Origin of the sequence: Paenarthrobacter sp. NPDC056912 (assembly GCF_042786555.1) — a bacterium.
Lineage (GTDB): Bacteria > Actinomycetota > Actinomycetes > Actinomycetales > Micrococcaceae > Arthrobacter.
In genome coordinates, this window is record NZ_JBHUCD010000030.1 from 1 (window position 1) to 56,642 (window position 56,642).

Genomic DNA, 56,642 nt, shown 5'->3' on the forward strand with positions numbered 1-56,642 from the left:
TGGGGGTGTTGTACAAGGAGCAGGCCTCGATTTCGGGGGCTGAGGTGGGTTGTCAGGGTGAGGTGGGGTCGGCGTCGTCGATGGCTGCTGCGGGGCTGGCTGAGGTGATGGGTGGTACGCCGGGTCAGGTGGAGAACGCGGCGGAGATCGCGATGGAACATAATCTGGGGCTCACGTGTGATCCGATTGGTGGGTTGGTGCAGATTCCGTGTATTGAGCGGAACGCGATCGCGGCGGCGAAGGCGATCAATGCCGCGAAGATGGCGTTGTGGGGGGATGGGACGCACCGGGTCTCCCTGGATGAGGTGATCGTGACCATGCGTGAAACGGGCAAGGACATGTCCCATAAGTACAAGGAAACCGCCATGGGCGGCCTCGCCGTGAACGTCGTCGAATGCTGAAACCCACTCTTGCGGGGCCCGCTCTGCGCCCTATGACGCTCGCGAAGCGCGCAGAGCAGGCCCCGCAACCCACGAACTTACAGACCAAACAGAAAGAACCCCATGACTCTCGCACCTGAAGGCCGTAAGTTGCTGCGCGTTGAGGCGCGTAACGCGGCGGTCCCGGTTGAACGCAAGCCCGAGTGGATCAAGGCCAAGGTCCAGATGGGTCCGGAGTTTGTTCAGCTCAAGAACCTGGTGAAAAAGGAAGGCCTGCATACGGTCTGTGAGGAGGCCGGCTGCCCGAACATCTTCGAGTGCTGGGAAGACAAGGAAGCCACGTTCCTGATCGGCGGGTCCGAATGCACCCGGCGCTGTGACTTCTGCCAGATCGATACCGGCAAACCCTCCCCGGTGGACAGGTTCGAACCCACCAAGGTGGCCCGCTCCGTCCAGGCCATGCAGCTGCGCTACGCCACCGTGACCGGAGTGGCCCGCGATGACCTCGAAGACGAGGGCGTCTGGCTGTACGCCGAAACGGTCCGGAAGATCCACGAACTGAACCCCGGCACCGGGGTGGAGCTGCTGATCCCGGACTTCTCCGGCAAACCCGAGCACATCGCCGCGATCTGCGATTCCAAGCCCGAGGTCTTCGCGCACAACGTCGAGACCGTGCCCAGGATCTTCAAACGCATCCGCCCGGCGTTCCGGTACGAACGTTCCCTGGACGTCATCACCCAGGGCCGTGATCTGGGCATGGTCACCAAGTCCAACCTGATCCTGGGCATGGGCGAAACCCGCGAGGAAATCTCCGAAGCCCTCCGGGACCTGCACGCGGCCGGCTGTGACCTGATCACCATCACCCAGTACCTGCGCCCCTCCGAACGGCACCTGCCCGTGGACCGGTGGGTCAAGCCCCAGGAATTCGTGGACCACCAGCAAGAGGCCGAGGAAATCGGCTTCCTCGGGGTCATGTCCGGGCCGTTGGTGCGCTCCTCGTACCGGGCCGGCCGTCTCTGGGCCACCGCCATGCGCAAGAAAGGCTGGGAAATCCCCGCCGAACTGGCCCACATCGAGTCCTCCGGCACCACCCGCCAGGAAGCCTCCACCATCCTGGCCGCCCACGGCTAAGCCCTGCACACCGCACCACCATCACGCTGTACAGAATGACCGGATGCCGTCCGTAATGGCGGCAAAAACAGGAGAACGACGGCGGTCCGGTCGCCTTTCGCGTGCTGGTTCCGCCGCCCGGCCGGTCAGGGGCCTCCGGAACCGTTCGGCCGCGGCGGGGCCTCGGGCTCTACGGCCTCGGGAGCTTCGTCAGGGACTCCAACTGCCCGGTCGGGGATCCGTCCCGTGATGAACAGTGCCGCGATGGAGAGCAGCGCGGTCAGGGCGAGGGCAGTCCGGAGGGCGTCCAATCGTGAGGTGGCGTTGACTGCGATGATGGCCTCGGCTGTTCCTTGGTCCATCCCGGCTTCATCCAGCGCGCCCCGGAGCTGTGTGTCGGAAATGAAGGAGATCCCGCTGGCCAGCTGTACCTGGGCCTGCTCCCGCACCGAGTCCGGAACGGCGGGGTTGTCCTGGATGCCGGCAAGGAACGAAGTCCCCAATGTGGCGATCAGGGCCGAACCGATCAGTGCTGTCCCCAGCGAAGCCCCCAGGTTGGTGGCAGTGTTTTGCAGGCCGCCGACTTCGGCGCTTTGGGAATCGGGCACAGCGGAAACTGTGATGGCGCCCAGTTGCGAGGACAAAGCGCCCAGGCCGAAGCCCATCAAGAGCATGGGGACGGCGACGATGGCTGCGTTGGCGCCGGGGTCCATTCCTCCTACCAGGATGAGGATGCCGGCGATCATGAGCGCCAAACCCAGCCGGACCACCCGGCGGGGGTTGGCTCGTGGCCAGACCTTCGGGATTCCGGCGGCGGCCAGAATCAGCGCCACGGACAGCGGGAAGACCCTGATGCCCGTCTCCAGTGCGCTCAATTCCAGGACCACGGACAGGAAGAGCGGGATAGTGAAGAACACGCCGGCTTGGACCAGGAATTGGGCGAAGAAGACACTGAGTCCGCCGGCGAGGCGCCGGTTCTTGAACAGGGCAGGATCAGTCAACGGCTCGCCGCCCGTGGCGGCAAGTTGCGAGGTCCGGCGAAGGAAGGCGTAGAGGACAAGCATCCCCACCACCAACAGCCAGAAAACGGCGGAAAGATCCAGGAGCGTGGGGGCGCCGGCTTTGGGCTGCACCCAGCCCCACTCGCCCGAACGCAGAACACCGAACACAATCATGCCGAGCCCCACGATGGACAACGCGGAGCCCAGCAGGTCCAGCTGGGCCTTGGCCGGTGGAACGTCCTCAACCCTGCGCAGGACCAGCAGGATGGCAAGGACAATGACGATTTCGCCGATGAAGACATACCGCCACGACGCGAACGTGGTCACGGCACCGCCGATCAGCGGACCGGCGGCCACTGCCATCGCTCCAGCGGCAGCTACTAGACCGTAGGCACCGGCGCGGCGATCGGGCTCAAAGTTGGCAGCAACCAGGGAGACGATCGCGGGCATGATCAAGGCTGCGCCAATACCCTCCAGCAAAGACCAGCCGATGAGCAGGACCGCGAGGTTGGGGGCCAGGGCAGTGATGAGGGAACCGGCGGCATAGATGACGAGGCCCAGGCCGAAAGCACGACGGCGGCCCATGATGGTGCCGATCTTGCCGCCAGTGATCATCAGGGACGCCATGACCAGCGTGTACAGCGTGATGGCTGTTTGGATACCAGTAATGGTGGTTCCCAGGTCAGCGGCAACGGTGGCCATCGAAACGTTCATCACTGAGCTGTCGAGCGTCATCAGGAACTGGCCGGATGCCAGCACGGCCAAGACAAGGCCGGATCCTGTCCGTACCCCTGGCGGCGCCCCGGGACTCATGGTTCCGGTGTCGTGAGCGGGACATTCGTCGCTGCGCGCATGATCGTCATGGTCCGCGCACGGCGGCAGTCTGTCAAGCGTTTTCGCAAACGCATTTTTGGCTCAAGATCAGCACAATGTTCGCGCACGGACGCCAGGAATAACAAGGATTCCGGCCAGAGTTGGCGGCCAAGCCCAGCGGCCCCAGCGGGCAAAACTGAGTACTCGCCAAGTGCGGGCAACCCATGTCTCCAGAGCACTGCCGCCTAGGCCGAACAACCCCGGATCCCTCGCGCATGGGAGCGCGCGGAGCAAGTGGTGAAAGGAGACGGACTGAGTACTCGCCGTGGCCAATCGCGTACTTTCGCGTCCCCGGCCGGGAGGAAAAAAGGCGTACATCCGAGAGTAGCCACGGGACTCACACTGACTGAACTATTGGGGTCATCGCTTCATCCGCTGGTTGCAGCGGGATGCTTGGGGTTGCTGCGGCTCCCCGGTCAGTACACCAACCAAGGAGTCATACCATGCGAAAACTTTCCAAGAAGAGCCGGATCACAGCTGCTGTTGCAGGCGTGGCCTTGGTAGCCGTCGGCGGCGGGGCTGCCTACGCCTACTGGACAACTACGGGTTCGGGCAGCGGCTCTGCGGCCAACTCCACGGGCGGTGGAACCGTGACGCTCCACGCCACGTTCGCGGCCGGCCTCGCACCAGGAAACACCGTGGCCGTTGCTTACTCGGCAGACAACGCGAGCACCACGAGCACCGTGGTGGGCGCCCTCCACCCCACCGTCACCACCAGCGACGCAGGCTGCCTGCCGGCGTGGTTCGAGGTCACCGCCGTCACCAGCAATTCCCTGGTGGCCGCCAACACCACCGGAACCTCCGTGGGTAGCGGAACCCTGAAGTTCAATGACAACGCCACTGTCAACCAGAACGCGTGCAAGAGCGCCACCGTGACCGTCAGTCTCACCAGCGACTAATAAGGGTCCGCGAGCCGGGGACCGCCTCACAGGAGGACGGTCCCCGGTTGGTCCGTCCGGTCCGGTTCCCAACGCTTCAGTCCGAAAGGAGACTCCATGCCCCAGCACCCAGTGCCCTCGACAAGGCTTTTCCGTCGGCCTGGAGTCACTTTCCGTGCAGTTGTCCTGGGGGCTTTGATTGTCTTGGCTGTGGTGGCTTCCCTCGGGGCCAGCGGCGGGCAGGGGAACGGTCAAGGAACTGCGCAGGCCAAGGTTTCCGGCGGAATTTCCGTGAAGTTGTCACCCTCCAGCCGCAGCACGGACCAAGGCCAATCCGCAGCTTTTTCCTTGACGGCATCCTCCTTGGGAGGCTTCGCCGGACCGGTAACGTTCTCCATTTCGGGACTTCCCGCAGGAACCACCGCCGCGTGGTCGCCGTCGTCGGTTGTCCTGTCGTCCGGCAGTTCGGCCAAGGTGACGCTGACCATCTCGACGTCGCCCACCACCCCGGCGGGCAAGTCCGATTTCTCGGTGACGGGAAGCAGCGGGAGCGTCCAGTCCTCCGCGGAAAAGGGGCAGCTGCACGTCCAGGAGGTCAAGCGGTCCTTCGCCATTTCGGGATCGTTGACCGGCCCATTGTCGCCCGGGGTTTCCCAGCCGCTGGACCTCCAGATCTCCAACCCGGAGGGTAAGAGCCTCGCGGTGACGAATCTGTCGGTCTCGATCGCCCAAGTGGTTCGAACGGCTGCGGCCGTAGCGGCCGGGCTTCCCTGCAGCGGTGCCGACTACAGCATCTCGCAACACTCGGGAAACTACCCGATTACGGTCCCGCCAGGGGCCAGTTCGCTCTCCACCTTGGGCGTGCCCCAGACGGGCTGGCCCCGTGTCACCATGCTGGACACCCTGCAACTCCAGGACGGTTGCAAGGGCGCCACCATCGAACTCACGTTCTCCGGGACGGGGCAGGCGAACTGACATGAAGACCACAGCCCGGATACCGCGCAGCGGACGGCTGGCGCGAACGGCAGCCGCCACCGCAGCTTTGTGCATCCTGGGCGGTGCAGGGTCCGCCTACGCGTACTGGGCCAGCACGGGCATCGGCAGCGGAGCGGCGGCCAACGGCACCATGCAGACTGTCACCGTTGATGCGCTGATCGCAGGTGACACCCCGCAAAACAGCCTCATCCCCGGCGGAACGGCCGACGTCGTCCTCCGTGCCTCCAACCCCAACCCCTACGTTGTCACGGTCATCGGCGTGGCAGCCAACGGCGCCGTGACCGCTGATGCTGGCCACGCGGGCTGCACCACTACCGGCGTGACCTTCACGCCACTTCTCCCTCAGCCGGTGACCATCCAGCCGAACTCGTCCGTCCTCTTCACCTTTCCCGGCGCAGCGAGCATGAGCACGGCATCGCTGTCCGCCTGCCAGGGAGCCCAATTCCGCGTTCCGGTGACTCTGGAGGTGCGGAAATGAGCCGGCTGCGCCAGTCCACTGATTCGCCCCGGGTGACTATGGGCGCTTGGAACCGTTTGGTGGTGATTGTTGTGGGCATTCTCCTTGTTTCCTGGGGCGGACCGGCGGCCAGCGCTTTCTGGAGCACTGTCAGCAGCAACCTCGGTGGCGCCAAGGCGGACACCGTTAACCAAGGCGCCAAGCCGGTGGCCGCAGTTGGCCAGGCCGGCAGCGTGACGGTCACCTGGACTGCAAGCACGACGGCGGCAAGCAAGCCCGCGACCGGCTACACCATTGCTCGTTACGCTTCGGCCACCGGCGGGACAAAGGTCGCTGCGGCCGGCACCTGCGCCGGAACCATCGCCGCGCTGAGCTGCACGGACAGCGCCCCCACGGGTACCTGGTACTACACGATGACGCCGGCCATTTCCCTGTGGCAAGGTACTGAAAGCCTGCGAAGCACAGCCACCGTAGTGGACGCCACGGCCCCAGGAGCTCCCACTGTGAACGCACCCGCATCTGTCACGGTTTCAACGGCGGCCAATGTTCCCGTCACCGGAACCGCCGAAGCGAACTCGACCGTTGTCCTCACCGTGACGGACGCCGGAGCCGCACACACTGTCACCCAGACGCGTACCGCCAATGGCTCGGGAGCCTGGAGTACCTCGGGGTTGAACCTGAGCACCCTCAACGACGGGCCCATCACCTATTCGGCACGCGCCACGGATGCCGCGGGAAACACCGGCCTGCCAGGGACAGACACATCCAGCAAGGATGCCACTGCCCCCACGGTCGCCAACGTCCAGCTCAGTAACGCCGGCGGAAACCTTGGCCGGATTGAACGCGGGGACGTGGTGACGCTGACCTTCTCCGAAGCCCTGGACGCGAGCACCATCTGCAGCGCGTGGACGTCCGACACGGCCACGCAGACAATCAATGGCAACAACCAAGTGACTGTCACCGTGAACTCCTCTGACAGCCTGACCGTGGGTGTCACCTCCAGCGGTTGCTCCACCTTCAGGCTCGGCACGGTGTCCCTGGTGGGCAACTACGAAAACTCGGGTTCGTTGACGTTCAAGGGAACGGGCAGCAGTGCCTCGGTCCTGCAATGGAATCCCACGGCCAAGACGCTCACCATCACCTTGGGCACCATGTCCGGAACCCCGAACTCGTCAGCCCAGTCCCCGGCCGCCGCGAAGTTCGCACCGCAGTCCGGGTTGACTGACATCGCGGGCAACTCCCTTTCAACGGGGCAAGTCACCAGCCCCACCGCTTCGAGCTTCTGACAGTACGGGACCCAAGCAGTACGGGACCCAGGGAACAACGACGCCGGTTGGTCACCTTCAATGGTGGCCCACCGGCGTCGTTCGCTTTGTTAGGTCGTTCGCTTTGTTAAAAGGGGTCGCCAAATCCGTGATTGACATCACGGCATACATGGGCGACTCTTTAAGTGTTCCACAAAAAACAACTGAGTTCCAATATTAGCAACGAGGCAAAATCTGATGGCTGATCCCCGAACCCTCTCGACAGTGCAGCGCACCCTTGAGGTCTTGAAGTGTTTCTCGGCGGATCGGCCCGAGTGGGGTGTGACCGAACTTGCCGACAGGCTTGGCGTTCACAAGTCCCAGGTTCACCGGGCACTGGCAACCCTCAGCGCAGAAGGCTTCCTGGTTCCCAACCCCGTGAGCCGCAAGTACCGCCTTGGCCCGGCACTCGTTCGGCTCGGCATCATTGCCGGCGAGTCCGGCGGGGTGCCGCAATTGGTGCAACCCGTTCTGGAACGGCTCGCGATGGAGATGGGCGAAACCGTCGTCTTTAACCTCGCGGCGGATGCGGAGTACGTGATGCGTGCGGCCGCTGACGGGCCCGGCGCGATCCGCTTCGCCCTGACATTGAACCGCAGGTTCCCTTGGTACGGGGGCGCCTGCGGGCACGCTATCTTCGCGCATCGAAGCGAAAAAGAAATCACATCGCTTCTCAACGGCGGGTTCAACCAGTCAACGGAGAGTGGACCCCACACCCGCGAGGACATCCTGAGGCGGCATGCCGCTGTCCGGGAGCATGGCTTCGCGGTCTCCGTTGGCGAGTACGACGAGAAGGTCATGTCAGTGGCCGTCCCCGTACGGCTCGATTCCGACGTCATCGGATCCGTAGGCGTCGTCGGAGTCCCGGCGCTGTTGGCCGGCAGGGAAACCCAGTTGGCCACCGAGCTTATGGCCGCAACGAACATGCTGGCAGAACAGCTCTCCTCGGGAACTTCACTGCTTGCCACGTAAGCAGCACCAGTAACCGTTCCATCTGCGGCAGTTTGCGCAGCACGTCACCTCAAAGATGAGGCGACCGGCACCGTGATTTCGCGCGCCTTGGCGCACCCCTCCACCTTCCCATCGTAGAAATCAGCAGGAAATGTCACAGCCACTCAACGTCAAAGAAGACACCCAAGAACGGCATCCCCGGGCCTTCGAGCCCACAACCCTCGTAGTCACAGTCATCTTGAGCGTCCTGGGTGCGGTGATAGGTCTCCACCTCATCACCACCCTTGGAATCTCAGCGAACACCTCGGTCATCGGCGCCCTCATCGCGATGATTATTGGCCGCATTTCGTTCTTCGGCCTCAGCAAGATGCGCGACATCAACCGCCAGAACCTCGCGCAAAGCGCAATCTCGGGGGCGACCTTCGCCGCCGGCAACTCCCTGCTGACACCCATCGCAGTTCCCTTCGCTTTCGGGCGGGCCGACTTGGTGGGCCCCATGCTGATCGGCGCGTCCATGGGCCTGCTGATCGATGCCTGGATCCTGTACAGGAGTTTCGGCTCCAAGTTCCTGCCGGCTGACGCGGCCTGGCCTCCGGGTGTGGCTGCCGCCGAAACCATCATTGCGGGGGACAAGGGCGGGAAGCGGGCGCTGCTCCTGGCCGCCGGTGGAGTGGTGGGTATTGGTGCTTCATTCTTTGGCCTGCCCATGTCCGCAGCCGGCGTTGCCCTGATCGGCAACGTTTGGGCGCTGGGCATGTTTGGCATCGGCTTGCTGCTCAGCCAGTACGCTCCGGCCATACTGGGCTTCACGCTTTCGTCCATCTACGTTCCGCACGGAGTGATGATCGGCGCCGGTATCGTGGCCCTGATCCAGGCAGTCCGGATCCTGTTGGACAAGAAGTCCAAGAAGGACAGGGAGAAGGAGCGGCTCCACGCCGAGGCTCGCGCAGCGGCACCTGCCGACCCTTCGCTGGTGCCCACCGTTACGGCGTCACGCCTCCGCAGGACCTTCGCCTCGGGCTACGTGTTGTACGTCATTGGTGCGCTTGTCCTGGCAGTCCTCGGCGGACTGTGGACGGAAATGTCGTGGCCGGCAGTCATCGGATGGGTCCTCTTTGCCGCCGTTGCTGCGATCGTCCACGAGATTATTGTTGGCCTCGCCGCCATGCATGCGGGGTGGTTTCCAGCCTTCGCCGTGACGCTCATCTTCCTGATCGCAGGCCTCCTGATGAACATGCCGGCAGTGCCGCTGGCATTGCTGGTTGGCTACTGCGCAGCCACAGGCCCGGCCTTCGCGGACATGGGCTACGACCTGAAGGCAGGGTGGATCCTCCGCCGTGACCGCAGGCCCTACACGGTTTACGAAATCGAGGGTCGCCGCCAGCAACTCCTCTCCGCCATGATCGGCTTCACGGTTGCCATCGGCCTGGTGGCCTTGCTGTGGAACAGCTACTTCACCGCAGGAAACCTCCCACCGGCAGCGGTGGTGTACGCAGACACCATCAAGACCGGACTCGCCAACCCGGACGTCATCCGCAACCTCGTCATCTGGGCCATCCCGGGTGCCGTCATCCAGCTGCTGGGTGGCGCCAAGCGCCAGATGGGCGTGCTGCTGGCCACCGGTCTCCTGATCGGAACGCCCAACGCAGGCTGGTTGGTTCTCGCGGCCCTGGCCTTCCGTTTCCTGTGGACCAAGTACCGGCCCAACGACGGTGAATCCGAAGTCTCGCTCATCGGCGCGGGCCTCATCGCCGGAGATTCCATCTACTCCGTTGGCCGGATCTTCAAGGGCTAAGGCCCTCGCCCCGTTCCAACCCCGCACCAACTCTCAACATCACGACTCAAAGGAATGAACCATGGAAGTAATCAGCAGGATTGAAGCCCGCAGCGAGTACTTGTCTTTCGAAGCCTCGCTCGGGGCCCGGAAGCTGATCGAAGAAGTCATGCTTGTTCGCAAGGGCGAAAGCGTCGTCATCACAGCCGACACCTCATCGGATCAGCGGGTAGTAGAGCTGACCGCGGCTGCCGCCTATGCAGTGGGTGCCTATCCCACGATTGTGCGCTACGAAACCCGCACCATGTCGGCCTTGGAACCGTCACCGCCGGTCGCTGCCGCTGTGGCTGCGGCAGACGTGTGGATTGAATACCAGCTGGGCTACATCATGCATTCGGACGCCTTCCGAACGGCACTGGCCAACGGCGCCCGCTATATCAATCTCACTGGCATGGACGTCCAGATGCTGGTGGACACCGTGGCCCGCGTGGACTACCAGGGCGTCACGGAACTCGGTCACGTACTGGTGGGTCTCCTGGAGCAAGCGCAGGATATTCGCATCACGTCCGCCGGAGGGACCGACATCAGCGGACGGCGCGGGGACCGCCCCATCAACCTCCGCGGACTGCCGGCCACCCAGCCGGGCCAATCCGTCATGCTCTCGGGACAGATCTCCTTCAACCCTTTGGAAGACACCCAGAACGGCGTCATAGTTTTCGACGGCGGTGCGTGGCCGCCTAATGAAATCGGCATCCTCAGGTCTCCGGTCAGGTTCGAAATCAAGAACGGCGTGGTTGTGGACATCAGCGGCGACGGAGCGGATGCGAAAACATACGCCGACTGGATGGCATCGCTGAACGATCCCAACATGTACCGGGTGGCTCATTGGTCGCTCGGATTCAACCCAGGCGTCCGGAAAGTCACCGGACGCATCGTGGAGGACGAGCGTGTCTTCGGCTGCGTGGAGTTCGGCTTTGGCACCAAGGGGTCCTGGATCGGCGGAGAGCACTGGGTTGCGGCAGCGCACACGGACGCCAGCCTGATCGCACCGTCCATCTATGCCGACGGAGAGGCGATCGAGGAAAACGGCCGCTACGTGCACCCCAAGGTCGTGGAGATTTGCCGCCAGATGAACATCGAGGGGTACTGAGCGGGATGGCGGCTGTTTTGACTGGAACCAGCCGGGTGGAGCGAGATGGTTTGGTGTTCCTGGAGCATTCGTTCGCTCTTCCGTTGAAGCATGGGGACTCTTCCCCGGGGGTTCCCGGCCGGACCATTGAAGTGTTCGCGCGCGAAGTGGTGGAAGCGGCCGCTGAGCACGAAGACCGTCCGTATTTGTTGTGGTTGCAAGGCGGTCCGGGCAACGCGGCCGATCGTCCAGGTATTCCGGGCGGGTGGCTGAAGCGGGCGTTGGAAGAGTTCCGGGTGGTCTTGCTGGACCAGCGCGGAACGGGGCGTTCGTCGGCAATCACGCAACACACCCTTCCGCCTGGAAGCGTTGAAGAGCAGTCGGATTATTTGACGCTTTTCCGTGCCGATTCAATCGTCAGGGACGCGGAACTCATCAGGGGCCGGCTCACTGGCGGCAGGAAGTGGACCGTGTTGGGCCAGAGCTTTGGCGGGTTTTGCGCGCTGACGTATCTTTCGCTGGCGCCGGGCGGGCTCGAAGCGGTGATGATCACCGGCGGCATTCCGGATATCAACGCGGACATCCGGGATGTCTACCGGGCCAACTATGGCCGGACGGCCCTGAGGACCGAGGAGTTCTTCGCTACGTATCCTGCGGACCGTGAACGGGTCCTGGCCATCAGGAACCACCTGCTGGGCCACGATGAGTTCCTTCCCACCGGTGAGCAGCTGACACCGGAAAGGTTCTTGAGCCTGGGGATTCTGTTGGGCACCAAGGCCGGTTTTGACCAGTTGCACTACCTCCTCGAGGGCACCTTCACGCAGGAGGGGCAGCGGGGGCTGTCGGCTGCTTTCCTGGCCGACGCCGGTGCTGTCCTTTCGTTCGCGAAGAGGCCGCTGTATGCGGTTCTTCATGAAGCTATCTACGCGGACCAGGCCAGTACCGGATGGGCTGCGCAGGCGGTCAGGGAGGAGTTCCCTGACTTTGTTGATGCTGCGGTCAGCGCCGAGGGCCCGGCGCTCCTGACGGGAGAGATGATTTTCCCGTGGCAGTTCGAGCAGGATCCGGCGTTGCGGCCGTTGAAAGAGGTGGCCCATCACCTGGCGCAGCGCACGGACTGGCCCGGCTTGTACGACGCTGAGGTGTTGGCCGCCAACCTCGTTCCGACGGCGGCCGTCATGTACACCGAGGACATGTTCGTCCCGTACCAGGGATCGGTCCGAACGGCGGCCGGGATCGGCAATTTCTCAGCGATTTCCAACGATAAGTACCAGCACGACGGAATCCGCCAGGACGGCGCGGAACTGCTGGACCAACTTCTGAAGAAAGTAAGGAACTGACATGTCCTGGAGCCACGTCATTGCCGCATACGACGCCCTCGATACCCCGGAAGCCAGCGGCGCCGCCGTCGCAGCGCTGCTGGCCAAATACGGCACGGCGGATATCACCGTCACTCCGGTGACGGGGGACGACGGCGAAACGGACTTTATCAAGGTGCTGATCCCGGGCACGCACGGAAAGACCGTGGGAGGAACGGCCAGAACGTTGGGAATTGTCGGGCGCCTTGGCGGTTTAGGGGCACGCCCCGCCCAGACGGGGTTCGTCTCCGACGGCGATGGGGCCCTCGCTGCCGTGGCCGCGGCGGCCAAGCTGACAGACATGGCGAACCGCGGCGACAGACTGAGGGGCGACGTCCTCATCACTACTCAGATTGACCCGGATGCGCCCACCGCGCCGCACGAACCGGTTCCCTTCATGGGTTCCTCCGTAGCGATGTCCGTGGCAAACCACCACGAAGTCCTGCCGGAGATGGACGCCGTCCTCTCGGTGGACACCACCAAGGGCAACAGGATCTGCAACCACAACGGTTTCGCGATCACTCCGACCATCAAGGACGGCTGGATCCTGCGTGTGTCCGAGGACCTTCTGGACATCGTAGAAAGAACCAGCGGAATGCTCCCGGTGGTCATGCCCATCACCATGCAGGACATCACTCCCTACGGAAACGGCATCTACCACGTGAATTCGCTGGTTCAACCGGCAGTTGCCACCACCGTGCCCGTAGTAGGGGTAGCCATCACCACGGTCTCGGCCGTTGCGGGTTCGGCCACGGGGGCCACCAGCCTGCACAGTGTGGAGTCCACGGTGCGCTTCATCCTGGAGGCCGCCAAGGACTTCACTGCCGGGCGCATCGACTTCATGGACGCGGACGAGTACCAGCGGCTCGTAGGACTCTATGGATCCATGAGCGTCCTGGCGGAAGCAGTCCCGTCCGTCGCGTGATGATGGGCACTATCTGCACCCAATCCCCAAGCAGGCCAGCAGGCGGCGCGTAAACTTCGAAGCGGACGCCAGCGCCGCCGTCGTACGTTTTGATCCTGCGACGAAAGGCGAGCCGCTCCTTGAAGGCTGTAGCGGAAATGTTCTCGATGGGCCCTGGAAACAAGGACCACCATCCGGCTCTTCGCTGCGCTGTAGGGGTTTTCGTGCCGCTGATTACGCTGACGCTGATCGGTCGGCTGGACTTGGCCGTTTTTGCGTCGTTCGGTGCGTTCACCGGAATCTACGGCCGCAACGAACCGCACAGCGTCCGGTTCCGCAGCCAGCTGCGCGCCGGTGGTTTCATGCTGGTGGTTATCCTGCTCGCGACGCTGATGGCACGCGGAGCGCAAGCGTGGGGGATCGACGGGGCTGCGTATTCGTGGCTCCTGACCGCCGCAACTACCCTGGTTGCCGGCGGGTGTTCGGTGGTGGTCGCGGCGTGGCGGCTACGGCCCGGCGGATCCCTCTTCCACATTTTCGCGTTCGCAGCGATTGCTTCCATTGCTGCCCAGCCGCCGCTCTGGGAGGCGATGCTGGTGGCCGTCCTGACCACGGGATTCTGCCTGCTGATCGGCATGTCCGCCCGTGTGGTGAAGAGCCACAGGACGCCGTGGAAGCGGCCGCCTCGCATCCGGCACACGACGCTTGAACGCCGGGCGATCTGGCTGGAAGGCGGCGGCTACCTGGTGGCGGCGGGCCTCGCGGGAACCATCGCCACGTTGGTGGGGGAGAGGCTCGGGTTCGGACACACGTACTGGGCCATGGTGGCCGCCGTGGTTCCGCTGGTGGGCCATTCCACCCGCCACCGCGTCAGCCGCGGCATCCAGAGAATCGCGGGAACGGTGATCGGCCTGGTGCTTTTGGCCGGCATCCTGTGGCTCAACCCGGCGCCGTGGGCCATGGTCCTGGTGATCGCGGCCTGCCAGTTTGGCGCGGAAATGTTCATCGCCCGGCAGTACCTTGTGGCACAGGTTTTCGTGACCCCGTTGGCGTTGATTGCCACCTTGCTGGCCGCACCCGTGGATCCGGCCCTGCTGCTGCGCGACCGCATCGTCGAAACGGTGATCGGTGCCGCCGTCGGCGTTTCCGTGGTGGCAGCGCCGGCCGTTTGGCGTCGTCTCCGGCCCGGGCGCCCGGTCGCTTAAGCGAACAGCCAGGGTGAGCGCTGGCTGGACATAATTGATCAGTACACATATAACTAGATAGCCAAGCTACTAACTAGTAAAGATGTGGGAGAAGACGATGACAGTCGCGCTGCGTGATCCAAGCTCCACACCAGTGGCTGAATATGCCGTGCAAGACGCCCCCGAACAGGTGGTCCCCCTCGGCCCCATGCACTGTGGGTCGAGCATGGCCATCTCCGCAGGGCCTTCCCACGACGCCATGCAGTGGGTTTCGGTAGATCCAATCTGGCCGGAATGGGTCTGCGGTTGCGGCTTTCGCATGGACATTGACGCCATTGATCCAGTGAGCGGCGTGTGGATCGCGGCCCTCCGGCACCAGAGCCTGCAGCGCGAACTGGCCGTTGCCCGGAACACCCTTGAGCTGGCGCTTACCAAAGCAGTTGCCGCTGGAGCTGAACCGAGGGCGCTGGCCGAGGCGTCCGGAGTACCCGCCGTCGAGATCGAATCCCTGCTCCGCTGAGGCTTACTGACCTTGTGGCCGTCCGCGTTGATCGCGGGGCCGTGCACAACATACAGGTCCATAGCGGTATGGAACATTCGTGCCGAACTGGGACCGCGTTACGAAAGAGAGAAGAAAAATGGGAATCATTGGTTGGATCGTTTTGGGCTTGATTGCGGGAGCCATCGCAAAGGCCATCAAGCCCGGCAACCAGGGCGGCGGCTGGATCGCCACGCTGATCCTCGGAATCGTCGGCGCCATCCTGGGTGGATGGATCGGCAGCGCACTGTTCAACGTTGGCATCAACGAGTTCTGGTCGCTTTCCACCTGGCTGCTCGCCATCGGCGGTGCGCTGATCGTCCTGATCATCTGGGGACTGCTCACGCGCAAAAAGGCATAACTGTGTGAATGCCAAGAGGCCCTGACGCTATTGCGTCAGGGCCTCTTTTGCGTTTCTAACGCCCCAAGATCCTGGCCTTCTGGGCCTGGAACTCTTTGTCGCTGAGAATGCCGGCGCTCTTCAGCTCCCCAAGCTGCTTGAGTTGGGTGAGCATGTGATCGGTAGGATCGACGACGGCGGACGGCGCCGGGACTGGGGCAGGCGGGACCTGCTGCACCACTCCTTGGTTGCCTGCGGCCGCGGCCGCAGCGGCGTCCTCGGCAGCAAAGCGTTGCTGTTGCCTGCGTTGCGTGCGGCCAAGCACTGAACCCACGACGGCGGCACGGGCTGCGGTTCTGAACAAGCCCACGGTGGACTTCCCTTCGTTCGTTGTGCGTAGCGGGCTAGTCGGCTGAGTAGCCCAGCGCGAGGTCGATGAGGAGGCGGGCACCGAAGCCCGTGGCTCCCTTGCTTCGCCACGCATCATCTTTATCGGATTGCATGGTGCCCGCGATGTCGATGTGGGCCCACGGGGTATCGCCGACGAACTCGGCGAGGAACAGGGCGGCCGTGGTTGCGCCGGCATAGGGGCCGCCCAGGTTGGAGATGTCGGCGACGTCGGAGTCCAGTTGCGGACGGTAGGCCCGTTCCAAGGGGAGCTGCCATAACTGTTCGTCAGCACGCCCTCCCGACTCCAGCACCAGGTCCACCAGGCGTTGGTCGTTCCCGAACACGGGAGCAGTGAGCTGGCCCAGGGACACGAGCGCGTTCCCGGTAAGGGTGGCGATGTCCACAATTCCGTCCACTTGGTCCTCAATGGCCAGGGTGAGGGCATCACACATGACAAGCCGCCCCTCGGCGTCGGTGTTTTTCACCTCGATAGTGAGGCCGCTGCGGGTGGTGAGGACGTCCCCCAACTTGTACGCGGAGCCTGACGGCATGTTGTCCGTGCACATGAGGAAGCCACTGACAGCAGCCTTGCAGTCGAGGTCGCGGAGGGCGGTGAATACTGCCAGGACAGCCGCCGCTCCACCCATGTCCATTTTCATGAGCAGGTGCATGGGATCGCTGGGCTTGAGGCTGACGCCGCCGGAGTCGTACATGATGCCCTTGCCCACCATGCCCAGGTGACCTGTTGGCGTACCTTCGGGCGTGAAGGTGAGCTTGAGCATTCTTGGCTCCTGGGCGCTGCCGGCGTTCACTCCAAGGAGGCCGCCGCACCGGAGGTCGATGAGCTGCTGCTTGTCGAACTCCTCAACCCCAAACCCGAACTTTTCGCCGAGTTCCTTGGCCGCCGCCCCCAGTCCGGCCGCCGTCAGATGGCTCGGCGGCGCATTGCACAGATCCCGGGCAATGGTGGCGGCCCGGACCGTGACCCGGCCAATGGCCACGCCGCGGGCAGCGGCATCAGCGTCAATACCGGGAGCCACGAACTGCACCACGCTCAGCGGGGTCTCATTGGCTTTGCTCTTGAGTGAGCTGTAGTTGTACCGGGCCAGCAAGACCCCTTCCGCCAGCGCTTGCCCCAGGAGTTCGGCATCCACGCCCTCCACGCCGGAGAGTTCGAACCCGATGCGCGAGTGGCGCTGGGTGGCCCGGACCAACGCAGCTGCGGCTTTGCGCCAACCATGCACGTCCAAGGAACCCGGTTTGCCCCCGCCCACCGCAATTATGAGGGCTCGGGAGGCATTCGCGAGCTGCAACGTGGACCCGGGTTTTCCGTCAAAGCCGGCCCGTTCAAGTGTCTCCCGGGTCAGCCCGATGGACGCCGGAACCTCTCCTTCCGATGCGACCAGGACACCTACCGCGTCAAGGTCATCGAAACTCTCCACAAAGTGCAGCCCGGTTTCGGAGCTTCCGATCGACGGGACGGGCGTGAAACCTTCCGCGATCAGTTTGTATGGTTCGTGGTTCACCGTTTCGCCTGTTCTGTAGTGGTTCGGGCTGTTGCGCTGGTTCCATCTGACGTTGCCGTGGATGGCTCCGGGATGGCATCGGGATCGTCGGGCTCGAGTTGTTCGGGCAGGTCGCCCTTCATGCGACCGGGCATGCGACCTGCCGGCACGATCGCCAACAAAGCCAGTCCGGACAGCCCCAGAAGGGATATTTGCAGGGCACGGAGGCGTGCCTCGGAATTGACCTCAATCGCCGCAGCCAGTTCGGCCGGGCTTCCCACCCGATCACCCAACACTGCTTCAACTTGTGCGTTGGTCATGAAGTCGGCGTCGTTGATGTTCACCTTGGATATGAGCTCCGGGGAGACTTCAGGGTGCGCGGCAGCGCCGCTGGCGATCAGGGAAGACAGCATTCCGACGGCGAACGCGCTCGCCACCGCGATACCCACGCTGCCCGAAAGGTTGTGGACAAGGCCACGCCAAGCGCCGACGTCGCCGGCCAGTTCACGGGGAGCCGCACTGAGCAGGGTGTTGAACACCAAGGCAACGATTGAGCCTTGGCCGAGTCCCAGCAGTATGAGTCCCAGCACCACGAAGGCTTGTCCCCAGTCGTTCTGAATAGTGAAGGCGAGCAGGATCAGCGCGCCGGCCACCACCACGAAACCGCCTTGGGCGATGGTCCGTGGAGGGAACTTCTCGTAGAGGAACGCCACGAAAGTGCTCGCAAGGAAGATGGACAGCGTGTAAGGGATGATCGAGAACGACGTCTCGATGCTGGAGCGTCCTTGCACGATCTGCATGTACAGGGGGATCAGGAAGTTGGCGGCCGTTCCAACAAAAAGCATGGTGGCCATGCAGGCAGTAACAGCGAGTTCGGAGCTGGTAGCCAGAACTCTGAGGTCGAAGATGCGCGGGAGTTTGGCATCCTGGCGTTTCCGTACCCACATGAAGAAGATCTGCCCGGTGATGAGGCCCAGAATGATCAGCAGGGGCGCCGGTGACAGGCCCAGGATGTCGAACGGGGCCTGGGCGGTGGCGAACCAGGTGCCCCAGGAGGACAAGCCGCTGAAGCCGAAGCTCAGCAGGATGATGCCCACGGCGGCGATGATGGCGCCCGTCCAGTCGATCTTCAGTGCGGGCTGCGCCGGGACCTTCTTGAGCCTGAAACTCAGCAGCAAGTTGATGGCTCCGAGGACCACCATCAGGGCGAACGAGTAGCGCCAACCGATGGTGGTGGCGAACCAGCCTGCCACCAGCAGGGCCAGCACGCCGGCGGCCGGGATGGCTGCAGCCAGGAGCCCGATGGCCTTGGCCTGCTGCTGGTCCTTGTAGTTGGTGGCGATGAAGACCGTGAGGGCAGGTGCGATGAGGGCGATGACTGCGCCGGAGGAGGCCTGGGCGATGAACAGCATCGCGGGGCTCAGGCTCAGTGCCACGCCCGCCATGGCGGCGGCATGGATTGCGACGGCGATTTGGAACACCTTGCGCGTTCCGAACCGGGCACCGACCTTTGCGCCCAACAGGATGAATGCGGCCATCGAAAACGTGCCGGCGGTGATGGCCGTGCCCACGGAGGTTGCTGCGGTATCCAGATCGGTGGTGATGCCCTGCATGGAGACGGTCAGCGCGTTGACTGCGAAGGATGCCTGGATCTGGGTGAGGACCACCACGATCAATGGCAGCCATGAGGCCGCCTTGACGGGTGGTGGTGTCGCTTTGGTTGTGTGGTCACTGGCCATGTCTTGCTCCTGTGGTTGTGCTGGGCCTGCTCGTACGGAACGGGCGCTGGAATACCTCACTACGGGGTTGATGGAACGGTGTACGCGTACTTCTTGGTGCCGGGCTCCGATCTTGTGGTTGCTACGTCTGGAGAGGCCAGAAAACGGGGACCAGCAGGATCGCCACTGCTGCATAGAGGGCCATGATGACCAGGCCGAATTTCCAGTAGTCCCCAAAGCGGTAGCCGGCCGGCTCCATGATCATCATGTTGGCCGGAGTCGCCACGGGCGTCAGCAGGGCAGCCGATGATGCCACTGATACGCACATCAGGACCGCGTAGGGGTTGATGGACGACTCCTGGGCCACGGAGAGGGCAATCGGGATGATGATCAGTGCTGTGGCTGTGTTGCTGATCAGCTGCCCCAGGACGGCGGTGACAACGAAGATTCCGGCCAGCAAAGCCAAGGGGCCGGCGCCGCCCACCAGTGAGACCATGCCTTCAGCAAGGAGCTCCGCGGTGCCTGTTGACGTTATTGCGGTGGACAGTGGAATCATCCCGGCCACCAGGATGAGGGTGGTCCACGCCATGGAACGGTGCGCCTGCTGGACGGTGACTACCCTGAGCACCACCATGGCCAGCGCGGCCAACAGCGCGGCAACCGGGGCGGGGATGGCGTTGGTGGCCAACAGGATCACCATGGCGCCCATGACAATCAGGGCGGGTACGGCACCCGGGCCCAGCGGGACAGTCTGGCGGCGAATGGTGTCCGGCGAGTCCACCAGCAGGACGTTGTGATCAACGGTGTGCTGGTCCAGGGCTGACCAGGTTCCCTGGAGGAGCAGCCTGTCCCCGGCGGAGATGCGTGCCCGTCCGGCGGATTCGGGTTCGCCCGGATGCTGATGCGCCAGCACCACCAAGGTCCCGCTTTCGGTGACCATTCCGGGATAGGCCTCTGTGCCCACGAGGTTGGACCGGGGTGCGACCACCACCTCGGCCACGCCGTAGCTGCTGCTGATGAGTCCGCAGGTCGCGTCGTCGTCCTGTTTGAGGCCGTGCCGGGCCGCGAAGGCGTCGATGACGGTCTGCCCGCCGCGCACCACAACGTCGTCTCCGGCGGCCAGAACGGTGGCGGTGGACGGCTTCCCATCGGGCCGCTGCACGCTGATGAGGTGGAGATGGGCGCCGTCGTCTTCGTCCTGGAGGCAGGCGACCGGCTGGCCCACCAGGGCGGAACCGGCAGGAATGCTGAGCCGGCTCAGGCCGTCCTCTCCGAGGTAGTGGGTCATGAGGGTCTCGCCGTGGGCACCAAGGTCTTTCGGGAGGGCCTCCGGTGTCCGGGTGGGCAACAACGACGGCCCCAGCCACAACGTCAGCCCGATAGTGCCCAGAAGCAAGGGCAGGCCGACCAGCCCGAACTCGAAGAAGCCGATCCCTTTGCCGGTGGTGTCCAGCGCAGCATTAAGGATGAGGATGTTCACCGGTGAGCCCGTGAGGATCAGCAGGGAGCCTGCGTGGGCTGCGAACGCCATGGGCATGAGGAGCTCCGAAGGCCGGCGTCCCAGCCGGACGGCCAGCACCACCACCATGGGCAACAAAGCGGCAACGGCGCCGTTGACGCTGATTAGTGCTGTCAGCAATGCCGTCAGGACCATCATCAACACCATCAGGCGCGTGCGGCTCGTCCCCGAGAACCTGATGAGCAGGCTCCCCAGCCACGTAGTGACTCCCGCCGCATCAATGGCCTCGGCCACCACGAACAGTGCGGCGATCAACACCACGGTTCCGCTGCCGAAGCCGGCAAATGTCTCGTTCAGCCCCACGATGCCCGTACCGTACAGGGCCAAGGCGGCCCCGAAAGCCACCACCTCTACGGGCAAGCGGTTCCAAACGAACGCGGCGACCACCAGCACGAGGACCAGCAGGGTGATGGAGACATCTGTCATGGGGTGGCCGCTATCCGGACGGGGTGGCTGCCACCCTGGGAATGCATCGGAGGTCGGCGGGGTCGCCTGTGTAGATATCCGGGAAGGTGACGTCCGTGGACGCTCCGGGGGCCAGCGTGAACCTGTCCTCAGCGAACCCGACATGATCGCCGTTGGGGCCGCGGACTATGGAGAACCGGACCACGTAGTTATTGGTTGCGGTACCGGGATTGGTCAACCTGGCCTTGCCCCGCCACACGTTGTTCTCGTCCGCTGCGCACAGGAAGCCGCTCAGCACCTCCGGTACCGGACTAGGCGTTACGGTGACGGTCGCCGTCACCGTAACGGTGGGACCGGGGGCCGGACCGGCGCAACCAGTGAGGGCGGCCAGCACGACGGCGGCGGGAACAGTGACCAGGAATGCCTCGGTTCGCATGCTCTCAGACTAGATCCGGGTCAAGGCTGCAGGGTCACCCCATTCGGGTGAGTGATGGGCGTCTTCCGAGGTCACGGCTAGGGCAGGTGCCCGAACTTGTATGCAGCCGCCACCGCGTCATGCCGGGAGCCGGCTCCGAGCTTCGAATAGATGAGGCGGATGTGCGTCTTCACCGTATTTACGGACAAATGAAGTTCCGCGGCCATCTGTTCCTGGGAGAGGTGCGAGGGCAGCAGGGTGAGAACCTCACGCTCCCGGGGAGTCAACGACGGCGCTCCCCGGACGTCGTCGGGCGGCCGCAAGGCGAGCAGGCGCTGGGCCAGCGATTCCTCCTCCGGCCCGTGGGCGCCGGCACGTTCCACCAGGAGGTCGATGACTTCCTGGGGGGCGACTGCGAGCGGCCGGAGGACATCCAGTTCCTCGGCTTTATGTAGTGCTTCCTCCAGGAGCTTGCCCGCCAAGTTCCGCCGTCCGGTGCGGATGGCCATGGAGCATTCCAGGATGCCCACGTGCAGCCAGGTCCATTCCAGCAGGGGAGTCGCCGCGCCGCTGCGCAGCGGACGGAGGCGGTCCGTGGCGGCCTCGAAGCGACTGATTCCCGCTGGTCCTTGGGCGCGCAGGAGGCAGAGCTCACCGGTGCCGGCCAACCGCTCCTCTGCCCACTCCAGAACCTCGCGGGCACGCTCGGCATGCCCCAAGGCCAAGGCCGCCGAATGTTCGATCACCGCCATCCACGCTGCCATGGGCTGGGCGAAGAGATGATCATGGCCTATGCGCAACCTGGCCTGCCGCATGCCATCCAATGCGTGACGCCTGTCCCCCAGATCCATGTGCGCGCAGGCCGCGACCAGCTCAAGGCCGGCGCGCAGTGCAGCGCCGACGCCCTTGGTGGCGGACCCCAATTGGCCGAGCTGGGAGGTTCCCACCGCGGCGAACTGCAAGGCCGCGGCTGGTTCGGCGCGGAGGAGTGCGGCCGATGCGTGCATCAAAGCGCCCATGGACCTGCCAGCCCCGGCTGTCCAAACATGGGCCGGCAGCTTCTCTTCTGCCTGCCGGAGGAAGTCACCGGCGCGGCGTAGCTGGCCTTGCATCGAGGACGCGGCGGCCAGCTTGAGGTAGACCTTTCCGGCGAGGTACACGTTGCCTGCCTCGGAGGCTTCGATCAGGGCGGCGAAGGCCTCGTTCTCTGCGGTTCTGTATTCGCCTTGGACCAGCGCGGCGGTGACGGAGACCATCCTTGCCTCGATACGGATGTCACTTTGTCCGGAGAGAGGGAGGGCGGCGTCGTCGATCGCGGCCTTTGGGTCGTGGTCCTCCCAGCCGCCGCTGAACCAGGAGAGTCGCGCTTCGGCCAGGGTTCGTAGTTCGCACAGGTCACGCGGCGAGTCCTCCACCCAATTCCGGTGTGCCGCAGCCAGGTAGCGTGTGGCCGTGGTGGGCTGCCGGCTTTCCACGTGGGCCAATGCCGCAACCAGGCAGAGCTTGGGGCTTGCCGCCAGGACGGAATCGGGCAGGGCTGTGATGGCCCGTCGGACCCTGGTGGCACCACCTCCACCCAGCAGCGCCGGGCCGTGAAGTTCGAGGATCCTGCGGATCAGTTGGTTGTCAGCCGCGTCAATGGCATGCCGGAGAGCGGCATCCGGTTCGACGGCAAGGTCATGCCACTGAGCGGCTATGCGGTTCAAGCGAGTCAGCTCGTCCGGCTCTTTGCGGGCAAGCTCGGCCCGGTAGTAGGCGCGGATCAAAGGGCGGACAACGAAGACCTTCCGTCCACTGCCGCCCGATTCCACCAGGTCAAGGTCATCGGCCAACCTGGAGAGGACGCTTCCGGCATTTCGCTGGCCGGCAAGGGCATTGGCTTGGGAGGCCACCAGTACACGGCACACGCTGGTGCTGGCCAGCACATGCCTCTCCTCCGGGGAGAGGGCGTCCAGAACTTCGTGCAACAAGTACTCGGACAGCAGCCGGTTGTTGGCTGCGACGTCTCCCAGGGCCAAGTCGGGGCCGGCGAACTCACGCAGGTACCGCAGGCCGAGGACCACGGCGGCGGGCCAGCCGGCGGTCTGGCGGAACAGTTCCTCCAACTGATGGAAGCCAAGCAACGTCAGGGTCATGGCGGCGAGAGCGTTGATCTCGTCCAGTGTGAAGCCGAGGTCGCCGGAGCGCAGTTCCACAATGCGGCCGCTGAGCCTGGCGTGTCCGGGGTCAATCGCCGAACTGTCCCGGGTGGTCAACACGAGCTGAATGGGCAGCCGGGGTTGATCCAGCAGCGCAGGGATCCACCGATCCCGTTCTTCCTTGGTGAAGTGGTCCAGACCGTCGATGACCAGCCGGACGCTGGTGCCCGTGGCGTTGAGCTGCTCAGCCAGGCGCCCCAGAACCTCCGAGGTATTCTCCTTGGTGGCCGAAAGCCGCCTGAGTGTTCCGGGCGGAACAGCCGGGCATTGTCTCAGCGCCTGCAGTATCGCCGGCCACAGGGCTTCCCTGTTCTGCGGGTTCGGGCTGATCCACGCGACGTTGTGTGCCTGCCCGTTCAGCCATTGGCCCAGGAGCACGGTTTTCCCGTATCCGGCCGGGGCGGAAAGAAGGACGACGTCGGCTCCGGCCTCGAGCTTGGCCACAAGCCGGGATCGAGCCAGCAGGTCCAACGGCAGTCTTGGGACCGCGATTGGCTTGGGGCTCAAGAGGTCCGGGCGGGTACCACCTTGGTCGTCCACCCCTTCAGTGTAGGGGCGAGGCAACGAGGATTCACCCAGTAAAGGCGATCCGCGCGGCGACCTTGGGACGTAAGGATGATCTTGGCGGCCGTGAGACGCTTGGACGAGGCCCGGAGAGGGGTGCACCGTGCAAGCCTTGAAAGACATCCTTAGTGCCGCGGATTCCGGGTGGGTCTATCCGCTCGGAGCGATTCTGGTTGCATTGTCAGCCGTCTTCCCGCCTATTCCCACCACCTCGCTGTTTGTGGCTTTGGGGGCTTTGTCCGCCACGGATGGCTTGCCGAACCCGTTCCTCCTTGCCGTCGCGATGCTGGCCGGCGCCGTGGTGGGGGACCAGGCCGCCTACGAGTTGGTCCTGCGACGGGACATGGCCAACTGGCGGATACTCCGTGGACCGCGCCCGCAGAAGGCGTTGCACGCCTCCAGGGAGCGTCTGGCCAAGCACGCTGCCTCGTGGGTGCTGACCTCAAGGTTCGTTCCGCTGGGCAGGCTGACCATGAACGTGGCCAGCGCCGTCACGCCCGTCCCCCGGGGTACTTTCGCCCTCTATTCGCTCGCCGCCGGCATTCTCTGGTCCGCCTATTCCGTGGGCATCGGTGCCCTGTCAGGTCTCCTGCCCGGGCTGTCCACTGAGTTCGCCGTGATCGTCGCGATTGCGCTGTCCCTGCTGTTGGGCCGTGCCATCAGTGCCGGCGTGAACTGGTACCTGCAGCTGGACGACTAGGGTTAACCCGCCCGTGCTATTGAAGGGATGAGGTGAGCCGCGCCAGGTTGTCCAAGGCCACGTGGCGCACCGGACGGCGCAACCAGTCCTCCAGCAGCAACTCCTTGCTGGCCGCGCGGTACCGGTCCTCCACGGCCCTCATCTGGTCCACAATCGATCGTCCGTGGACCAGGACGGAGACTTCCATGTTGAGGCTGAAGGACCGCACGTCCATGTTGCTGGAGCCGATGACCGCCACGTCATCGTCCACCGTGAAGTGCTTCGAATGCAGGACCTGCGGGGCCCGGTACAGGTAGATGCGGACGCCGGCCCGCAAGAGGACCTCGTAGTAGGAGCGCTGGGCGTGGTAGACCATGGCTTGGTCGCCCACCTCGGACACGAAGAGTTCAACGCTCAGCCCACGTGATGCGGCGGTGACGATGGCCAGTTGGATCGCTTCATCGGGCACGAAATAGGGGCTCGTGATGCTGACGCGGTGCTCCGCCTTGTAAATGAGCGTGGTGTAGAGCTTGAGGTTGTTGTCGTTATCGAAGCTCGGGCCGCTGGGCAGTACCTGGGCATCGATGAGTTCAGGTTCCGATCCGAGGATCACGGGGGAGGTGTCCAAGGGCAGCAGGATCTCCGATTCGCTGTACCAATCGGTGACGAACACGGCATTGAGCTCTCGCACCACGGGACCCTCCAGCCGGACCATCAGTTCGTGCCACTGGAGCCCGCGCCGGATGTTGCCCTTCTTGTTGTAGGACGCGTCGATGAGGTTTTGGGATCCCGTGTAGCCCGTCTTCCCGTCCACAACCACTAGCTTCCGGTGGTTCCGCAGATCCGGGCGCTGCCACTGTCCCTTGAACGGACGCAGGGGCAGCATGGCGTGCCACTCGGCGCCCATCTCCTTGAAGGCTTGCCGCATGGCGCCGTAGTTGGGGTCCCTGACTGCGGCCAGGTGATCGAAGAGGACCCTCACCGGAACACCGCGTTGGCAGGCCCGGGCCATGGCGTCGAAGAAGGGAGCCGTGGTGGGGTCCAGTGTCAGGATGTAGAACTCCACGTGGACGTAATCGTGCGCATTGTCGATGTCCGTGATCATCCGGTCGAAGCTGCCGTTGTAGTCCTCCAGCAGCTCGGCCCGGTTGCCGCCCACCATTGGCAGCGCGCCGAGCCTGAGGTTAAGTTCGACGGCGGAACGCAGCCACGCGGGCCAGTCGTCGCTGTGGCTGACGGCTGAGAGGCCGGGCGTCCGCCCCAGCATCAGATCGTTGACGGTACGTTGCTTGTCCCGCCGCGTTTTGGGGAGCTTGCCGCGGCCAACAAGGAGGAACGCCACTATGCCCAGATAGGGGATGAAGATGATGGCCAGAACCCACGCTATTGCCGACGACGGCCGCCGGTTGGCCGAGACCATGACGGCGGCGATTGTTCCAAGGACGATGTGGAGCGCCAACAAGAACAAGGCGAGGGCATCGACGTCGTGCAGTGGTCCTTGCATACGCGTTACTTGGCATTCTGCTGGGGAATGACAACCTTCTTGATGATCAGCAGGATCGAGGCCGTGGTGGGGCAGGCGATCAACGCCCCCAGCAGGCCAAGGAGCGTCCCGCCCACCATGGCTCCAATGAGCACCAGGGATCCGGGGATGCTGATGGCCTTGCCCACGATGCGCGGCGTCAGGACGTACGCCTCTACTTGCATGTACGCCAGCATCACCAGGAAAACCACCAGGGCCGTGGAAGGTGAGGTGAAGAGGGAGACCACGGTGATGATCGCGGTGCTGATGGCACTTCCCACTAACGGGATGAGGGTAATGGGGAAAGCCAGCACAGCGAGCACCGCCGCATACCTGACTCCGGCAATGGACAGGAGGACGAAAGTGAATATCGCGTTGAGCAAGGCGAGGATTGACATGCCGCTGAGGTATTTCCCCACGGAAGAAATGATGGTGTCCGTAATCTCCGCGAATGATTCGCGCCGGGATGAAGGCACCAGGGCGTAAAGGCTGGACTTCATCATTTCGTGTCCGGCCACGAAATAGAGGGTCAAAACGACAACGAAGATCACCGCGAACGCGCCATTCACCACGTTGTAGCCAACCTGCACAGCGCCCCCGCCAATGGCAATCCAGACGTTGGGATCCGCGGCCGAGGTTTCCAGCCACTCCAGGAGCGGGGTCAGCGCACCGCCCAGGGTTCCGTTGAACTCCAGGAACCAGTCCTGCTCGCTGACGGCCTCGAAGCTTGATGGCAGCAAACGGACCAGCGCAGCGCCCTCTTCCACCAGGATCGGGACGATGAACCGGATCAGCAGGGCCACCACTACCAGGAAGCCGACAGCCACCGTCAGTACGGCGCCGGCACGCGAAAGCTTCAGGCGTTCCAGCCAGCGCACCAGCGGGTAGAGGCCCAACGAGATGAACAGTGCGGCGAAGATCAAGGTGAGCGAGTACCGGAGGGTGATGACCGCCGAACCCAGCGCCAGGGCCACCAGGACTCCCAGCGCCGCCACCAAACCGAACCGGAACGGTCCGCCTTCCAACAGCGGGAATGCCTTCAATCGCGTCATGCCTCCCTTTCAGCCATGCGTAAACGGCGGACCTTCAACGGGATCAGGCCAAAGCGAGTGCCTTCAGCCGGGCATACTCCTCTTCGTTGATATCGCCTGCGGCAAGCAACGCCTTGGCTGATTCGATCTGCTGGGTGGGTGATGGGGCTCCGGCTACCTGCCGAATGTATTTCTCGGTCTCGTCAACAGATTCACGGAAGCGCAGTTCATTCCGCAATGCCATGCCTTTCCCGCGCAGGATGACGTAAATCAGTGCGGAAATGAAGGGTGCCACGAACAAGCACAGAATCCATAGTGCCTTGATTCCGCCGTTGAGCGCTTTATCGCGCAGGAGATCCGAAATGATCTGGAAGAGCAGGAGGAGGTAGGCGATGAACAAGAAAGCAACGAAGATGCTCCACAACGATTCCCAAAAGTTCATGGTGTCTTTCCCATCGTTTATCCGATCCCGGGGAGGACCGTTGTCTTCCGGTAAGGGGCCCGTTCCCTGCCGGACCTCAACACCATTCTCGATTCGGCCACGCCCTCCAGCGTGTGTGCGCGCTACATCGGCAGCAATTGGCTTGAAAGATCACCCACTAAGGGTGAGTGGGTGGATGCAAGGCCCGACGACGGTTGGCCGGCTGAATGCGCGCCGGACCCGGTACCGGTCACAAATCCCCCGTAGCAGCACGGCTGTGAGCGGCATCCGGCGCTCGGATACGCTGCTCCGAGACACGCACTATCCGACGCCAGGGGCCACCAATGATGCTCTCCTCAGCGGTCACCTCGACCACTGCCCGGCAGCCGCCGGCCACCGAACGACACGCCGCCGGCACTGCCTTGGGTGCGTTCGGAATGGCAGCCGTGGTCGGCGCATTCGCAGTTCTCCTCCACATCCTTGGGCGCCATTCGCCCCGCGTCGGTCCCGTCTATCCGGGGTGGCCCCAAGAGGCTGCGGGCTCACCCTTGGCAGCACTGCGCTGGTTCCTCGGGGATATGACCGAACCCCTTTTCTACAAGTCGGACCTCGCGGCCCTGGTGTTGCTCTCCGGCGCGGCGCTGGCATGGTGGGCAGCTCGTCGCGGGAAGGCATGGGCGGGCTCGCTCAGCTATGGCACGGGCCTGTGGCCGTGGGTGCTGGCATCGGCGGCGCTGAGCCTGATGTTGTCCAACCTCGCGTTCGGCTGGATGCTCGACGACGGGTGGCAGCCAACATTCGTGCCTTTCGTTTGCGTCGCCCCGGCAATGGTCCTCCTCTACGGACCCGGTTGGAGGACGTGCGTCACGGGTGCAGTCCTCGGGGCGGCCACCACTACTCCGCTGGCCCTGCTGTTGATACCCACTGTCTCGGCGCCGCTTGGCCTGCCCTCCGTGGTGGCGAATGTCCTGGCGATGTCGGTTGGTTCCGTCATCTCCTTCCTGGTGGCCCGGATCTTGCCGTGGCTGGTCCTGCGGGAGCCGGACCTAGCCGCGTTACCGCAGCTGCCGCCGTCGGGGGTTCACCAAACATTCCTCAACGACGTGCGTTGGGCAGCGCGTCGGGTCCTGAAGGACTTCACCGAAACGCATTTCTTCGCCAACGAACTCGCCAGCGTCGGCGTGATCTTGGGCGTGGCAGTGGCGTTCGTGCTGAATCCGGAGCTGCCGTCCTACGGGTCCAACCTGCTGCCCCGGATACTGTTCGCCCAGGCGCTGACCTCGGCCATCGGCGTGGTCCTCTGGCGCAAGTGGTACCGCGACGGCGGGTGGGCAGCTACCTACGCGTCGGTGGTTTCCGTTGCCCCGGCGGTCGTCCTTGCCTTCAACGGCTCGTGGACAAGCGTCATCGGCGGAGCCGTGGCGGGTGCAGTCCTCGCGCCGCCCATCGCCCGTGCCATCTCGGCGATGCTGCCCACGGATCTTCATCCGGTGATCGGCAATACGGCGGCAATGGCCCTTTCGACGGCGGCGGCCTTGCCGGTGCTGGGGCTGCTGCCTCACTAGCCCGTGCTCCACCACCGCCGACGTTCAGCCTCCCACGTGGTGGATGGTGAAAGCCGCCAGGAAGCCCACGGAGGCCGTCAATCCCGTCAGGTTGTGGTGCTCTTCGAAGGCCTCGGGGATCATCGTGTCCGCCAGCATGGCCAGGATGCCTCCGGCCGCGATTGCAGTGATGAACGCGATCACCGTTTCGGGGGCGTTCTCCAAAGCGGTGTATCCCAGCAAGGCTGCAAGTCCGCTGAACACGGCTATGCCGATCCAGGTCCCGAAAACGTACATCGGGCTGCGTCCGGCCCTTTTCATGCCCGCCGTGCTTGAAAGGCCCTCTGGGACGTTGGAGATGAACACAGCGGCGAGCATCGCCGGGCTGACCGTCCCCGTGGCAAGGAGGCCCACGCCCAGGACCACGGATTCCGGGATGCCGTCAATCAACGCACCCACTGCGATTGCCGTTCCGCTGCCGGGGGAGTCCTTCTCGGAGGGTTGGTGCCCGCCGGAGCGCTTGCGATGTTTCGCACCGAGTCTGGCCAGCAGGACATTCGAGCCTACAAAGATCAATGCGCCCAGCAGGAACCCGGCAGCGGTGGGTACCAAGCCGCCGCCCTGGACTGCCTCGTCAACCAGCTCGAACGCCAGCGCCGAAATGAGGACGCCGGCACCAAAGGCCATGATGGTGGACACTGTCTTCGGCGGGACCTTCCACAACCAGGCGATCCCGGACCCGAGGACCAAGGCTCCTCCGGCCACGGTTCCCCACATCAAAGCCTGCAACCACATCGGCATTGTCCGGCCCTCTCATTGGCTGTTCAGGTGCATCAAGAAGTGTTCCATAAGGAGCCTGAGGAACAGCAAAAAGTCTTGATCCTTTCCTGAGTGATTGCATGATTTGTTCTTGATTCTGGCCCGGCAGAGTAGTCCTCATCAGCCAGACAGGCTGGAAAGAGCAACGGCCGGCCCGGACGGGTGGCCCACTGAAAGGACACTGATTCCCATGGCCATCAGCCTCAAGACCACCTCCGGCAAGATCCTCGCTTCCGTCGCACTGGTCGGCACCGCAGCCGCCGTCGCCGGGATGGGCACCTACGGCGCGTTCACCTCCTCGACCTCCGCCTCCCAAGCCGTCACCGCAGGCACCGTCACCATCGCCCTGGGCACCGGAGCGAACAACACCCTCAACGTCCCGGTCGCTGGCCTGCTGCCCGGAGACAAAGTCGAAAAGCTCGTCACCCTGGCCAACAGCGGCAACTCGGACCTGAACAACGTCACCCTGACCACCTCCGCCGGCGCCACCGGATCCCTGCTCACCACCGATGTGACGAACGGCCTGCAACTGACCATCGAAAACTGCAGTGTTGCCTGGACCGGAGCCGCAGCCCCCTACACCTGCGCCGGAACCAAAACCACCGTGATGGCCGCAGCCCCGGTCATCACCGCGAACAAGGTCCTGAACAACCTGACCTCCCTGACCTCGGCCAAGACCGACAACCTCAAGGTCACCACCGCGTTCCCCACCACCGCCGGCGACACCTTCCAAGGCGCCACGTCCACCATCGCCTTCTCCTTCACCGGCACCCAGCGCACCGCAACCACCAGCTAGCACCACCCCTAAGCCCCGCCGGGCCTGGTCGGACGCCCCCCTGTCCGATCAGGCCCGCCGGTATAACCCCACCCATCACGGAAGGAACGCCAGGACAATGAGCGCACTGACCAGCATCAACGGACCCGCCCTCCACGGCCGGCGTTCCGCAACCAAACCCCGGCCCGCCGCCGTCGGGACTCCCGCCGTCGAAACCACTGCAGCGCCGGGTGCCTTCCGCCGCGTCGCCGGCACCGCCATGAAATTCATCGGCCTGGGCACCCTGGTCCTCGCCGCCCTGGCCTTCCTGCTCCTGGCCATCGGCCCGCGCGTGCTCGGCTACCAAACCTCCACCATGCTCACCGGATCCATGGCCCCGCTAATCAACCCCGGCGACGTCGTCGTCACCGTCCCCACCCCCATCACGGACATCAAAGTAGGCGACATCATCACCTACCACATCCCCGTCGAAGACCACCGGGTGGAAACCCACCGCATCACCGAAATCACCGCCACCGCCGACGGCGGCGTCGCAGTCCAAACCAAAGGCGACGCCAACAACGGCATCGACCCCTGGATCGCCACCCTCCAAGGCAAAACCGTGGACAAGCAAATCGCCACCATCCCCCACATCGGCAACGCCATCCGCGCCCTCCGCGAACCCATCGTGATGAACACTCTGATGTACGGCGCACCCGCCATCCTGGTCATCGGAATGCTCGCCTCCATCTGGACCAAAAACCCCGACAAGACGACGCCGGAAGGCGCCGCAGAGTCTCAGGCAGCAAGCGGTGAGTGACGAATCAGGGGCTCCTGCCCTGGAGACATGCAGGTTGCAGGCCCTGGCGGAGGAGTTGGGAGACTCCAAGCCGGCGCTGCGTTTCCTCTCCACCTACCTGTCCATGCTGCCCGGCCGGATTCTCAGGATTTCCAACGGTCTGTGCCAGCACGACGCCGACGCCAGCATGGACGCCGTTCTTAGCTTGAAGATCTCCTCGGCCATGGTTGGCGCGCTGGAGACAGAGAACCAGTGCCGGGCCATCGAATCCATGATCCGCGAGCAGCACTTTGACTACGCCGTCCAGGCACTCCCGGCCCTGCAGAACTCCACCGACCGGTGCTTTGCCGCAGGGCCGCAGTTGCTCGGCAAGGCGAGGGAATGCCTGGGCCCGGGTGCCTCGGCTACGAGCAAGGCTTAGCAGTCATCGATCTGCCGGGACCGTCGTTTCAGCGGTCTTGACCTGGTGCGGCACAAGCATCAACGCGGCCACGGCCAGCACACCGGCAGCGGCGAACACATAGAACCCCGCCGGGTAGGCGATATTTGCCGCTACCAAGGTCCCGGTCACGGCCGGACCAACGATCGCGCCAAGCCTGCCCACGCCGGCGGCGAAGCCGAGCGCTGTTCCCCGAAGACGGGCGGGGAACAGTTGGCTCACCCACGCGTACACCAGTACCTGCGAGCTGAAGACGAAGACGCCCGTGACGAACACGGCGGCGTTGAGCAGGAATTCGTTCTGGATCTTGACGCTCAGAATCGCGAGGAACACCGCGGACAACCCAAACCACAGCAGCACGATCTTCTTGGTTCCGTGCTTGTCGGCCAGGACTCCGGCCAGGAACAGTCCCGCAACGGCGCCCAGGTTCAGGACCAGCAGCAAGGTCAGGCCGGTACTCACGGGATATCCGGCGGCGGCCATCAGTTGGGGCAGCCAGGTGTTGAGCCCGTAAACAAGCAGCAGTCCCATGAACGACGCGATGCCAATTCCCAGGGCAACCAAGGGGTACGGCTTCTGCAGCAGGTCGCGGAACCCGGTCTTGGGTGCCGTTTCTGTGGAATGCTCGACGCCGGCTGCCGGCTGGGCAGGGGCGCCAGCTTTGTCGGCGGCTGCTTCGGGTAGCGATTCGGGGAGCTTGGCCCAAAGGAAGGGCAGGAGCACCAGGCCGGCAACGCCACCGATGATGAACATGAGACGCCAATTGGGGACCACCACAATTGCGAGCAAAGCCGTCGCCACGGCACCAACGTGGTAGCCGGTCATGGTGCGGGTGGTCGATTTACCTGCAGAACCTGCGGGGGCGTAATCGTTCATGTAGGCCAGCGCTGCGGGAAGGCAGGCGCCCAGACCAAGTCCTGCCAGCAGGCGCAGGATCGAGAACACAGCCACGTTCGGTGCGAAAGCGACGCCGATAGTGAAGAGCGAGAAGCCAGCGACGCAGGCGATGAGGAGCTTGCGCCTCCCGAACTTGTCCGAGAGCGGCGCGATGAACAACGCGCCGAGTCCCACGCCCACCAGGGAGATGGTGGCGGCAAAGGTTGCGCCTACGGCGTCGAAGCCGATATCGCCGGTCTTGATGAGGGTGGGTATGACCGTGCCCAGGACCACAAGGTCGAATCCATCCAGGACCATGGCTAGCCAGCACAGCCAAACAGGCCATTGTGAGCGGCGGGCAGATGACATCGTTGGCATAGCGTCCTCGGTAATTCTTGATGATGGGTTTCGGCCGGCAGCACTGCCGGCCAGCTATGAGAGTTGTATCACTGGGTATTGTTATCCGGCACACGTTCTACCATTGAATGGAAGGTGCTTTTTCCGGCGCCGTGAAGCAAAGGAGCGCAACGTGGCCAACTCAGCATCCGGTGATTCCGTGGTGGACCGCGTGGTTCGGGTGATTGAAGCCTTTCCCGAGGGCGTCACGTCCCTGCAGCTGACCGAACTCTCGGACCGTGCAGGGCTACCGCTTTCCTCAGCCCACCGGCTGGTCCGGCAATTGTCGGAGCACGGCCTGCTTGACCTGGGCGCGGGCGGGACCGTTCGCTTGGGCTTGCGTCTGTGGGAACTCGTCAACCGGAACTCGCCTACCTTGGCGCTGCGGCAGGCGGCCATGCCCTTCATGGAGGACATCCAGCAGGTCTTGAACCAGAACGTCAACCTGGCCGTGCTGGATGGGTGGGAGGCACTGTTTGTCGAGCGGCTTTCCCGCCGGGGGTCGGTGGCCAACCGGGCCAGGATCGCCGGGCGAATGCCGGTCCATATTTCCTCGGCCGGCTTGGCGTTGATGTCACACCAGGCGCGTGAGCTGCAGGCGGAGTACCTCGAGCAATTCCATGATTCTTCCGGGAAGGTGACTACCGACGTCGTGCGCCAGTTGCTGGCCGAAGCCGCGCAGCAGGGCTACGCGCAATTGGCGGGCGTCGTGGATCCGGACACGTGGGGGATCGCCGTTCCGGTGATGAACGGCAAGCGGCGCACGGTGGCGGCACTCGGCGTCGTGGTGCCCCTCGCAGAGATGCGCTTGCAGGCGCTGGTTCCCGCGCTTCAAACGGCTGCGCGTGGGATCGGACGCCAGTTGGGCGAATGAGTGGCCCTTCCGTTCAACGGAATGGATGTAACGCCGATCACCGGCTGCGGGCCACACTGATTCCAGACTCATCCCGTCCCAGCGGGACCGCAACGAAGCGAGGAAACACCATGGCACGCACACCCATCACCACCCAAGTCGCCATCATGGGCGCAGGCCCTGCCGGTCTCATGCTTTCCCACCTGCTGGCCAAGCAAGGCATCGAGTCCGTGGTGGTGGAGATCCGCAGCCGCAAGACCATCCAGGAAACAGTCCGCGCCGGCATCCTGGAACACGGCACCGTGAACCTGCTGGTGGACTCCGGCGTTTCCGACCGCGTGCTGCGGGAAGGCGACCGCCACGACGGTATTGAACTGCGCTTCAACGGTGAAAGCCACCGCATCAACTTCAAGGAACTCGTGGGCGAATCTGTGTGGTTGTACCCGCAGACGGACGTGTTCATGGACCTCGCTGCCCGGCGGGAGGCCGACGGCGGCGACGTCCGGTACAGCGCCACGGACACCACTGTGCATGACCTCGAAGGAAAACCGAAAGTCTGGTTCACCGACGCCGACGGCCAGGACTTCGAAATCCAAGCCGACTTCCTCGTGGGCGCCGACGGTTCACGCAGCCACTGCCGCTCCCAGATCCCCGAGGCCAACCGCAAAAGGTACTTCCACGAGTACCCGTTCGCCTGGTTCGGGATCCTCGCCGAAGCCCCGCGCAGCTCCGATGAACTGATCTACGCCAACTCCGAGCACGGCTTCGCGCTGATCAGCCAGCGCACGGAGAAGGTCCAGCGCATGTACTTCCAGTGCGACCCCAAGGAAAACGTGGCCGACTGGGACGACGAACGCATCTGGTCCGAGTTCCGCAAACGCGTCAACGGCAACGGCTTTGAGCTCAAGGAAGGTCCGGTCCTCGAGAAGATGGTCCTGCCGTTCCGTAGTTTCGTCCAGGCACCCATGCGCTTTGGCAATCTCTTCCTCGCCGGCGACGCCGCACACACCGTCCCGCCCACCGGCGCCAAGGGACTCAACCTGGCGATCCACGACGTCAAGGTGCTCTTCGAAGGGCTCGATTCCTTCTACTCCACCGGCTCGACCTTGCTCCTGGACTCCTACAGCGACCGCGCCCTGGACCGCGTGTGGAAGGCCCAGCACTTCTCCTACTGGATGACGTCCATGCTGCACACCGTCCCTGGCGCCGACGACTTCGACCGCGCCCGACAGCTCGGCGAGTTGCACTCCGTGGTCTCGTCCGAACACGCCAAGGCGTACCTTGCGGAGTCGTACACAGGGTGGCCGGCCGCACGTTAGGCCTGACTTGGCTTAGGGACCAGCGCTCGACGACGCGTGGTTGCGTGACTGTGTACCTACAACGCCCGACACGTGAAGTGTTCCCGGCCGGTTTCGCACCACTGGCGTGCCTGTTTATGTTTTGAGGGGTGTGTGGTGGTGGTTTTTGCGGGGTGTTTGGTGGGGGTCGATGTGGGGTGGGGGGATGAACCAGGGCACGCCGGTTTTCATGGTGATGGTCCAGTGTTCTTTGTGGATGAGGTGGTGGTGGTGGCTGCAGAGGAGGGTGCCGTTGTCGGTGCTGGTGGTGCCTTGGTTGGACCAGTAGGTGATGTGGTGGGCTTCGCACCAGGGTGCGGGCATGGTGCAGTCGGGGAAGGTGCAGCCGCCGTCGCGGGCGGTGATGGCGTGGCGGATGTGGGGTGGGAAGATCCGGGTGGTGCGGCCGATGTCCAGGACGCGGGAGTCGCTGCCGAGCAGGATGGGGATGATGTCGGCGTCGCAGGCGATTTTGCGGATGGTGGTGGGGTGGATCGGTCCGGTGAAGGTCGCGGTGCCGGTGCTGGTGCTGGTGCCGGTGCTGGGTTGGTTCGGGTTTGAGGCGTTGACCTGGTTGAGGAGGTCGCGGTGGTCGATGGTGACCCTGAGTTGGGGTCGGAGTCCGCCGTTGGCGGGGAGTTTGCCGGTGGTCATCGCGACGCTGCAGGCCCCGACCAAGCCGTCGAGGAGTTTCTGGGCCCGGGAGCGCCGGTCCAGGACCACACCGGTACCCCCGGCCCCGCCGGTACCCTCGCCATCCCCCGTGCCTCCGCCGGCCCCGGTGTCTCCGCCCACGCCGTTACTCGCGTCGTTGGCGGGGTTTCCGTCGATGGTGGTGGTGTCGGGGGTTGTGGTGTTTTGGTGTCGGGGGTTGGTGGCGGTGTTCATGGCGGTGAGGAGGGTTTCGTATTGTTCGGCGGTGGCGAAGATTTCCAGGTGGTGCAGGCCGTGGCGGGGTTTGCGGCGGAGGAAGGCGCCTTGGAGGTGCCGGAGGGTTTCTTCGGAAGGTTCCGGTCCGTCCTGGTCGAGGGCGTCGGTCCAGCGTTTGGCTATTTTGGTGACGAAGTCCGGGTCGGAGTCGATGGCGGTGGTGGTGAGGGCTTGTTCCATGGTCGCGGCGGTCTCGTCGGTGACGAGGTGCCGGACGGTGTTCAGTGCGGTACTGATGATCGTCGCGGACCGGGACGGTACTTGGGCGGAAGCGAGGGCGTCGGCGAGGATTTCGCGGCGGGCCGGGAGGTGTTGGCCGGTCATTCCCACACCGGGGAGGACCTCGGCGGCGAGGGCGAGTCGGCGGCGTGCTTCGCTGATACTGATCCGGAGCCGGGCGCGGAGGAACTCCGCGGCGTTCCGGTACCCGTCATCGGCCGGGTTGACTACTGATTCTTGGCCGGGCGTCGTCGTCGTGCTCCATCCAGTCTGCCACCCGGGCGCGGCGCCAGCGCCGGGGACCGGGGTCCCGTTCCGGGCTTCGCGGCGGGTCCGTTCGACCGCCTGGGCTGCGATGATTTGCAGGTATTCCACTGTCCGGGAGATGTCCTCGATGCTGCCCGCGAAGTCGGCTGCTTCACTAAAACCCAGCACCCCGGCATCGGTGGCCGCGGATGACCGTAGCGAGGTCAGTGCCTCGGTGGCTTGATCGAGTAACGCGTCCACTCCGGCGGTGCTGTTGGTCCCGGCGGCCTGCAGTACCCGGATTCCGTGGGTGGATACTGAGCTCCTGGCGACCACCGAGGCGCGCGAGGCTGCGCCGCCACGAGTTTCGGTGATGAGGCCCCCGAAACGCCGGGACGCGACGAAACTCATGGCGGGCGATATAGCCCGACGTGCCACGAATTGCCCCGTACCTTCCATGAATCAACCCTGTCACCAGGCACCGACAAAATAGGCCCCATCGAGCCAGTCACCAGACGTGAGAGATGGTCGGGGAAAAGGGTGTCGGGAAGTGAGAGACGGTCGCGGAAAAGGGTGTCGGGAAGTGAGAGACGGTCAGGCCGGACTGTTCAGTACTCGCCCTTGATCACGAAGTACGAGCCACGAATGACGCCTGCAAGCTTCGATTTCTGGCGGGCAAACTTGAAGCTCGATGCCAGTTCCTCTGGAATTTCCATGCCCTCGGAGAGTTTGAACCCCACGGCCCGCTTCCCGCCGTCCTCGATGCTGTACATGACGTTGATGGACAGTCCCGACTCGTAGAACACGTAAGCCATGCGCAATCCATCGACGTCGAAGGATGTGGCCTCGAGCGGGGGTGAGGCGATGACGATATCTCGTTCGTCCTTCAGGATGCGGCTTACCCGTTCCACCACTTCCGGGACCTCGCTCGCGGGGCTCACTGTGAAGTCGTGGTCGTACTTGTTCTTGAAATAGCGGCTCTCGTTGGCGCGCAACCCGGCCAGCGTTTCGGCCACCGGAGATGATTCCAGGCCGTCGGTGGAAACGTTCTTGAAGTCAACGGTGTACGGCATGCGTTCTCCTTGTCAGGTGTGTTGTGACCTACGATAACGCGCACGACGGCGGCAGGTCGCCGTCGTGCGTTCCTTGCGTTTGGTGCGGTCCACCGCAGCGGTGGCTACGGCTTCTGCGATTCGGCCGCCGACGGTTCAAGGTCGGCCAGAGTGAGCGGATGCGCAGGGGAGTCCGGGAACGGGAAGGTGGAGGTCACTGCAAGGTCCGGGCCCACATGCACCAGTTCGCCGGACGCGAGGGGACGCCAGCCGGGGTTGTGATCCATCGGCTCGGTGGCAATCAGGACGTGCGGGGAACGGGAAAGCTCGGTGCTGCGGGAGTGGATCCGGCTGCTCCGCGCGTCCAGTGGTGCCGGCGGGTCCTGTGCTTTGGCGGGGTCACGTTCCAGCAGGTGCAATTCGTGAGTTGCGGGGTATCTGAGGCACCACATGTCTGTCGCCGTGGTGATGATGAAGTTGAGGCTGAAGACAGGCAGCTCCTTGGCGATCCAGCTGACGGCCTGCGTGATTCCTTCTCCAACATCGCCCCCTGAACGGCGGGTACCGGCGGTAATGAGCGCGAACAGGCGTTCGCTGTCCGTCTGGCCCTTAACAAGGTCCAACACGCCAAGCCCGGAAAGCCGATGATCGAGCCGATCGAGATCATTGAATGCGCCATTGTGGGCAAACAGCCGTCCGTCCTGCTCGAAAGGGTGTGTGTTGACCCGGGTCAGAGCGCCGGTGCTCGCGTACCGGACGTGGGCCAGGAACGTGGTGCTCTTCAGGTCTCGTGCCTCGCGGGCGAACGCGTGGTCCTCCCACGCGGCAAGGGGTTGCTTCGCGACGCGGGCCCTGCCTTCGGCGTCGAAAGTTCCAATGCCGGCGCCGTCAGGTTCCCGCCGGCTCTGGACGGAGAGGCTGTCCGGCGCGTCCAAGAGCCAAAATGTGGCACGGACCGGGCGGGGACCGGCGTGAAGCCCGAAGAGTCTGCACATGGGGTGGTCCTTCCTTGATCTGGGCTAGTGGTGGAAGGCCTGTTGCTGTCCGGCCGCGGGCATGGGCGCTGTCAGCGCATCGAGGTAAGCGACTTCTCTTTTGAGGTCTGTCAGGAAGCTGGAGGCCAGGTCCCGGGTAAAACCGTTGCGGACAACGATCCTTTGCACCACCACGTCGCTCAGCCCGTCAGGCAGGGGATAAGCAGGAACCAGCCAACCGTTCATCCGCAGGCGTTCTGACAGGTGGTGGAGGTTCCAGTTTTTCGTTTGGCCGTCGGTGAGCTGCCAGGCGAAGACCGGGATGTCGGACCCGTCGCTCCATAGGGTGAACGCCTCCATGGCTCCGATTTCCCCGGAGAGATACAGGGCAACGTCGCGGGAAGTGGCTTGGACGGACTTGTAGCCGGCGAAACCGAGTCGGAGGAAGAGGTAGTACTGCAGCAGAACCTGCGCGCCAGGCCGTGAAAAGTTCAGGGCGAACGTGGGCATGTCCCCGCCGAGGTAACTGACGTGGAAGATCAGGTCCTCGGGGAGTGCTTCTTCGTCCCTCCACACAACCCAGCCCAGGCCGGGATAGACCAGCCCGTACTTGTGTCCTGAGGTGTTGATCGACGCAACTCGGGGCAGGCGGAAGTCCCACACTGTTTGCGGTTGGAGGAAAGGAGCAACCATGGCGCCGGAAGCGCCATCCACATGGATGGGGATGTCCAGTCCGCGGCGTGCTTGGACATCGTCCAAAGCGGCCGAAATCGCGTCCACGGCTTCGTATTTGCCGGTGTAGGTCACGCCCATGATGGCGACGACGCCAATGGTGTTCTCGTCCACGTATTTGTCCAGGTCATCGCCATCCATCGCCGGGTGTTCCACCGATACCGGGACGAACCGGGGTTCCACATCCCAGTAATTGCAGAATTTCTCCCAGCAAACCTGCACGGCGGAACTCAGCACGAGGTTGGGTTTGTCGGTTGGCAGGCCCGCAGCGCGCCGGCTGTGCTGCCAGCGGCGCTTCAGTGCCAAACCGCCCAGCATGCACGCCTCGGAGGATCCGATGGTGGATGTTCCAATGCTTTTGGCTGGATCGGGCGCGTTCCACAGATCCGCGAGCATCCGCCAGCACCGGGTCTCGATGAGCGCTGTCTGGGGGTATTCGTCTTTGTCGATCATGTTCTTGTCGAACGCCTCGGTGTACAACTGCGACGCTTCCGACTCCATCCAGGTGCCCACGAACGTTGCAAGGTTCAGGCGGGAGTTCCCGTCCAACATGGCCTCATCGTGGACAACCTGGTACGCGGTGGCGGGCAGTGACTCTCCTTCCGGAATGGTGAAACGCGGGAAGATCGTGGCCTCGCCGGGCCTGCTGAACAGGGGGTTCAGCTCCACGGCGGTGTTGGGCTCGTGTTTCGACGTCCGGTGTGACCTGCTCATGGCTACTCCTTGGAATCCCCGGCCGCAGCGGCGGCACTACCTGCCTGCGGTTCACGCTACCCGTTGCGGGGCCCGTTCTGCGCCCCAAAGGCCAGCAAAAGCATGCAAAGCGGGCCCCGCAACGCAGCTGCCGCGCGACTCAGGCGGGAAAGACGCACGACGGCGGGAGGCCGCCGTCGGGATAGCGATCAATGACCGGGCTGGATACTTGGTTGTTGGGCTGCAGGGATTTCGACGGTCGCGATAAGGCCGCCCCCGGTCCGCGGTTGAAGGCGAAGCGTTCCATGGTGAAGCTGCACGATCTTCGCCACCAAGGCTAAACCCAGGCCGTATCCCTGCTTCCCGTCATTTTGGGCTACACGTCCTTGGCCGCGGCGGAACGGCTCGAGGAGTTCGGGGATGATGTCTGCCTGCAGGACCGGGCCGGTATTTTCAATACGGAGAGTCGCGGTCTCTTGGGTGAAATCTCCCGATATCCATACCGAGCCGTTCTCGTGGTTATGGCGAACAGCGTTCTGGACCAGGTTGAAGACCATTTGCCGTAAAAGCACGCCGTCACCGATGACTTCCGTGGCGCTCACGGACGTATCAATGCGAACGCCACTGTGAGAGGCTTCCGGTTCGTTTTCCTGCACGGCGGCCAGGATCAGGGGTCGCATCCGCACAAGACCCGACTCGGCAGTCACAGCGTTGGCATCGGCCAGGCGCAGCAGGGCCTCGGTGAGTCCGATCGCCCGGTCGTTCGTCAATGCCAACCTCTCCAGGAGAACGGGAACGTCCTGCGCAGTGGGTTGTCGCCTCGCAACGTCAAGGAGCGCCTTGGTGATGGCGAGCGGGGTTCGCAGCTCGTGGGATGCGTTGCCGGCAAACCGCTCCTGGGTGTTGAAAGCGTCTTCAACTTTGTCGAGCATGCGGTCAAACTCGTCAGCGAGTTGGCCGAACTCGTCGTGAGGGCCTTGCAGGCGTATTCGGTGGCCTAGCTCTCCGTTGGCAGCGGTGTGTGCGGCCGAGTAGATCTTATTCAGTGGGCTGAGGACCCGGCCAGCCAGGAACCACCCGCCGATGCTCCCGACGATGGCCAGCGATACCAGTGCCCAGCCCCCGACGTTGAGCAAAGTCTCCAGTATCTCGCCCCTGGTCCCGGGAACGCCTTTCGAATAGTCACTGGGATTCGCCGCCGTCAAAGGGTAGTTGGGGATGTAACGCAGGACGGCGTAGACGGCGCCGAGCACAATGATCCCGGCCAGCATGGCGAACAGTGCATAGCTGAAGGCCAGCCGGGCCCGCGCACTTCGGAGGGACTTTGCCGCGGGCAGCGTTTTGGCGGTCATGGACGGGTGTAGCCTTCGGCGATCTTGTACCCGACTCCGGGCAGGGTTTCGATCGGATCGGGATCTCCCAGAGCCTTGCGCAGGGTGGACATTGTTACTCGGAGTGCGCTGGTGAAAGGATCGATGTTCTCATCCCAGGCTTTCTCCAGAAGTGTTTCGGCACTAACGATCCCGCCATTTGCTTGGATGAGCAGTTCAAGTACTGCGAACTGCTTACGGGTGAGCCTCACGTAGCGCCCGTCCCGGTAGGCCTCCTGCCGGTACGGGTCCAGTCGAAGATCACCGGCGTCCAGCACTGGAGGAACCATGCTGTTTGGCCGGCGGGACAATGCCCGCAGCCTCACAACAAGTTCGTCGAACTCAAAGGGCTTTGTAAGGTAGTCGTCCGCGCCCAACCGGAATCCCCCTACCTTGTCTTTGAGGCGGGTAGCGGCCGTCACCATGATTACCTTCACATGCGGGTGGGATTTCACAATGCTGGCGCAGACGTCGTCTCCGTGAATGGTGGGGATATCCCGGTCCAGGACAACAACGTCGTAGTCGTTGACCGAAACACGTTCCAGCGCCTGCCCGCCGTCCAACGCGATATCGGCGGCTATGCTCTCCGCCCGCAATCCTTGTTGAATTGCTTCCGCGAAGTACGGTTCGTCGTCAACTATCAGTACGCGCATGGTTCTCTCAATCTCCTTGCCGCCTTTGACACTGTTGGGCGCCAGCGGCATAGGGCTCCACTGACTCACTTTATTGGCCGGCTTGTTGCGTCAGTGTGAAGAGCCCAGCATACGGCGGCGCAACACGGCCAGTGATGGTCTGGTAACTCACCACCAGACGAAAGCGGGACACACCGGTGCCAGCACAACGCACAGCCAAACGGCCAACCCTGACAATGCTTGTGGTGGCCACCTTGGTCGCCCTATCCCTGGGAGCATGCACATCATCGAGCGTCCCGGTGGCGCCGGCGAGCCAACCTGGAACCAGCAAGGGCGACGAGCCCGATCCCCTCAAGGAACTGCTGCGTCCGCTGTTGAGCCCCTTTGAGGAACGACTCAGCGCCAAGGACGGCCTCATCCCGGAAAACCGCACCCTCACTGCCAGCGACATGGATGTCCCGGCCGTGGCCAATCTCGATCCGGAACTGCGAAAGGCCCTGCAAGAGGCCTCAAAAGCTGCGGCAGCGGACGGCATCCAGATTGTTGTGACCAGCGGATGGCGCAGCACCCGATACCAGAAGATGCTCCTTGACCAGGCCACCGGAACCTATGGCAGCCCGGAAGAGGCACGACGCTGGGTCAACACCCCGGAGAAGTCCACGCACGTTTCCGGTAAAGCAGTCGACGTCGGACCGGTGGACGCAATGGTCTGGATGAGCAACCTGGGCCAGCAATTCGGGCTGTGCCAGACCTACGCGAATGAGCCCTGGCATTACGAGCTGACGGCCCAACCCGGGGCGGTCTGCCCGCCGGCATTGACGGATGCAGCAAACAACTGAGCACAAGGCCCCGGCTATGGGTAGGGACACTTGGTCGGAACGACCAAAAGTGGCCCGTAAGTATTAACAAGCGAACGAAGACCAGAGTTTCCGGGGCCGTTAGATTTCAACTGGATGAATGCAACGAGATTGGTTTGGGAGAGTCATTTGTGAAGATCACGGTCCGGGCTTCGCCTCTTTCCAACAGCCGTGTCAGGCGCGGCATGGCCGAGATGCTCAAGGGCGGCGTCATCATGGACGTCGTTAACGTCGAGCAGGCCCGCCTGGCGGAGGATTCCGGGGCCGTAGCCGTCATTGCGCTCGAGCGGATTCCGGTCGACATCCGCGCCCAGGGAGGCTCTTCACGTTGGTCCGATCCCGACAGGATCGATGCGATCATCGCTGCCGTGTCCATCCCGGTGATAGCCAAGGCCCGCATCGGCCATTTCGTGGAGGCCCAGGTTCTGCAGTCCCTCGGCGTTGACTACGTCGACGAATCCGAGGGGTCGACCCCTGCGCATTACCTCAACCACATCGACAAATGGAAGTTCACAGTTCCCTTCGTCTGTAGTGCCCGGAACCTCGCTGAGGCGCTTTGCCGCATCACCGAGGGCGCGGCCATGATCCGGTCCAACGCGGTGTCCCACATCCGCCAGATCCAGGCGGGGATCGCCAAGCTCGCCGCTCTTTCGGAGGACGAGCTGTCCGTTGCGGCCAAGGAATTGCAGGCGCCGTATGAACTGGTCGAGGAAATTGCCGCCACCGGCAAGCTCCCCGTGCCGCTCTTCATCGCAGGTGGCATTGCCACTCCGGCTGACGCTGCGATGATGATGCAGCTCGGGGCCGACGGTGTGTTCGTCGGATCGGGTATTTTCACGTCCGGCAATCCCGCTGAGCATGCAGCTGCGCTGGTGAGGGCCACGGCGTTCCACGACTATCCGGAAGTAATTGCCAAGATTTCCCATGGACTGGGCGAATCCATGGTGGGCATCCGTGCCGCCGGGATCCCGCAGCCTCCTGCCCTGCCGAACACCGCTGATGAACGGGGCATGTACGTGTACAAGCGGTGGAGCCTGCTCAAAGGAGAACCCGTTGAGGTGCGGTTCTCCGGAAGAGCTGTGCGCAGTGGCTTTGTCGACTCCGCGATGCCTGATGATTCTGCGTTGTGGCTGGCCGCAGAAGGAGCCGATGGCCGGAGGCTCTTCGAAGCCGCAGCGGGGTATGAGGTGTGGGTCGAACCCGGGCTTTTCCAGATTCTCGCCTAGCGATCAGGCCGGAGTGACAAGCATTTTGTTGACGAGCAAGAGGGAAGTAGGAACGTGCAAGATCACATGACCGAGTGCGAGGTAGTGGTTGCCTCTCCGGAACTTCTGCAGGAGCTACTGACGGAGGCCGAGGAGCTGATCCGATCGGTTGCCATGGCCCAGGGAACCTCCGGAATCCTGGTGACCCGCCGCGATGTTGGCAGGTACACGGTTTCACTCGATAAGAGTGTCCCTTTCGGTCAAACCCTGGAACGAACCATGGTCTGACCCGTCGCACGGTGCCGAGTTTGGCCGTTTGGACAAACCTGATGACCGAGACCTCTGAAATGGTGTCTTCCATGGATATTGCAAACAAGCTGTTCGAGCTGGCACACAAGGCCGCACGTACCGGTGATCCCGGGGTGGCAATCGGAATCTATGTGGACGGCCAGCTGGCCCACCACGCCACGGCAGGATTGGCGAGTGTGGAGTTCGAGGTTCCGGTCACCACCCATACGCGGTTCGACATCGCATCCATGAGCAAGCAGTTCACCGCCACTGCGGCCCTGCTTCTGTGCCGGGACGGAAAGCTCTCGCTTGATGACGACATCCGGCTGCACTTACCGGAGCTCAATCTGCGGGTGCCGGTCACGGTCGGGCAGTGTCTGCGCCATACCGGCGGACTGCGCGACTGGCTGGCCCTCACCGAGCTGGCCGGGCGTCCGCTCACCCGGATGACCCAGAACCAGACGCTGGCCTTCGTGGCCGGGTTGACCGGACTGGACTTCGAGCCGGGCACTCAGTTCTCTTACTCCAACACAGGCTATGTTCTGGTCGCATCCCTCGTTGAGCGGCTGACCGGGATGACCTTAGGTGAGTTCACCTCGGAGCGGATGTTCATCCCGCTGGGCATGTCCGACACGCTGTTCCGGGAGGATAGCCGGCTGCCGCTGCCTCGGTTCGCCAACGGCTACGACGTCGGCGAAGCTGGAGTGCGCCGGGCGGACACGGAGGAGTGCGCTGTGGGTGACGGTGGCCTGGCCACGAGCATTGCCGATTTGGGACCTTGGTTTGGGTTCCTGCAGGACGGCAGGGTGCTGGGCGCGGACTTGCGGGACGGCCTTCTGGAGCGGGTCAACGACGACGGCGGGCAGCGCCGGCCGTACGCGTTGGGGGTGGCGCATACGAGTGTTTGTGGTGAGCCGGCCTTCGGGCACGCAGGCGGGGTTCCCGGATACCGGTCCCAACTCTTGTTCCTGCCCGGGACCGGAATTGGCGTGGCACTCTTGAGCAATAATTCGGCGATCGCACCGATGCCGGTGGCCACTGAGGCACTACGACTGGCAGCGGGACTGGTCGCGGAGAAACCCGCGGAACGGGTGGACGGAACGGCCGCGGCTGCCGGGCTCGCCGGCTACTGGGTGGACCCAAAGACCGATCTGGCCGTGCGCGTCGAGACCACCCAATTCGGCCTCCTGAAGGTGTCCGGTGAGGTCACTTCAGCCGAGTTCGCTTTGACAGTGGACGGCACCTGGCACGGCCAGGGCGATTCGGCTGACTCCAGGCTGCAGGCGACAGTCGACGGCCTCCGGCTCGGCTCCGTGAATCGACCGGGAGATGACGCCCTCTACCGGCGGTGTGATCCGCCGATCATCGGCGCGACTATGCCCACAGCTGTCTATTGCAGTTCTGAGTTGGGCGTGCTGGCCACCGTCACGGCCAAGGGCGAGCTGGAGCTGGGACTTCAGATGGTGGCGCAGATCGAACCAGCCCCGAATGGCGCGTTCACGGCGGGCGGTCTCACCCTCCGGCTGGACGATGACCACCTGCTGATCAGCACCCCGGGAGTGTATCGCTTGCCATTCGCCCGGCTGCCGGACGGGACAGTGCCGCTGGGTGTCCCGTCCGGGTTCAACGTCGCCGGTTGAGCGGGCCGGAGCAGCTTAGGCAAACAAGGGCTCACCAATCCTGGGGACCGCGGCGAGCAGTTCGCGGGTGTAGTCCTCCTTGGGCGTGTGCAGGACATCAGCCGTGGCTCCGGCTTCCACGAGGCGGCCGTTCCGCAACACTGCAACGTCGTCGCACAGGTAATGTACGGCGGCCAGGTTGTGGCTGATGAAGAGGAGCCCAAAACCCCGCTCGGCCTGCAGATCCTTGAGCAGGTTCATCACCGAGCCCTGCACGGAAACGTCCAGGGCCGAGGTGATCTCATCCGCCAGGATGAATGCCGGTTCGGCGGCCAGCGCACGGGCAAGTGCCACCCGTTGGCGCTGGCCGCCGGACAGGGCTCCGGGGTACTCGGCGGCCTTGGCTGAGGGTAGCTGGACGGATTCCAGCAGCCCGGTTATCTGGGCGGATCGGCCGGCGACAGTGCCGGGGCGCCGGTCCCTGCGCTCGGCCGCGCGGATAGCCTCCACGAGCGATGCGCCGACGCTCATCCGCGGGTCCAGGCACGATGACGGGTCCTGGAACACCATCTGCACCCGCCGGCGAAGAGCCAAGGCGCGGCCCCGTGCATTGACCAGTTCGGTGCCATCCAACGCAATGGACCCGGAACGGGGTTCGCACAGGCCGACGGCAGCGCGGGCCAGCGTTGACTTGCCCGAACCGGATTCGCCCACCAGCCCGACGCTGCGGCCGGCAGGTACGCGCAGTGAAACGTCGTGCACGGCCGTGAACTTTCGGGCACCGTGGCCAAAGCTCACCCTGACCTTGTCAAACACCAATGCGCTCATGCGTGTGCTCCTTCGCGCTCAATTGCGTCCTTGTCCGCTGCGGACTGCTCCCGTGCTGCGAGCTTGTGCTCCAGGTCGAACCGGAGGTCCGTATCAAATTCCTCACCGTCAGCGATAGTAGGCATCGGCACGGATCGTTCCGTTTCCAACGTGGGCACAGCCCCCAGCAGCGCGCGGGTGTACGGATGCCGGGCATTGCCCGCTACCAAGTCCTCGGTGCTGATGTCTTCCACGATCCGACCCCGGTACATGACCATGACGCGCGTGCAGAACCCTGTAATGACGGCCATGTCATGGGAGATCATCAGCACAGCCGATCCCGTTTCCTGGTGCACCCGGTGCAGCACCGTCAGGACTTCGCGCTGCACCGTGACGTCCAGGGCAGTTGTGGGCTCGTCCGCAATAATCAGCGCAGGTTTGCCCATCAGCCCCATGGCGATCATGGCCCGCTGGCGCATGCCGCCGGAGAGCTCGTGGGGGTGCTGTTTTGCCCTGCGCTCCGGATCAGCGATTTGTACTTGGCCCAGCCGTCGTATGGCCTTGAGCCATGCAGCGCGGCGGCTGAGTCCGCCATGGAGGAATCCGGGCTCGGCTACTTGTCCGCCAACCCGCAACGACGGGTTGAGCGAAGACATGGGGTCCTGGAACACCATGGCCAAACGGGTCCCCAGCAGCCGGGACACTGCGCGCCGGGATCCGGCGGGGGCTGTGCCGCGGTATATCTCCTGCCCGTCAAAGCGGATGCTTTGGGCGCTGACGTGCAGCGGATGGTCGGCGAGTTGGGCCACAGCCATGCAGGTCATTGACTTGCCTGAGCCGGACTCGCCCACCAAACCCACGAGTTCTCCACGTCCCACATCGAAACTGACGCCACGCACCAGTTCGGCCCAGCGGGTCCGGCCCGGGGCCGCAATCTGAAGGCCGCGCACCTGCAGGACCGCATTGTTGTCCTCGATGGGCAGCACTGCGCTGGTTTCGCGGGGCCGCAGCCGTGGCAGCTTGTCGCTGAAAGTCCTCGCGACGCCCGTGGCGCGGGCGATTGTTTCGCCTACCAGGGTGAAGATGATGCCGGAGACGACGACGGCGATCCCCGGCGCCAGCGCGGTGGCGGGGTTGACGAAGATCTTGAGGAGTCCCTCGTTGAGCATCCTGCCCCAGTCGAACTCAGGCTGCTGGACGCCCAGGCCCAAGTAGGACAATCCTGCGAAGGCGGTCAACGCGCCGCCGGCGGTCACCGAAGCATTGACGATCAGGGGTGCGGCGATGTTGGGCATGATGTGACGCAGCAGCAGGCCGGCCCGGCTGACGCCGAGCACACGTGCCGCAGCCACGAAATCCCTGCCGCCCACAGACGCTGCCAGGGTGCTGGTGAGCCGGGCGTAGGCGGGGAGAATGGCCAGCCCGATCGCGAAGACCGCCCCCAGGATGCCCTGGCCAAAGACAACGGACAGCACCACAGTGATCAGCAGGCCCGGGAACGCGAGGGCAAAGTTCACTCCCGCTAGGATGGCCCGCCCGAGCGGACGTGGCAACACGCTGGGCAGCGCACCCAGTAGTGCCCCGCCCAGGACGCCCATGGCACTGGCTGCCAGGGCCATCAGCACGCTGAGCCGGGCCGCCGTCATGGTGCGGGCAAACACGTCGCGCCCGCCGGCATCGGTGCCGAAGGGGTGCGTCGGACTGGGTTTCTGGGACAGCGCCGCCGGGTTGGTGGTGGTGCTGATGTCCCCCCAGATCACGGGGCCAAGAACCACCAGGAACAGCAGCACTGCCATGCCGGCCAGGGCTGCAAGGCCAGTGGGTGTCAGTAGGGCCGAGCGCCAGCGCCCGGTCATTCCAGCTGCGCTCATCAGGAATCCTTAATCGTGGAGCGGGGGTCCAGAACTGCCAGCAGCACGTCCACCGCCAGGTTGATGATCAGTACGATGGCGCCGTAGACCACCACGAGCGCCTGGGCCAGCGGGAAGTCTTTGGCCCGAATGGACTGCACCAGGGTCATGCCCAGCCCCGGCCAGGCAAAGATGCTCTCCACCAGCACGGTCCCGGCAATGAGCGAGCCAAGGAACAATCCGGCGTTGGTCATGGTGGACGTCATCAGGTTGGGCAGGGCGTGCCGCAGGTACTTGCGCAGTACGGGCATCCGCTTTCCGGCTGCAGTGCGCATGAAATCTGAGCTGAGGACGTCCATGGCCTCCGCACGGACAATCCGGGACAAGGCAGCGATTGCACCGATGGATAGGGCTGCAACCGGGAGGACGTAGCTGGCAGGTCCGCTGCGCCCGGCCACCGGCATCCAAGGGACGTTCACAGCGAACAAGTAGACCAAGCCCACACCGATCAGGAACTCCGGTGCTGAAGCGACGAGCCCGCTGGTGCTGTTGAAAGTCAGCTCCAGTCCGCGCCGACGTCCACCTTTGGTGAGGGCCGCGGCCAGCAGCCCAACAGGAATGGCGACCGCCAGCACCACCAGAACGGTCAGGAGTGCCAGCTCCACCGTTGCCGGAAGCCGGCTGGCGATCACGTCTTCAACGGGCATCCGCAAACTGATCGACTGCCCGGGGTCGCCGGTAAGCAACCCCTTCCAGAAGGCCAAATATTGCGTTGCCAGTGGCTGGTCGAGGCCCAGTTCCTGCGTTCGTTCCGCGATTTGTTCCGGGCTGGCGGTTGGGCTCAGCGATTGCCGGGCGGGATCGCCGGGGATCATTTGCAGCATCAGGAAGGCCACGGTGATCAGGATGGCGATGGACACCAGGAATTGGCCGCCGCGCCGAAAAGCGAAGCGGAGCCACCCGTTCGCGGCGGGCCGTGTCCGGGTGGTGGGTGGGGTGGGGGATATTGCTGTGGCGGTCATCGGAGCGGATCGCCTACTTCTTGACCCGGACCAGGGGGCCGCTGGCCACGGTGTCAAACACTGCGGACGCTTTGTGCAGGTACGTGGAGGAGGGGGCCGAAGCAAACGGGACTACGTCAGCGGAGGTGAAGAGGGATTCTTCGGCTTCGCCCCAGGCGGCACACGCCTGTTCGCCCGTGAGGACGGAGGCCTTCGCTACGCCGGCTTCGTAACCGGCATTACGGATTGAGCCGAAGTTGAGCCCTTCACTTGGGGCGGGGCCGGAGATCAAGGGCACGATGGTGCTGGGAACGGAGACGTTGACGTTTTCCCAGGCGATGTCCCAGTCAGCGTTGTTCTTGCCACTGAGCAACTGCTCGACCATGAAATTCTCGTCCCCGCCCTTGATGGACACAGAGGCCCCCAACTTGGTCCACTGCTGCTGTGCGAACTCTGCTGCGGCGTTGGAGGTGTCGGTGGCGTTGTTGTAGATGAACGCCAGTTCCAGGGCTTTGCCGTCCTTGACCCGCTTTCCGTTGTTGCCGGCAATCCACCCGGCGGCCGTCAGTGCGGCGGCGGCGCCATCAAAGTCGGCCGCGGGGAGCGCTCCGGTGGTCTCCATCTGGCAACCCACCGGGGACACGCCGGAGAGCTGTTTGCTGACCGCGCCCTTGTCTGCGGTGATGATCTTGGCGAGGTTGGGAATATCGACTGCTTTGGTCAGGGCAAGCCGGACTGCGGGGTCGGACGTGGCCTTACCGTTCAGTTGGTTGTAGAACATTTCGCCCATGGGGCGGTTGGTGCTCAGCTTCGCCAATCCAGCCGATGCCAGGCGGTCCTCGTCGGCGCCGGAGATCACTGCCGCATTCAGCTCGCCTGAGAGCAGCAGGTTGGCTGCGGTGCTGGGATTGCTGATGACTTTGAAGGTGACATCCTTGGGCACGCCGAGCGTCTCCGACGTCGTCTGGTCGTCAGGTCCCCAGCTGTAGCCCGCACGGCGGGTGAGTGTGTAGTGATCATTCGGCACTACCTCGGCCAGGGTGAACAGGCCAGTGCCATCTGATTCCGTGGCAACGGCGTCGGGCTTCTTCAGCCCTGACTGGCACAGGATACCGATCGAGGCGGTGTTGACCAGCAGGAAGGGTGATGGTGTGGGCGTCTTGAGAGTGACCGTCCCGGTGGCGTCGTCGGCAGTGGCAACCAGGTCACCGGGGACGGCAAAGCCGCGCAAGGGTGAATTGTTGGCTTTGTCGGCCACGAAGGTGAAGTTGTCCGCGACGGTTTGCGCGGTCAGGGGCTCTCCGCTGGAACACATGATGCCCTTCTTGAGCGTGTACACCACTTCGCCGGGCTTCTCGCTCCAGGACTCCGCCAACCACGGCTTGACGCTCCCGGTGGCAGGGTCGATGAAGACCATACGGTCGTAGAGGTAGTTGATGACTTGGCTTGCCGACGTTGAGATGGTCATCAGCGGGCTGAGTGTGCCGGGGTCGGAGTCGAGCGCCATGGAGAAGCTGCCGTCCTTGGCCAGCTCGTCTCCGCCGGTGCCCGCTGAGCCTCCACCCGAACAGGCGCTCAGCGTGAGGGCGGCACCGCCCATCAGCGCGACCACCGTAACTAGTCTGCGATTCATGATTCCTCCACAATCCCTGGCATCCGGCCGTGCGCCGGTGCCTCAAGTACTTCGGACAACCCTTCCTCGGGCGGGCGCCGAATCCATCGGCGGATCCGACTAACCGGGCGCCGAATCCATCGGCGGATCCGACTAACCGGGCGGCGGAAGTAGGGCGAATCCGCTAAGTCGGGCCGCGTTGCCTGGCTGGGGCAGGGGCACGGTGGGAAAAGCGCACGACGGCGGGAGGCCGCCGTCGTGCGTCTGTTGCCAATTGCCGCTATCGCAGCAGCGTTGACGATGGGACGATTTTCTTATGGGCGAACAAGAGCAGGAACAGCCCGCCGCGCCTGCAGGCGCAGCGTTGGAAGATCGGGGAGACCCGAACACACAGCAGATGCGGACCATTGGCCAGCGGCGGCGCGAAGCCGAACGCAAGCTGGACCAGCATCTGAAAGAAGCCAGCCATAAAGGCGAAACGCCGGCTAACGAAGGCGAGGATCATTCCGAAGGGTAGAGCCGCTTGCCTGTCCAGGGTGCTTGGGCCGGCGGAGCGGGGTGTCGCTCTTGTGGGCCTCACCGTGATGCAGCTGCAAGGCGCTGTGAATGAGTGGAAAGTGGCTGAAGGCCTGCGGAGTGTTGCCGAGTTGCCGCTGCGTCCGGGGGTCCCATTCTTCGCTGAGCAGGCCGACATCGTTCCGCAACGTCAGAAGCCGCTCGAAAAGAGCGGTGGCCTCACCTGAGCGGCCGATGCCCAGAAGTGCATCCACCAGCCAAAATGAACACGCCAGGAACACGCCTTCGTCACCCGGGAGGCCGTCATGGCCGGCCTGGGTGCGGTAGCGGAGGACCAGGCCGTCGTCCGTGAGTCCCTTCTGGATGGCGTCCACTGTTCCGGCAACGCGTGGATGCCGGTGGGGAAGGAAGCCAACGCGGGGGATCAAGAGCAGGCTGGCGTCGAGTTCCACGCTGCCGTACGACTGGACGAACGTGTTGAGTTTCTCGTTGAAGCCCTTGGCCATCACATCCGCGTGGATTTCGCTCCGAAGCGCAGCCCAACGCTCCACCGGGCCGGGCAATCCGGACGTCCTGATACCTTTGACCATTCGATCCGCGGCCACCCACGCCATGACCTTGGAGTGGGTGAAGTTCTGCCTTGGTCCGCGCATTTCCCACAGGCCGTTGTCTGGCTGGTCCCAGGCCCCTTCCAAGTACTCCATCAAGGCGACCTGGATGTCCCAGGAGTTGTCCACCGTGCCCGGCGGCGAAGCGGCCCGCGTGAGCGAAAGGCCATCCAGGACTTCGCCCCAGACGTCCAGTTGGAGCTGCGGAGCGGCGGCGTTGCCGATGCGGACCGGTGCGGAACCTTCGTAACCAGACAACCAGGGGACATTGGCCTCCGGAAGCCTCCTGGCGCCGTCGAGCCCGTAGACGATCTGCAGTTCGGACGGGTCGCCGGCGATCGCCCGCAACAGCCAATCCCGCCAAGCAGCCGCCTCTTCCGTGTAACCGGCAGCGAGGAGCGACTGAAGTGTCAGCGTTGCGTCCCGCAACCAGCAGTAGCGGTAGTCCCAGTTGCGCGGGCCGCCGATCTGTTCGGGCAATGACGTGGTGGCTGCTGCCACAATGCCCCCGGTTGGTGCGTACGTGAGGGCCTTGAGGGTTATCAGGGACCTCTCGACCGGTTCCTTGTACTTTCCGGCCATTTCGCTGCGGCCGATCCATTCCAGCCAGAACGCTTCGGTCGCATCAAATGCCCGGAACGGATCGATGCGCCGTGGCTCCCTCTCATGGCTGGGCGCCCAGCGCAGCACGAAGGGAACGCGCTCGCCGGCTCGAACCGTGAACTCGCTGAAAGTGCGCCGGTCCCGGCCCTCAAGCGGGGCGGGGGTGGTGAGGTAGGCGGAGTCCGGACCCGCCACGGCACTGATCCCGTGTTTGCTGCGCCGGACCCAGGGAACAACTTGGCCGTAATCGAACCGCAGGACCAGTTCCATCTGCATGGCCACTTCGCCGGACAGGCCCTCGACTATGCGCACCAGATCCACGGCGTCGTCCCGGACGGGCATGAAGTCGGTAACCCGGACTGCGCCGCCGTCCACTTCCCATTCGGTTTCCAGGATGAGCGTGTCTTCGCGGTACCTGCGCCGGGTTGAATCGCCAGCGCCGGCGGGTGCGAGCCGCCAACGGCCGGCCTCGGGGGAGTCCAGGAGGGCGGCAAAGCATGCGGGTGAGTCGAAACGGGGCAGGCACATCCAGTCGATCGAGCCGTCGCGCCCCACCAGCGCCGCCGTATTCAAGTCCCCGATGATCGCATAGTCCTCAATCCTGGCCATGAATCAGATCCTTACTCCGGGGGCGTCGGCTATGCCCGACCGTACCCTGTCAGCCCGGGGGCCTCAACGCTGACGCGGGTCTTCGGCCGGGGCGGGTAGCAAGCGGTTGAGGCCGTCAAGGATGAGATCCAGGCCGAACCCGAATTCGTCGCCAAAGTCGTAGCCCGGTTTGAGGACATGTTCGACGGCGATCTCCACCATGTGGGGATACTCGCCGGTGGAGAAACGCTCCATGATGGGCTTGGTGATCTCGGCGGCCGTGTCCCTCCCCTCGAACGGGAGGGCTGCTTCCTGGAGGGCGAATCCGTAGATGTAGCTGTCCAGCAACGCGTACGCATGGGCGGTGAGCTGGACGGAGAAACCGGCGGCCCTGAGCGTGGACAGTGTGGCCTCGTGGTGCCTGAGTGTCGCCGGGCCGGGAGCCGTGCGGCTCTCCAACAGTCCAACGGCCCAGGGATGGCGCCGTAGGGCCGATCGCATGGCGTTCGCGCGCCGGTGCATCTCTGTTCGCCAGTCGCCGTCCGCCGCGGGCAGGTCGACTTCGCTGAACACCATGTCCACGATGCCGTCTAGGATTTCGTCCTTGTTGGCCACGTAGTAGTAGAGCGACATGGGCTTGGTGTCCATGCTCTGCGCGAGGGATCGGATGGTCAGGCCGGCGATTCCGGACTTGTCGGCGAGTTCGACAGCGCATTGGAGCACTCTTTCCCGGCTGAGGGGGAGGCGTTGGGCGGCTGCGGCGGGCACTGGATCTCCTTGGGGTCTAGCGGTTTAGTACAGTGTACGGTAGCCTCTTTAGTACAGCGTACGAAAATGCTGCTGAACACCCTAATGTCCTGAAAGGAACGGCCATGACCAATGGTCAGCAAGCCAAGGAATCCCGTCATGAAGGCGGCCGGTCCGGGCCGGACACCGCCATGCGGGCCATCGTGCAGCAGGCCTACGGTCCGGCCGACGTCCTCCATTTGGCGCACGTTCCCCGCCCGGCAATCGCAGACGATCACGTGCTGGTCCGCGTTCACGCTGCCGGGATGGACCGCGGCACCTGGCACGTCACCACAGGCCTGCCCTACGCGCTGCGCCTGGTCTACGGTTTCAGGGCTCCCAGGAATCCCGTCCCCGGGATGGACTTCGCGGGGACAGTTGAGGCCATCGGCGCAAAGGTGACCCGTTTCGGGGTGGGAGACCAGGTCTTTGGCACGGGGAAGGGGACGTTCGCCGAATACGCTGCGGCCCGGGAAAGCCAGCTCGCCCTCAAGCCCGCCAACATCAGTTTCGCCCAGGCCGCGGTGGTTCCCGTGTCCGCCTGCACCGCCCTGCAGGCACTTCGTGCAGGCGGAGTGGTCCCTGACCGGAACAACCGTCACCGGAAAGTCCTGGTCACCGGCGCCTCGGGCGGCGTCGGCAGCTATGCGGTCCAGTTCGCCAAGGCTGCCGGGGCCGAGGTTACGGCCGTGTGCAGCGCGGGCAAAGCGGATCTGGTCCGCTCTCTTGGCGCAGATCACGTCATCGACTACGCCAAGCAGGACTTCGCTGACGGATCAGGGCGCTACGACGTCATCATCGACATCGCCGGCAACCCGGGTGTTTCCCGCCTCCGCCGGGCGCTCACCCCTGACGGCACGGCCGTGATCACCGGCGGCGAGGAAGGCGGCTCCTGGACGGGAAGCATGGACCGGCAGCTCCGCGCGTTGGTCGTGTCCCCGTTTATCCGGCAGCGGTTCACCATGATCGTGGGCAGCCAGACCGCCGCTGATCTTGAGTACCTCGCAGGCCTCCTGGAAGCGGGAACCATAGTCCCGGCCATCGACCGCACCTTCCCGCTGGACCAGGTCCCCGAGGCCATGCGCTACTTCGACGCCGGCAAAGCCCGCGGCAAGGTCGCGATCACCATCTGAGCCGCGCCACGCAAAACGCAAGGAAACGCACGACGGCGGCAGGTCGCCGTCGTGCGTTCGGCGCCTTGCGGCCGAGTGCTCAAGCCGCGGTAGCCGCCGGCTCTATCAGTGGCGGTGGCTGCCGGTTGGCGCCCCTTTGCGATGCTGCGCCCGCCACCACAACAAGGGTGATGCCGACAACCTGGATGATGGAGGGTTGCTGGTGCAGCACCAGCAACCCCAGGAGCACGCCAAAGGCGGGTTCCAGTGCCATGAGCGTGCCGAAGGCGGCGGATGTCATGCGGCGCAGGGCCATCAATTCCAGGACGAAAGGCAGTACGGGCATCAGTATTGCCACCCCGAGGGCCGCGGCAAGGATGCCCGCGTCGAGGTGTCCGGCGGCCTGGGGAATGCCCACTACCGCTGCGGTGAGGGCGGCCACCGGAACGGTCAATGAAAGCGCTCCGATTCCGGTGAAGCGGTCCCCTATTCGCTGGGTGAGCACAATGTAGGCGCCCCAGCCAACGGCCGCGAGGACAGCGAAGCCTACGCCCACCAAGTCCACCTCGCCGTGCCAGGGTTCAGTGAGCAGGATGACTCCCGCCAGCGCGAGCAACGGCCACAGGAGCGCGCGTCGATTGTGGCTGCGGATGGCCGCGACAGTCAGCGGGCCGAGGAACTCGATCGCGACGGTGGTGCCCAGCGGGATGCGCTCGATTGCAGCCAGGAACATGATGGTCATGAGCCCCGTGGCAACGCCCAGTCCCAACAGCACGGGTACATCGTGGCGTCGTACTGAACGCAGGGGTGGCCGGGCAATGGCAAGGAAGATCACCGCTCCCAGGCTGAGCCTCAACCAGGCGGTTCCTGCCGGGCCCACCTCGGCGATGAGGTTCACTGACAAGGCGGAACTCATTTGCACCGAGAACATGGCCGCGACTGCGAGGCCCCAGGGTGGAATCGGGGTGCGTTTGAGGGCGG

51 protein-coding genes and 1 pseudogene (1 of these 52 running past the window's edge) are annotated in these 56,642 nt (G+C 64.1%); 27 read left to right on the forward strand and 25 right to left on the reverse strand.

What is annotated here, in order from left to right; all coding sequences use genetic code 11:
- Window positions 1-401, forward strand: a 401-nt coding sequence (locus tag ACFRJ9_RS22745) for an L-serine ammonia-lyase, iron-sulfur-dependent, subunit alpha (protein WP_377671193.1), incomplete at its 5' end; no start/stop codon positions are given.
- A 102-nt stretch (window positions 402-503) separates the two neighbouring features.
- Entirely contained in the window at window positions 504-1,511 is a 1,008-nt protein-coding gene (gene lipA, locus ACFRJ9_RS22750) for a lipoyl synthase (RefSeq protein ID WP_377672879.1), read from the forward strand.
- A gap of 125 nt (window positions 1,512-1,636) precedes the next feature.
- Here lipA and ACFRJ9_RS22755 read toward each other — a convergent pair whose 3' ends face one another.
- Window positions 1,637-3,250 (reverse strand): MFS transporter, encoded by a 1,614-nt coding sequence (locus ACFRJ9_RS22755; protein WP_377673020.1) that lies wholly within the window; start codon window positions 3,248-3,250, stop codon window positions 1,637-1,639.
- Between the two features lie 557 nt (window positions 3,251-3,807).
- Here ACFRJ9_RS22755 and ACFRJ9_RS22760 point away from each other — a divergent pair.
- The 12 genes from ACFRJ9_RS22760 to ACFRJ9_RS22815 all read left to right on the forward strand — a co-directional run bounded on the left by ACFRJ9_RS22760 (window position 3,808) and on the right by ACFRJ9_RS22815 (window position 15,198).
- The gene (locus ACFRJ9_RS22760; protein WP_377672881.1) at window positions 3,808-4,263 is read left to right on the forward strand and encodes a hypothetical protein; all 456 of its coding nucleotides are present in this window, start codon (window positions 3,808-3,810) and stop codon (window positions 4,261-4,263) included.
- A gap of 96 nt (window positions 4,264-4,359) precedes the next feature.
- The gene (locus ACFRJ9_RS22765; RefSeq protein ID WP_377672883.1) at window positions 4,360-5,217 is read left to right on the forward strand and encodes a hypothetical protein; all 858 of its coding nucleotides are present in this window, start codon (window positions 4,360-4,362) and stop codon (window positions 5,215-5,217) included.
- 1 nt (window position 5,218) lies between these two features.
- Window positions 5,219-5,716 carry a hypothetical protein gene (locus ACFRJ9_RS22770; protein ID WP_377672885.1) on the forward strand — a complete coding sequence of 166 codons (498 nt, stop codon included), beginning with the start codon at window positions 5,219-5,221 and terminating at the stop codon, window positions 5,714-5,716.
- Entirely contained in the window at window positions 5,713-6,981 is a 1,269-nt protein-coding gene (locus ACFRJ9_RS22775; protein ID WP_377672887.1) for a hypothetical protein, read from the forward strand. The genes ACFRJ9_RS22770 and ACFRJ9_RS22775 overlap by 4 nt, the downstream gene beginning before the upstream one ends.
- A 216-nt stretch (window positions 6,982-7,197) precedes the next feature.
- The gene (locus ACFRJ9_RS22780) at window positions 7,198-7,971 is read left to right on the forward strand and encodes an IclR family transcriptional regulator (RefSeq protein ID WP_377672889.1); all 774 of its coding nucleotides are present in this window, start codon (window positions 7,198-7,200) and stop codon (window positions 7,969-7,971) included.
- A 130-nt stretch (window positions 7,972-8,101) separates the two neighbouring features.
- Window positions 8,102-9,745 carry an OPT/YSL family transporter gene (locus tag ACFRJ9_RS22785; protein ID WP_377672891.1) on the forward strand — a complete coding sequence of 548 codons (1,644 nt, stop codon included), beginning with the start codon at window positions 8,102-8,104 and terminating at the stop codon, window positions 9,743-9,745.
- A 61-nt stretch (window positions 9,746-9,806) separates the two neighbouring features.
- A complete protein-coding gene (locus ACFRJ9_RS22790) occupies window positions 9,807-10,874 on the forward strand; it encodes a hypothetical protein (protein ID WP_377672893.1) in 1,068 nt (355 codons plus the stop codon).
- 17 nt (window positions 10,875-10,891) lie between these two features.
- Entirely contained in the window at window positions 10,892-12,193 is a 1,302-nt protein-coding gene (locus tag ACFRJ9_RS22795; protein WP_377672895.1) for an alpha/beta fold hydrolase, read from the forward strand.
- Window position 12,194: 1 nt separating this feature from the next.
- Complete coding sequence (locus ACFRJ9_RS22800; protein WP_377672897.1) at window positions 12,195-13,136, forward strand: DUF1177 domain-containing protein; 942 nt, start codon at window positions 12,195-12,197, stop codon at window positions 13,134-13,136.
- A gap of 119 nt (window positions 13,137-13,255) precedes the next feature.
- The gene (locus ACFRJ9_RS22805) at window positions 13,256-14,320 is read left to right on the forward strand and encodes an FUSC family protein (RefSeq protein ID WP_377672899.1); all 1,065 of its coding nucleotides are present in this window, start codon (window positions 13,256-13,258) and stop codon (window positions 14,318-14,320) included.
- 97 nt (window positions 14,321-14,417) lie between these two features.
- Window positions 14,418-14,819 carry a hypothetical protein gene (locus ACFRJ9_RS22810; protein WP_377672901.1) on the forward strand — a complete coding sequence of 134 codons (402 nt, stop codon included), beginning with the start codon at window positions 14,418-14,420 and terminating at the stop codon, window positions 14,817-14,819.
- A 118-nt stretch (window positions 14,820-14,937) separates the two neighbouring features.
- A complete protein-coding gene (locus tag ACFRJ9_RS22815; RefSeq protein ID WP_377672903.1) occupies window positions 14,938-15,198 on the forward strand; it encodes a GlsB/YeaQ/YmgE family stress response membrane protein in 261 nt (86 codons plus the stop codon).
- A gap of 55 nt (window positions 15,199-15,253) precedes the next feature.
- Here the strand turns inward: ACFRJ9_RS22815 and ACFRJ9_RS22820 are convergent, their stop codons facing one another.
- The 6 genes from ACFRJ9_RS22820 to ACFRJ9_RS22845 all read right to left on the reverse strand — a co-directional run bounded on the left by ACFRJ9_RS22820 (window position 15,254) and on the right by ACFRJ9_RS22845 (window position 23,867).
- Window positions 15,254-15,547, reverse strand: a complete 294-nt coding sequence (locus tag ACFRJ9_RS22820; protein ID WP_377672905.1) for an SHOCT domain-containing protein — start codon at window positions 15,545-15,547, stop codon at window positions 15,254-15,256.
- 34 nt (window positions 15,548-15,581) lie between these two features.
- Complete coding sequence (locus ACFRJ9_RS22825; RefSeq protein ID WP_377672908.1) at window positions 15,582-17,093, reverse strand: leucyl aminopeptidase family protein; 1,512 nt, start codon at window positions 17,091-17,093, stop codon at window positions 15,582-15,584.
- Window positions 17,090-18,811, reverse strand: a complete 1,722-nt coding sequence (locus ACFRJ9_RS22830) for an MFS transporter (RefSeq protein ID WP_377672910.1) — start codon at window positions 18,809-18,811, stop codon at window positions 17,090-17,092. The genes ACFRJ9_RS22825 and ACFRJ9_RS22830 overlap by 4 nt, the downstream gene beginning before the upstream one ends.
- Window positions 18,812-18,932: 121 nt before the next feature.
- Complete coding sequence (locus tag ACFRJ9_RS22835) at window positions 18,933-20,735, reverse strand: SLC13 family permease (RefSeq protein ID WP_377672913.1); 1,803 nt, start codon at window positions 20,733-20,735, stop codon at window positions 18,933-18,935.
- A gap of 10 nt (window positions 20,736-20,745) precedes the next feature.
- A complete protein-coding gene (locus ACFRJ9_RS22840; protein WP_377672916.1) occupies window positions 20,746-21,150 on the reverse strand; it encodes a hypothetical protein in 405 nt (134 codons plus the stop codon).
- A 77-nt stretch (window positions 21,151-21,227) separates the two neighbouring features.
- Window positions 21,228-23,867 (reverse strand): LuxR C-terminal-related transcriptional regulator, encoded by a 2,640-nt coding sequence (locus ACFRJ9_RS22845; RefSeq protein ID WP_377672919.1) that lies wholly within the window; start codon window positions 23,865-23,867, stop codon window positions 21,228-21,230.
- A 127-nt stretch (window positions 23,868-23,994) separates the two neighbouring features.
- On the opposite strand from ACFRJ9_RS22845, the gene ACFRJ9_RS22850 reads away from it, so the two are divergent.
- The gene (locus tag ACFRJ9_RS22850; protein WP_377672922.1) at window positions 23,995-24,591 is read left to right on the forward strand and encodes a DedA family protein; all 597 of its coding nucleotides are present in this window, start codon (window positions 23,995-23,997) and stop codon (window positions 24,589-24,591) included.
- A 16-nt stretch (window positions 24,592-24,607) separates the two neighbouring features.
- Here ACFRJ9_RS22850 and cls read toward each other — a convergent pair whose 3' ends face one another.
- The 3 genes from cls to ACFRJ9_RS22865 are packed head-to-tail and all read right to left on the reverse strand — an operon-like array spanning window position 24,608 to window position 27,565.
- Entirely contained in the window at window positions 24,608-26,074 is a 1,467-nt protein-coding gene (gene cls, locus ACFRJ9_RS22855; protein ID WP_377672924.1) for a cardiolipin synthase, read from the reverse strand.
- Between the two features lie 5 nt (window positions 26,075-26,079).
- Window positions 26,080-27,144, reverse strand: a complete 1,065-nt coding sequence (locus ACFRJ9_RS22860) for an AI-2E family transporter (RefSeq protein ID WP_377672926.1) — start codon at window positions 27,142-27,144, stop codon at window positions 26,080-26,082.
- A 43-nt stretch (window positions 27,145-27,187) separates the two neighbouring features.
- On the reverse strand, window positions 27,188-27,565 hold the full coding sequence (locus ACFRJ9_RS22865) for a hypothetical protein (protein ID WP_377672928.1): 378 nt from the start codon (window positions 27,563-27,565) through the stop codon (window positions 27,188-27,190).
- 323 nt (window positions 27,566-27,888) lie between these two features.
- Here ACFRJ9_RS22865 and ACFRJ9_RS22870 point away from each other — a divergent pair, with 323 nt between their 5' ends.
- The gene (locus ACFRJ9_RS22870) at window positions 27,889-29,109 is read left to right on the forward strand and encodes a hypothetical protein (protein ID WP_377672930.1); all 1,221 of its coding nucleotides are present in this window, start codon (window positions 27,889-27,891) and stop codon (window positions 29,107-29,109) included.
- 24 nt (window positions 29,110-29,133) lie between these two features.
- On the opposite strand, the gene ACFRJ9_RS22875 is transcribed toward ACFRJ9_RS22870, so the two are convergent.
- Entirely contained in the window at window positions 29,134-29,889 is a 756-nt protein-coding gene (locus ACFRJ9_RS22875) for a ZIP family metal transporter (protein ID WP_377672933.1), read from the reverse strand.
- 208 nt (window positions 29,890-30,097) lie between these two features.
- Here ACFRJ9_RS22875 and ACFRJ9_RS22880 point away from each other — a divergent pair, with 208 nt between their 5' ends.
- The 3 genes from ACFRJ9_RS22880 to ACFRJ9_RS22890 all read left to right on the forward strand — a co-directional run bounded on the left by ACFRJ9_RS22880 (window position 30,098) and on the right by ACFRJ9_RS22890 (window position 31,881).
- Entirely contained in the window at window positions 30,098-30,703 is a 606-nt protein-coding gene (locus ACFRJ9_RS22880) for a TasA family protein (protein WP_377672936.1), read from the forward strand.
- A 97-nt stretch (window positions 30,704-30,800) separates the two neighbouring features.
- On the forward strand, window positions 30,801-31,481 hold the full coding sequence (locus ACFRJ9_RS22885) for a signal peptidase I (RefSeq protein WP_377672939.1): 681 nt from the start codon (window positions 30,801-30,803) through the stop codon (window positions 31,479-31,481).
- Window positions 31,474-31,881, forward strand: coding sequence for an Hpt domain-containing protein (locus ACFRJ9_RS22890; protein WP_377672941.1), 408 nt, complete (start codon window positions 31,474-31,476; stop codon window positions 31,879-31,881). Before ACFRJ9_RS22885 ends, ACFRJ9_RS22890 begins: the two co-directional genes overlap by 8 nt.
- Window positions 31,882-31,884: 3 nt before the next feature.
- Here the strand turns inward: ACFRJ9_RS22890 and ACFRJ9_RS22895 are convergent, their stop codons facing one another.
- A complete protein-coding gene (locus tag ACFRJ9_RS22895) occupies window positions 31,885-33,153 on the reverse strand; it encodes an MFS transporter (protein ID WP_377672943.1) in 1,269 nt (422 codons plus the stop codon).
- 151 nt (window positions 33,154-33,304) lie between these two features.
- Here ACFRJ9_RS22895 and ACFRJ9_RS22900 point away from each other — a divergent pair, with 151 nt between their 5' ends.
- A complete protein-coding gene (locus ACFRJ9_RS22900) occupies window positions 33,305-34,045 on the forward strand; it encodes an IclR family transcriptional regulator (RefSeq protein WP_377672946.1) in 741 nt (246 codons plus the stop codon).
- Between the two features lie 110 nt (window positions 34,046-34,155).
- The gene (locus ACFRJ9_RS22905; protein ID WP_377672949.1) at window positions 34,156-35,343 is read left to right on the forward strand and encodes a 4-hydroxybenzoate 3-monooxygenase; all 1,188 of its coding nucleotides are present in this window, start codon (window positions 34,156-34,158) and stop codon (window positions 35,341-35,343) included.
- 114 nt (window positions 35,344-35,457) lie between these two features.
- On the opposite strand, the gene ACFRJ9_RS22910 is transcribed toward ACFRJ9_RS22905, so the two are convergent.
- The 6 genes from ACFRJ9_RS22910 to ACFRJ9_RS22935 all read right to left on the reverse strand — a co-directional run bounded on the left by ACFRJ9_RS22910 (window position 35,458) and on the right by ACFRJ9_RS22935 (window position 42,230).
- The gene (locus ACFRJ9_RS22910; protein ID WP_377672951.1) at window positions 35,458-37,167 is read right to left on the reverse strand and encodes a DUF222 domain-containing protein; all 1,710 of its coding nucleotides are present in this window, start codon (window positions 37,165-37,167) and stop codon (window positions 35,458-35,460) included.
- A gap of 197 nt (window positions 37,168-37,364) precedes the next feature.
- Window positions 37,365-37,829: a phage tail protein gene (locus ACFRJ9_RS22915; RefSeq protein WP_377672954.1), complete on the reverse strand. Its 465-nt coding sequence runs from the start codon at window positions 37,827-37,829 to the stop codon at window positions 37,365-37,367.
- Window positions 37,830-37,933: 104 nt separating this feature from the next.
- On the reverse strand, window positions 37,934-38,803 hold the full coding sequence (locus tag ACFRJ9_RS22920) for a class II glutamine amidotransferase (RefSeq protein ID WP_377672956.1): 870 nt from the start codon (window positions 38,801-38,803) through the stop codon (window positions 37,934-37,936).
- A gap of 24 nt (window positions 38,804-38,827) precedes the next feature.
- Entirely contained in the window at window positions 38,828-40,228 is a 1,401-nt protein-coding gene (locus ACFRJ9_RS22925; protein ID WP_377672958.1) for a glutamate decarboxylase, read from the reverse strand.
- Between the two features lie 188 nt (window positions 40,229-40,416).
- The gene (locus tag ACFRJ9_RS22930; protein ID WP_377672960.1) at window positions 40,417-41,559 is read right to left on the reverse strand and encodes a sensor histidine kinase; all 1,143 of its coding nucleotides are present in this window, start codon (window positions 41,557-41,559) and stop codon (window positions 40,417-40,419) included.
- Window positions 41,556-42,230: a response regulator transcription factor gene (locus ACFRJ9_RS22935; protein WP_377672962.1), complete on the reverse strand. Its 675-nt coding sequence runs from the start codon at window positions 42,228-42,230 to the stop codon at window positions 41,556-41,558. The genes ACFRJ9_RS22930 and ACFRJ9_RS22935 overlap by 4 nt, the downstream gene beginning before the upstream one ends.
- A 176-nt stretch (window positions 42,231-42,406) precedes the next feature.
- Here ACFRJ9_RS22935 and ACFRJ9_RS22940 point away from each other — a divergent pair, with 176 nt between their 5' ends.
- The 4 genes and pseudogenes from ACFRJ9_RS22940 to ACFRJ9_RS22955 all read left to right on the forward strand — a co-directional run bounded on the left by ACFRJ9_RS22940 (window position 42,407) and on the right by ACFRJ9_RS22955 (window position 46,199).
- Window positions 42,407-43,048 (forward strand): M15 family metallopeptidase, encoded by a 642-nt coding sequence (locus ACFRJ9_RS22940; RefSeq protein WP_377672964.1) that lies wholly within the window; start codon window positions 42,407-42,409, stop codon window positions 43,046-43,048.
- 149 nt (window positions 43,049-43,197) lie between these two features.
- Window positions 43,198-44,052 (forward strand): annotated as a pseudogene (pdxS, locus tag ACFRJ9_RS22945) (pyridoxal 5'-phosphate synthase lyase subunit PdxS); the annotation flags it as partial.
- Between the two features lie 294 nt (window positions 44,053-44,346).
- Window positions 44,347-44,559: a hypothetical protein gene (locus ACFRJ9_RS22950; RefSeq protein WP_377672966.1), complete on the forward strand. Its 213-nt coding sequence runs from the start codon at window positions 44,347-44,349 to the stop codon at window positions 44,557-44,559.
- Between the two features lie 71 nt (window positions 44,560-44,630).
- Window positions 44,631-46,199, forward strand: coding sequence for a serine hydrolase domain-containing protein (locus ACFRJ9_RS22955; RefSeq protein WP_377672968.1), 1,569 nt, complete (start codon window positions 44,631-44,633; stop codon window positions 46,197-46,199).
- Window positions 46,200-46,214: 15 nt separating this feature from the next.
- Here ACFRJ9_RS22955 and ACFRJ9_RS22960 read toward each other — a convergent pair whose 3' ends face one another.
- Genes ACFRJ9_RS22960 through ACFRJ9_RS22975 form a run of 4 tightly spaced genes read right to left on the reverse strand, consistent with a single transcriptional unit; the run spans window position 46,215 to window position 51,469 of the window.
- The gene (locus ACFRJ9_RS22960) at window positions 46,215-47,006 is read right to left on the reverse strand and encodes an ABC transporter ATP-binding protein (protein ID WP_377672970.1); all 792 of its coding nucleotides are present in this window, start codon (window positions 47,004-47,006) and stop codon (window positions 46,215-46,217) included.
- Window positions 47,003-48,856 carry a dipeptide/oligopeptide/nickel ABC transporter permease/ATP-binding protein gene (locus ACFRJ9_RS22965; protein ID WP_377672973.1) on the reverse strand — a complete coding sequence of 618 codons (1,854 nt, stop codon included), beginning with the start codon at window positions 48,854-48,856 and terminating at the stop codon, window positions 47,003-47,005. Before ACFRJ9_RS22965 ends, ACFRJ9_RS22960 begins: the two co-directional genes overlap by 4 nt.
- Complete coding sequence (locus ACFRJ9_RS22970) at window positions 48,856-49,857, reverse strand: ABC transporter permease (protein ID WP_377672975.1); 1,002 nt, start codon at window positions 49,855-49,857, stop codon at window positions 48,856-48,858. Before ACFRJ9_RS22970 ends, ACFRJ9_RS22965 begins: the two co-directional genes overlap by 1 nt.
- 13 nt (window positions 49,858-49,870) lie before the next feature.
- Window positions 49,871-51,469 carry an ABC transporter substrate-binding protein gene (locus tag ACFRJ9_RS22975; RefSeq protein WP_377672977.1) on the reverse strand — a complete coding sequence of 533 codons (1,599 nt, stop codon included), beginning with the start codon at window positions 51,467-51,469 and terminating at the stop codon, window positions 49,871-49,873.
- A 295-nt stretch (window positions 51,470-51,764) separates the two neighbouring features.
- Here ACFRJ9_RS22975 and ACFRJ9_RS22980 point away from each other — a divergent pair, with 295 nt between their 5' ends.
- Entirely contained in the window at window positions 51,765-51,965 is a 201-nt protein-coding gene (locus ACFRJ9_RS22980; RefSeq protein WP_377672980.1) for a hypothetical protein, read from the forward strand.
- Here the strand turns inward: ACFRJ9_RS22980 and ACFRJ9_RS22985 are convergent.
- Both ACFRJ9_RS22985 and ACFRJ9_RS22990 read right to left on the reverse strand, forming a co-directional pair.
- Window positions 51,934-53,784 carry a glycoside hydrolase family 15 protein gene (locus ACFRJ9_RS22985; protein ID WP_377672983.1) on the reverse strand — a complete coding sequence of 617 codons (1,851 nt, stop codon included), beginning with the start codon at window positions 53,782-53,784 and terminating at the stop codon, window positions 51,934-51,936. The genes ACFRJ9_RS22980 and ACFRJ9_RS22985 overlap by 32 nt on opposite strands.
- Before the next feature lie 63 nt (window positions 53,785-53,847).
- Window positions 53,848-54,531 (reverse strand): TetR/AcrR family transcriptional regulator, encoded by a 684-nt coding sequence (locus tag ACFRJ9_RS22990; RefSeq protein WP_377672985.1) that lies wholly within the window; start codon window positions 54,529-54,531, stop codon window positions 53,848-53,850.
- Window positions 54,532-54,635: 104 nt separating this feature from the next.
- Here ACFRJ9_RS22990 and ACFRJ9_RS22995 point away from each other — a divergent pair, with 104 nt between their 5' ends.
- Window positions 54,636-55,682, forward strand: a complete 1,047-nt coding sequence (locus tag ACFRJ9_RS22995; RefSeq protein ID WP_377672987.1) for an NAD(P)-dependent alcohol dehydrogenase — start codon at window positions 54,636-54,638, stop codon at window positions 55,680-55,682.
- Between the two features lie 79 nt (window positions 55,683-55,761).
- Here ACFRJ9_RS22995 and ACFRJ9_RS23000 read toward each other — a convergent pair whose 3' ends face one another.
- Window positions 55,762-56,642, reverse strand: the 3' portion of a protein-coding gene (locus ACFRJ9_RS23000; protein WP_377672989.1) for a DMT family transporter. 4 nt of this gene lie beyond the right edge of the window; only the last 881 of its 885 coding nucleotides appear in the window; its start codon lies off the right edge, out of view; its stop codon occupies window positions 55,762-55,764.

Excerpts from the sequence above, each read along its gene's own strand:
- ACFRJ9_RS22885 (WP_377672939.1), top strand. The coding sequence starts at position 30,801 with ATGAGCGCACTGACCAGCATCAACGGACCCGCCCTCCACGGCCGGCGT.
- ACFRJ9_RS22970 (WP_377672975.1), bottom strand. The coding sequence starts at position 49,857 with ATGACCGCCACAGCAATATCCCCCACCCCACCCACCACCCGGACACGG.
- ACFRJ9_RS22765 (WP_377672883.1), top strand. The coding sequence starts at position 4,360 with ATGCCCCAGCACCCAGTGCCCTCGACAAGGCTTTTCCGTCGGCCTGGA.
- ACFRJ9_RS22985 (WP_377672983.1), bottom strand. The coding sequence starts at position 53,784 with ATGGCCAGGATTGAGGACTATGCGATCATCGGGGACTTGAATACGGCG.
- cls (WP_377672924.1), bottom strand. The coding sequence starts at position 26,074 with ATGCAAGGACCACTGCACGACGTCGATGCCCTCGCCTTGTTCTTGTTG.
- ACFRJ9_RS22830 (WP_377672910.1), bottom strand. The coding sequence starts at position 18,811 with ATGGCCAGTGACCACACAACCAAAGCGACACCACCACCCGTCAAGGCG.
- ACFRJ9_RS22790 (WP_377672893.1), top strand. The coding sequence starts at position 9,807 with ATGGAAGTAATCAGCAGGATTGAAGCCCGCAGCGAGTACTTGTCTTTC.
- ACFRJ9_RS22995 (WP_377672987.1), top strand. The coding sequence starts at position 54,636 with ATGACCAATGGTCAGCAAGCCAAGGAATCCCGTCATGAAGGCGGCCGG.
- ACFRJ9_RS22905 (WP_377672949.1), top strand. The coding sequence starts at position 34,156 with ATGGCACGCACACCCATCACCACCCAAGTCGCCATCATGGGCGCAGGC.
- ACFRJ9_RS22930 (WP_377672960.1), bottom strand. The coding sequence starts at position 41,559 with ATGACCGCCAAAACGCTGCCCGCGGCAAAGTCCCTCCGAAGTGCGCGG.
- ACFRJ9_RS22955 (WP_377672968.1), top strand. The coding sequence starts at position 44,631 with ATGGATATTGCAAACAAGCTGTTCGAGCTGGCACACAAGGCCGCACGT.
- ACFRJ9_RS22860 (WP_377672926.1), bottom strand. The coding sequence starts at position 27,144 with ATGACGCGATTGAAGGCATTCCCGCTGTTGGAAGGCGGACCGTTCCGG.
- ACFRJ9_RS22835 (WP_377672913.1), bottom strand. The coding sequence starts at position 20,735 with ATGACAGATGTCTCCATCACCCTGCTGGTCCTCGTGCTGGTGGTCGCC.
- lipA (WP_377672879.1), top strand. The coding sequence starts at position 504 with ATGACTCTCGCACCTGAAGGCCGTAAGTTGCTGCGCGTTGAGGCGCGT.
- ACFRJ9_RS22895 (WP_377672943.1), bottom strand. The coding sequence starts at position 33,153 with ATGCCAACGATGTCATCTGCCCGCCGCTCACAATGGCCTGTTTGGCTG.
- ACFRJ9_RS22865 (WP_377672928.1), bottom strand. The coding sequence starts at position 27,565 with ATGAACTTTTGGGAATCGTTGTGGAGCATCTTCGTTGCTTTCTTGTTC.
- ACFRJ9_RS22770 (WP_377672885.1), top strand. The coding sequence starts at position 5,219 with ATGAAGACCACAGCCCGGATACCGCGCAGCGGACGGCTGGCGCGAACG.
- ACFRJ9_RS22840 (WP_377672916.1), bottom strand. The coding sequence starts at position 21,150 with ATGCGAACCGAGGCATTCCTGGTCACTGTTCCCGCCGCCGTCGTGCTG.
- ACFRJ9_RS22880 (WP_377672936.1), top strand. The coding sequence starts at position 30,098 with ATGGCCATCAGCCTCAAGACCACCTCCGGCAAGATCCTCGCTTCCGTC.
- ACFRJ9_RS22980 (WP_377672980.1), top strand. The coding sequence starts at position 51,765 with ATGGGCGAACAAGAGCAGGAACAGCCCGCCGCGCCTGCAGGCGCAGCG.
- ACFRJ9_RS22775 (WP_377672887.1), top strand. The coding sequence starts at position 5,713 with ATGAGCCGGCTGCGCCAGTCCACTGATTCGCCCCGGGTGACTATGGGC.
- ACFRJ9_RS22875 (WP_377672933.1), bottom strand. The coding sequence starts at position 29,889 with ATGCCGATGTGGTTGCAGGCTTTGATGTGGGGAACCGTGGCCGGAGGA.
- ACFRJ9_RS22910 (WP_377672951.1), bottom strand. The coding sequence starts at position 37,167 with ATGAGTTTCGTCGCGTCCCGGCGTTTCGGGGGCCTCATCACCGAAACT.
- ACFRJ9_RS22785 (WP_377672891.1), top strand. The coding sequence starts at position 8,102 with ATGTCACAGCCACTCAACGTCAAAGAAGACACCCAAGAACGGCATCCC.
- ACFRJ9_RS22760 (WP_377672881.1), top strand. The coding sequence starts at position 3,808 with ATGCGAAAACTTTCCAAGAAGAGCCGGATCACAGCTGCTGTTGCAGGC.
- ACFRJ9_RS22935 (WP_377672962.1), bottom strand. The coding sequence starts at position 42,230 with ATGCGCGTACTGATAGTTGACGACGAACCGTACTTCGCGGAAGCAATT.
- ACFRJ9_RS22870 (WP_377672930.1), top strand. The coding sequence starts at position 27,889 with ATGATGCTCTCCTCAGCGGTCACCTCGACCACTGCCCGGCAGCCGCCG.
- ACFRJ9_RS22800 (WP_377672897.1), top strand. The coding sequence starts at position 12,195 with ATGTCCTGGAGCCACGTCATTGCCGCATACGACGCCCTCGATACCCCG.
- ACFRJ9_RS22960 (WP_377672970.1), bottom strand. The coding sequence starts at position 47,006 with ATGAGCGCATTGGTGTTTGACAAGGTCAGGGTGAGCTTTGGCCACGGT.
- ACFRJ9_RS22780 (WP_377672889.1), top strand. The coding sequence starts at position 7,198 with ATGGCTGATCCCCGAACCCTCTCGACAGTGCAGCGCACCCTTGAGGTC.
- ACFRJ9_RS22925 (WP_377672958.1), bottom strand. The coding sequence starts at position 40,228 with ATGAGCAGGTCACACCGGACGTCGAAACACGAGCCCAACACCGCCGTG.
- ACFRJ9_RS22975 (WP_377672977.1), bottom strand. The coding sequence starts at position 51,469 with ATGAATCGCAGACTAGTTACGGTGGTCGCGCTGATGGGCGGTGCCGCC.
- ACFRJ9_RS22810 (WP_377672901.1), top strand. The coding sequence starts at position 14,418 with ATGACAGTCGCGCTGCGTGATCCAAGCTCCACACCAGTGGCTGAATAT.
- ACFRJ9_RS22915 (WP_377672954.1), bottom strand. The coding sequence starts at position 37,829 with ATGCCGTACACCGTTGACTTCAAGAACGTTTCCACCGACGGCCTGGAA.
- ACFRJ9_RS22920 (WP_377672956.1), bottom strand. The coding sequence starts at position 38,803 with ATGTGCAGACTCTTCGGGCTTCACGCCGGTCCCCGCCCGGTCCGTGCC.
- ACFRJ9_RS22815 (WP_377672903.1), top strand. The coding sequence starts at position 14,938 with ATGGGAATCATTGGTTGGATCGTTTTGGGCTTGATTGCGGGAGCCATC.
- ACFRJ9_RS22965 (WP_377672973.1), bottom strand. The coding sequence starts at position 48,856 with ATGAGCGCAGCTGGAATGACCGGGCGCTGGCGCTCGGCCCTACTGACA.